53 protein-coding genes, 2 tRNA genes and 1 pseudogene (2 of these 56 only partly in view) are annotated in these 57,671 nt (G+C 38.6%); 38 read left to right on the top strand and 18 right to left on the bottom strand.

The features are described 5' to 3' along the window. The 3 genes from hrpA to RB214_RS10680 all read left to right on the top strand — a co-directional run. Positions 1–1,092: the end of an ATP-dependent RNA helicase HrpA gene (gene hrpA, locus RB214_RS10690; RefSeq protein WP_309166772.1), read on the top strand. 2,796 nt of this gene lie to the left of the window's left edge; 1,092 of the gene's 3,888 nt are visible here — the last part of the coding sequence; its start codon lies beyond the left edge, outside the window; its stop codon occupies positions 1,090–1,092. A gap of 75 nt (positions 1,093–1,167) precedes the next feature. Beyond that, positions 1,168–1,548, top strand: coding sequence for a PleD family two-component system response regulator (locus RB214_RS10685; protein WP_024597850.1), 381 nt, complete (start codon positions 1,168–1,170; stop codon positions 1,546–1,548). Between the two features lie 9 nt (positions 1,549–1,557). Continuing rightward, positions 1,558–1,854, top strand: a complete 297-nt coding sequence (locus RB214_RS10680; RefSeq protein WP_007581065.1) for a PilZ domain-containing protein — start codon at positions 1,558–1,560, stop codon at positions 1,852–1,854. A 30-nt stretch (positions 1,855–1,884) separates the two neighbouring features. Here RB214_RS10680 and RB214_RS10675 read toward each other — a convergent pair whose 3' ends face one another. Then, on the bottom strand, positions 1,885–3,075 hold the full coding sequence (locus RB214_RS10675) for a class I SAM-dependent methyltransferase (RefSeq protein WP_002961441.1): 1,191 nt from the start codon (positions 3,073–3,075) through the stop codon (positions 1,885–1,887). 140 nt (positions 3,076–3,215) lie between these two features. Between RB214_RS10675 and RB214_RS10670 the strand changes: the two genes are divergently transcribed. Together RB214_RS10670 and RB214_RS10665 are read left to right on the top strand one after the other, a co-directional pair. After that, a complete protein-coding gene (locus RB214_RS10670; RefSeq protein ID WP_039487345.1) occupies positions 3,216–3,872 on the top strand; it encodes an HD domain-containing protein in 657 nt (218 codons plus the stop codon). A gap of 1 nt (position 3,873) precedes the next feature. Beyond that, entirely contained in the window at positions 3,874–4,314 is a 441-nt protein-coding gene (locus tag RB214_RS10665) for a VOC family protein (protein WP_309166760.1), read from the top strand. Here the strand turns inward: RB214_RS10665 and RB214_RS10660 are convergent. Beyond that, entirely contained in the window at positions 4,311–5,303 is a 993-nt protein-coding gene (locus tag RB214_RS10660; protein ID WP_309166758.1) for a two-component system response regulator, read from the bottom strand. The two genes, RB214_RS10665 and RB214_RS10660, sit on opposite strands and share 4 nt — an antisense overlap. Positions 5,304–5,306: 3 nt before the next feature. Beyond that, a complete protein-coding gene (locus RB214_RS10655) occupies positions 5,307–8,639 on the bottom strand; it encodes an MHYT domain-containing protein (protein ID WP_309166757.1) in 3,333 nt (1,110 codons plus the stop codon). 316 nt (positions 8,640–8,955) lie between these two features. Between RB214_RS10655 and RB214_RS10650 the strand changes: the two genes are divergently transcribed. Then, positions 8,956–9,654, top strand: a complete 699-nt coding sequence (locus tag RB214_RS10650; RefSeq protein WP_002961435.1) for a M48 family metallopeptidase — start codon at positions 8,956–8,958, stop codon at positions 9,652–9,654. 62 nt (positions 9,655–9,716) lie between these two features. Here the strand turns inward: RB214_RS10650 and RB214_RS10645 are convergent. Continuing rightward, a tRNA-Tyr gene (locus RB214_RS10645) sits at positions 9,717–9,801 on the bottom strand. A gap of 49 nt (positions 9,802–9,850) precedes the next feature. Beyond that, a tRNA-Tyr gene (locus RB214_RS10640) sits at positions 9,851–9,935 on the bottom strand. A gap of 112 nt (positions 9,936–10,047) precedes the next feature. Here RB214_RS10640 and RB214_RS10635 point away from each other — a divergent pair. The 3 genes from RB214_RS10635 to RB214_RS10625 all read left to right on the top strand — a co-directional run bounded on the left by RB214_RS10635 (position 10,048) and on the right by RB214_RS10625 (position 12,168). Beyond that, a complete protein-coding gene (locus tag RB214_RS10635; RefSeq protein ID WP_138489335.1) occupies positions 10,048–10,575 on the top strand; it encodes a VC2046/SO_2500 family protein in 528 nt (175 codons plus the stop codon). Between the two features lie 179 nt (positions 10,576–10,754). After that, the gene (locus RB214_RS10630) at positions 10,755–11,057 is read left to right on the top strand and encodes a DUF6172 family protein (protein WP_002961433.1); all 303 of its coding nucleotides are present in this window, start codon (positions 10,755–10,757) and stop codon (positions 11,055–11,057) included. Positions 11,058–11,250: 193 nt separating this feature from the next. Then, on the top strand, positions 11,251–12,168 hold the full coding sequence (locus RB214_RS10625; protein WP_039487354.1) for a diguanylate cyclase: 918 nt from the start codon (positions 11,251–11,253) through the stop codon (positions 12,166–12,168). Between the two features lie 74 nt (positions 12,169–12,242). Here RB214_RS10625 and RB214_RS10620 read toward each other — a convergent pair whose 3' ends face one another. From RB214_RS10620 to RB214_RS10610, 3 genes are all read right to left on the bottom strand, one after another. After that, positions 12,243–12,722 (bottom strand): YchJ family protein, encoded by a 480-nt coding sequence (locus tag RB214_RS10620; protein ID WP_182196898.1) that lies wholly within the window; start codon positions 12,720–12,722, stop codon positions 12,243–12,245. A gap of 38 nt (positions 12,723–12,760) precedes the next feature. Then, a complete protein-coding gene (locus RB214_RS10615; RefSeq protein WP_002961428.1) occupies positions 12,761–13,195 on the bottom strand; it encodes a SulA-like leucine-rich domain-containing protein in 435 nt (144 codons plus the stop codon). Between the two features lie 298 nt (positions 13,196–13,493). Next, positions 13,494–13,958, bottom strand: coding sequence for a tetratricopeptide repeat protein (locus tag RB214_RS10610; protein WP_002961427.1), 465 nt, complete (start codon positions 13,956–13,958; stop codon positions 13,494–13,496). Positions 13,959–14,076: 118 nt separating this feature from the next. Between RB214_RS10610 and RB214_RS10605 the strand changes: the two genes are divergently transcribed. Then, a complete protein-coding gene (locus RB214_RS10605) occupies positions 14,077–15,369 on the top strand; it encodes an NCS2 family permease (protein ID WP_309166747.1) in 1,293 nt (430 codons plus the stop codon). An 81-nt stretch (positions 15,370–15,450) separates the two neighbouring features. On the opposite strand, the gene RB214_RS10600 is transcribed toward RB214_RS10605, so the two are convergent. Then, on the bottom strand, positions 15,451–16,209 hold the full coding sequence (locus tag RB214_RS10600) for a hypothetical protein (RefSeq protein WP_033021650.1): 759 nt from the start codon (positions 16,207–16,209) through the stop codon (positions 15,451–15,453). 324 nt (positions 16,210–16,533) lie between these two features. Here RB214_RS10600 and cysB point away from each other — a divergent pair, with 324 nt between their 5' ends. Next, entirely contained in the window at positions 16,534–17,511 is a 978-nt protein-coding gene (cysB, locus tag RB214_RS10595) for an HTH-type transcriptional regulator CysB (protein WP_002961670.1), read from the top strand. 77 nt (positions 17,512–17,588) lie between these two features. Here the strand turns inward: cysB and RB214_RS10590 are convergent, their stop codons facing one another. From RB214_RS10590 to pabB, 3 genes are all read right to left on the bottom strand, one after another. Next, complete coding sequence (locus RB214_RS10590) at positions 17,589–18,965, bottom strand: L-serine ammonia-lyase (protein WP_309166744.1); 1,377 nt, start codon at positions 18,963–18,965, stop codon at positions 17,589–17,591. Between the two features lie 103 nt (positions 18,966–19,068). Continuing rightward, positions 19,069–19,644, bottom strand: coding sequence for a CoA pyrophosphatase (locus tag RB214_RS10585; protein WP_149602410.1), 576 nt, complete (start codon positions 19,642–19,644; stop codon positions 19,069–19,071). 6 nt (positions 19,645–19,650) lie between these two features. Then, a complete protein-coding gene (gene pabB, locus RB214_RS10580) occupies positions 19,651–21,009 on the bottom strand; it encodes an aminodeoxychorismate synthase component I (protein WP_309166740.1) in 1,359 nt (452 codons plus the stop codon). A 155-nt stretch (positions 21,010–21,164) separates the two neighbouring features. On the opposite strand from pabB, the gene RB214_RS10575 reads away from it, so the two are divergent. The 5 genes from RB214_RS10575 (at position 21,165) to RB214_RS10555 (ending at position 29,448) form a co-directional block, all read left to right on the top strand. Beyond that, entirely contained in the window at positions 21,165–22,691 is a 1,527-nt protein-coding gene (locus RB214_RS10575) for a fumarate hydratase (protein WP_007375888.1), read from the top strand. A gap of 429 nt (positions 22,692–23,120) precedes the next feature. Beyond that, positions 23,121–24,161, top strand: coding sequence for a Glu/Leu/Phe/Val dehydrogenase (locus RB214_RS10570; RefSeq protein WP_309166735.1), 1,041 nt, complete (start codon positions 23,121–23,123; stop codon positions 24,159–24,161). A gap of 185 nt (positions 24,162–24,346) precedes the next feature. Then, the gene (locus tag RB214_RS10565) at positions 24,347–24,985 is read left to right on the top strand and encodes a chloramphenicol acetyltransferase (protein WP_008138452.1); all 639 of its coding nucleotides are present in this window, start codon (positions 24,347–24,349) and stop codon (positions 24,983–24,985) included. 353 nt (positions 24,986–25,338) lie between these two features. Next, positions 25,339–26,163 (top strand): zinc-dependent peptidase, encoded by an 825-nt coding sequence (locus RB214_RS10560; protein ID WP_309166732.1) that lies wholly within the window; start codon positions 25,339–25,341, stop codon positions 26,161–26,163. Positions 26,164–26,268: 105 nt separating this feature from the next. Continuing rightward, a complete protein-coding gene (locus RB214_RS10555; RefSeq protein WP_309166730.1) occupies positions 26,269–29,448 on the top strand; it encodes an amidohydrolase family protein in 3,180 nt (1,059 codons plus the stop codon). Positions 29,449–29,586: 138 nt separating this feature from the next. Here RB214_RS10555 and RB214_RS10550 read toward each other — a convergent pair whose 3' ends face one another. Continuing rightward, a complete protein-coding gene (locus tag RB214_RS10550) occupies positions 29,587–29,928 on the bottom strand; it encodes a hypothetical protein (protein WP_309166728.1) in 342 nt (113 codons plus the stop codon). Between the two features lie 150 nt (positions 29,929–30,078). Between RB214_RS10550 and RB214_RS10545 the strand changes: the two genes are divergently transcribed. Beyond that, on the top strand, positions 30,079–30,831 hold the full coding sequence (locus RB214_RS10545; RefSeq protein ID WP_309166726.1) for a Nif3-like dinuclear metal center hexameric protein: 753 nt from the start codon (positions 30,079–30,081) through the stop codon (positions 30,829–30,831). A 14-nt stretch (positions 30,832–30,845) separates the two neighbouring features. Here the strand turns inward: RB214_RS10545 and RB214_RS10540 are convergent, their stop codons facing one another. The 3 genes from RB214_RS10540 to RB214_RS10530 form a co-directional block, all read right to left on the bottom strand. Beyond that, positions 30,846–31,610 (bottom strand): YdcF family protein, encoded by a 765-nt coding sequence (locus RB214_RS10540; protein WP_024606530.1) that lies wholly within the window; start codon positions 31,608–31,610, stop codon positions 30,846–30,848. Between the two features lie 54 nt (positions 31,611–31,664). Next, positions 31,665–32,552, bottom strand: a complete 888-nt coding sequence (locus RB214_RS10535) for a LysR family transcriptional regulator (protein WP_024606531.1) — start codon at positions 32,550–32,552, stop codon at positions 31,665–31,667. Positions 32,553–32,962: 410 nt separating this feature from the next. Continuing rightward, on the bottom strand, positions 32,963–35,332 hold the full coding sequence (locus RB214_RS10530) for a GGDEF domain-containing protein (protein WP_197098508.1): 2,370 nt from the start codon (positions 35,330–35,332) through the stop codon (positions 32,963–32,965). 291 nt (positions 35,333–35,623) lie between these two features. Between RB214_RS10530 and pyrC the strand changes: the two genes are divergently transcribed. The 9 genes from pyrC (at position 35,624) to RB214_RS10485 (ending at position 44,463) form a co-directional block, all read left to right on the top strand. Next, positions 35,624–36,676 (top strand): dihydroorotase, encoded by a 1,053-nt coding sequence (gene pyrC, locus RB214_RS10525; protein WP_309166718.1) that lies wholly within the window; start codon positions 35,624–35,626, stop codon positions 36,674–36,676. A 436-nt stretch (positions 36,677–37,112) separates the two neighbouring features. Further along, complete coding sequence (locus tag RB214_RS10520; protein ID WP_002961702.1) at positions 37,113–37,316, top strand: cold-shock protein; 204 nt, start codon at positions 37,113–37,115, stop codon at positions 37,314–37,316. A gap of 1,069 nt (positions 37,317–38,385) precedes the next feature. Next, on the top strand, positions 38,386–39,156 hold the full coding sequence (locus RB214_RS10515; protein WP_024590812.1) for a DUF3450 domain-containing protein: 771 nt from the start codon (positions 38,386–38,388) through the stop codon (positions 39,154–39,156). A 6-nt stretch (positions 39,157–39,162) separates the two neighbouring features. Beyond that, entirely contained in the window at positions 39,163–40,527 is a 1,365-nt protein-coding gene (locus RB214_RS10510; RefSeq protein ID WP_002961707.1) for a MotA/TolQ/ExbB proton channel family protein, read from the top strand. Next, positions 40,527–41,051 (top strand): MotA/TolQ/ExbB proton channel family protein, encoded by a 525-nt coding sequence (locus RB214_RS10505; RefSeq protein ID WP_002961709.1) that lies wholly within the window; start codon positions 40,527–40,529, stop codon positions 41,049–41,051. Before RB214_RS10510 ends, RB214_RS10505 begins: the two co-directional genes overlap by 1 nt. Positions 41,052–41,065: 14 nt before the next feature. After that, entirely contained in the window at positions 41,066–41,470 is a 405-nt protein-coding gene (locus tag RB214_RS10500; RefSeq protein WP_002961710.1) for a biopolymer transporter ExbD, read from the top strand. Next, the gene (locus RB214_RS10495) at positions 41,470–42,087 is read left to right on the top strand and encodes an energy transducer TonB (RefSeq protein ID WP_007583869.1); all 618 of its coding nucleotides are present in this window, start codon (positions 41,470–41,472) and stop codon (positions 42,085–42,087) included. The genes RB214_RS10500 and RB214_RS10495 overlap by 1 nt, the downstream gene beginning before the upstream one ends. An 11-nt stretch (positions 42,088–42,098) precedes the next feature. Continuing rightward, entirely contained in the window at positions 42,099–43,358 is a 1,260-nt protein-coding gene (locus RB214_RS10490) for a lipopolysaccharide assembly protein LapB (protein ID WP_165742765.1), read from the top strand. Between the two features lie 61 nt (positions 43,359–43,419). Then, positions 43,420–44,463, top strand: coding sequence for a hypothetical protein (locus RB214_RS10485; protein ID WP_165742766.1), 1,044 nt, complete (start codon positions 43,420–43,422; stop codon positions 44,461–44,463). Positions 44,464–44,479: 16 nt separating this feature from the next. Here the strand turns inward: RB214_RS10485 and RB214_RS10480 are convergent, their stop codons facing one another. Together RB214_RS10480 and RB214_RS10475 are read right to left on the bottom strand one after the other, a co-directional pair. After that, entirely contained in the window at positions 44,480–44,806 is a 327-nt protein-coding gene (locus tag RB214_RS10480; protein WP_024603666.1) for a hypothetical protein, read from the bottom strand. A gap of 61 nt (positions 44,807–44,867) precedes the next feature. After that, the gene (locus tag RB214_RS10475) at positions 44,868–45,848 is read right to left on the bottom strand and encodes a tRNA-dihydrouridine synthase (protein WP_165742767.1); all 981 of its coding nucleotides are present in this window, start codon (positions 45,846–45,848) and stop codon (positions 44,868–44,870) included. A 227-nt stretch (positions 45,849–46,075) separates the two neighbouring features. Here RB214_RS10475 and RB214_RS10470 point away from each other — a divergent pair. From RB214_RS10470 to adk, 12 genes and pseudogenes are all read left to right on the top strand, one after another. After that, positions 46,076–46,402, top strand: a pseudogene (locus RB214_RS10470) (hypothetical protein); the annotation flags it as partial. Between the two features lie 73 nt (positions 46,403–46,475). Next, complete coding sequence (locus RB214_RS10465; protein WP_024596352.1) at positions 46,476–47,333, top strand: DUF692 domain-containing protein; 858 nt, start codon at positions 46,476–46,478, stop codon at positions 47,331–47,333. A gap of 36 nt (positions 47,334–47,369) precedes the next feature. Then, a complete protein-coding gene (locus RB214_RS10460) occupies positions 47,370–48,122 on the top strand; it encodes a putative DNA-binding domain-containing protein (RefSeq protein ID WP_309166684.1) in 753 nt (250 codons plus the stop codon). Positions 48,123–48,194: 72 nt separating this feature from the next. Then, the gene (locus tag RB214_RS10455) at positions 48,195–48,317 is read left to right on the top strand and encodes a hypothetical protein (RefSeq protein WP_002962301.1); all 123 of its coding nucleotides are present in this window, start codon (positions 48,195–48,197) and stop codon (positions 48,315–48,317) included. A 171-nt stretch (positions 48,318–48,488) separates the two neighbouring features. After that, a complete protein-coding gene (gene apt, locus RB214_RS10450) occupies positions 48,489–49,034 on the top strand; it encodes an adenine phosphoribosyltransferase (RefSeq protein WP_002962303.1) in 546 nt (181 codons plus the stop codon). 3 nt (positions 49,035–49,037) lie between these two features. Further along, positions 49,038–51,563 (top strand): DNA polymerase III subunit gamma/tau, encoded by a 2,526-nt coding sequence (gene dnaX / locus RB214_RS10445; RefSeq protein ID WP_309166678.1) that lies wholly within the window; start codon positions 49,038–49,040, stop codon positions 51,561–51,563. A gap of 60 nt (positions 51,564–51,623) precedes the next feature. Further along, positions 51,624–51,950, top strand: coding sequence for a YbaB/EbfC family nucleoid-associated protein (locus RB214_RS10440; protein WP_002962306.1), 327 nt, complete (start codon positions 51,624–51,626; stop codon positions 51,948–51,950). A gap of 7 nt (positions 51,951–51,957) precedes the next feature. Then, positions 51,958–52,566 (top strand): recombination mediator RecR, encoded by a 609-nt coding sequence (recR, locus tag RB214_RS10435; RefSeq protein ID WP_309166676.1) that lies wholly within the window; start codon positions 51,958–51,960, stop codon positions 52,564–52,566. Positions 52,567–52,699: 133 nt separating this feature from the next. Beyond that, positions 52,700–54,601, top strand: coding sequence for an MFS transporter (locus RB214_RS10430; RefSeq protein ID WP_309166675.1), 1,902 nt, complete (start codon positions 52,700–52,702; stop codon positions 54,599–54,601). 4 nt (positions 54,602–54,605) lie between these two features. Then, complete coding sequence (locus tag RB214_RS10425) at positions 54,606–55,343, top strand: RluA family pseudouridine synthase (protein ID WP_309166673.1); 738 nt, start codon at positions 54,606–54,608, stop codon at positions 55,341–55,343. Positions 55,344–55,461: 118 nt separating this feature from the next. Further along, the gene (gene htpG / locus RB214_RS10420) at positions 55,462–57,375 is read left to right on the top strand and encodes a molecular chaperone HtpG (RefSeq protein WP_309166671.1); all 1,914 of its coding nucleotides are present in this window, start codon (positions 55,462–55,464) and stop codon (positions 57,373–57,375) included. Positions 57,376–57,566: 191 nt separating this feature from the next. Then, positions 57,567–57,671 carry the 5' portion of an adenylate kinase gene (gene adk / locus RB214_RS10415; RefSeq protein ID WP_002962321.1) on the top strand. The gene runs 540 nt beyond the window's last position, so only the first 105 of its 645 coding nucleotides appear in the window; it begins with the start codon at positions 57,567–57,569; its stop codon lies off the right edge, out of view.

Genomic DNA, 57,671 nt, shown 5'->3' with positions numbered 1-57,671 from the left:
CAAGGTAGCTTAATTGATGCTTTAGCCACGCGTTTATTAAGAATGACAGGTGTGAGAGTTGATCCAGAGGCATGGGATTTAACCGCGCTTGCACCGCATTTACGATTACAGTTTGAAGTACGTGATGAGAGCGATAAGTTACTTGCACGAGGACTTGATTTAGCCAAGCTCAAAGCAGAGCTGCAAGGTGAAGTAACCGAAACACTGTCTAAAGTAGCCGATAAAGGCATTGAAAAATCAGACCTAACACAATGGGATTTTGGTGAGTTACCCGCTTCATACGTTAAAAAGCAAGGTCAATATGAGATAAAAGCATACCCTGCGCTGGTGGATAAAAAATCAGCCGCTGCAGTGGAGCTTTTTGATAGCGAAGCAAAAGCGCAGCAAGCACATCAACAAGGTTTGCGCCGTTTAGTACTATTAAATGTGCCATCGCCAATTAAGTACTTACAACAAAACTTACCGAATAAGGCAAAGCTAGGTTTGTACTTTAACCCATTTGGTAAAATAGCTGATTTAATTGATGACTGTATTGCCGCAGGTGTTGATAGCTTATTAGTAAAACACAGTGATATACGCGACGAAAAAGCATTTGAAACAGTAAAAGAGCAAATACGTGGTGAGCTGGGCGATGCCGTTGTATCGATTGCAACGCAAGTTGAGCAAGTATTAAGTATTGCTCATGCCCTGCATAAAAAAATGAAAGGGCGCGTTGATTTAACCATGATAACCGCGCACGGCGATATTAAGTCACAGCTTGAGTCACTTATATTTAAAGGTTTTGTGAGCGCGCATGGCGCAGATAAAATAGCGGATTTAATTCGTTATTTAAAAGCGATTCAAAAACGTTTAGAAAAGCTGCCTGTGGATCCAAATCGTGATAGGTTATGCGTACTAGAGCTAGATAAAGTTGCGCAAGAGTATAAAAAAGTAGTTAATAAAACGCCTAAAGGGTTGCCTATACCACAAGAGGTAACCGCTATTTTTTGGATGCAACAGGAGCTTAGAGTGTCGTTATTTGCTCAAACACTAGGAACGCCTTACCCAATTTCAGCCAAGCGGGTACTTAATGCGATAAAAGAGATAGAATAAAACTTGCATTTTCTATTAAGCTTAGTACCTTAATAGAAGGATTTATTTTTGTTTTGAAAAGGAAGCGACATAGTTATGTCCTCATCGATTGAACATAAAACAAAGCGACTTTTAGTGGTAGATGACGAGTATTTTAATTTTGAAATGCTCAAAGCCGCACTAGCGTCGAAATTTGATGTTAGTTACGCAGATTCAGGGCAAAGCTGCCTTGCGTCAGCAATTGCGAGTCCGCCAGATATAATTTTGCTTGATGTTTGTATGCCTGGTCTTGATGGTTATGATACATGCCGAATGCTAAAGCACACACCTGAAACAAAAAATATTCCTGTTGTTATGGTATCGGGCCTAGAGTCCCCATCTGAAAAACAAGCAGGGTTTGATGCTGGTTGTAACGCGTATGTTGTAAAGCCATTTTCAGTGGGTGCTTTGTTGGAAGAAATTAACACGGTTGTTTAGAGGTAACATATGTTTACTGATGATAAGCGAAATTTTAGACGCATGCAGATTAACACTCCTGCAAATTTAACAACGATAGAACCAATAGCGGGTTTAAGTTTTGCCGCAGAGTGCGTGGATTTAAGTGCAACAGGTTTATCAATTCATTTAGATGAATTGCTTGAACCTAATACCTTACTGACGGTGAACATTGATTCGACTCATCCAAGTATTGCGCCTTTAAATGCAACAGCAAAAGTAATACGTGCCAGCAAAGAAGATGATGGCACGGTAACAGCAGGTCTTGAAATCATTCAGTTTAACTAAATCGAATTCAGTTAAACTCAATAGTAGATATTAAAAAACCTTACAGATTAAGCCTTTTAAGTAAAAGCCTTCAGGGTAGCTGCCAGCAATTGGGTGATCGGCTGCCTGGTTTAATCGCTCCATTATCAGTAGGTCTTTACCTGCATCAAGTGCTGCATCGGCTACTACTTTTTGAAACAGGTTTTGTTCCATTAAACCAGAGCATGAGAATGTTAATAGTGTTCCGCCTGGTTTTAGTATTTGCATGGCAATCATGTTGATATCTTTATAGCCACGACACGCGCCCGTTAGCTGCGCTTTATTATCAGCAAATTTTGGTGGGTCCATTACGATGGTATCAAACTGTCTACCTTCGTCGCGGTATTGGCGTAATAATTTAAATACATCCTGCTTAACAAAGCTCACTTTGTTTAAATCTAAGTTATTATGCTCAACATTACGTTTTGCTGTATCTAAAGCGGGTTGCGATACATCTACGTTAGTTACATGCTCACATCCACCACGCAGGGCATACAACGAGAATGTACCTGTGTAACTAAAGCAGTTAAGGACCGTTTTACCTTTTGAGAAGCGCTCAAGTGCAGCACGGCTGTCACGCTGATCTAAGTAAAATCCTGTTTTGTGACCTTCAATTATATCAACTTCGATTTTTAAGCCGTTTTCTTCAATAAGCACAGGCTCTTTTGGTTCATTCCCCCAAAGTGCGCCTTTAATTGGTTCTAAGCCTTCTTTAGTACGTACATCTACGTCAGAACGCTCATATATGCTAGAGCCGGGGAAAATAGACATCAATGCGCCTACAATCTCGCCTTTATGGCGCTCGGCACCGGCGCTTAATAGCTGGCACACTAATACGTTGTCAAATTTATCTATTGTAACGCCTGGTAAGTAATCAGACTCAGCAGCACATAAGCGGAACCCTGTTAATCCGCCTTCTTCAATAACTTGACTACGGGCTTCTAATGAGCGACGTAAACGGCGTTCAAAAAAGTGTTGATCGATGACTTCTTTTTCGTCAAAGCTCCAAACACGTGCACGAATTTGTGAGTGAGGGCTATACGCAGCAGTTGCTAAAAACTTACCTTCGCTGTCGTGAATCGTTACTGTGTCGCCTAATCCAGGTTTACCTTTAATTTTTTTGATGGCTTTTGAAAATAACCAAGGGTGTTTTCTTTTTAATGATTTATCGCGACCAGCTTGTAGGTAAACGGCAGATGACATAAGGCTTCTCAGTAGTAATAAATAAGCGCTGTATTTTAGTCAAGCAAGGAGCAACATACAATGAATGTTTTGCAAGGGGGGCATAAAGCACGGTAAAGTACGGATAATTCATTGATTAATTAGCTTTTTGGAACCTAACTTTGTCTGACGTCGCTTTAAGCCCTGATTTAGAAATACTTAACTCACAATGTAGAGGGTTTATCGCCTCTTTAGTGCATGCCGATGTTGCTCATGACATTACTCATATAGAGCGAGTGGTGCGCGTTGCAATACAGTTATGTAATGCGGAGCAGGCAAACATGTCAGTAGTATTACCTGCAGCGTGGATGCACGACTGTGTGGCGGTGGCTAAAAACCACCCTGATCGTGCAAAAGCCTCTACTATGGCAGCTGATAAGGCATTGGAATTTTTAAAATCGATTAATTATGACGAGTCACTTTTTGATGAGATTCATCATGCAATTGCAGCACATAGCTTCAGCGCAAATATAAAAATTAAAACAGTTGAAGCGCAAATAGTACAAGATGCCGACAGAATGGATGCATTGGGCGCTATTGGCGTTAGCCGATGCATGAAGGTTGGTGGCTCAATTTCTCGGTTATTATATAACCCAAATGACCCTTTTTGTGTTGAACGCGAGGCTGATGATAAAACATACACGCTTGATCATTTTTTCATAAAGTTATTACATATTGCCGATAGTATGAATACCCCATCAGCTAAAGCAGAGGCGAATAGACGAACAAGGTATATGCATGAGTTTTTAGAGCAATTAAAGTCAGAAATTGGTGAGTAACGTGAATAATACAAGCATACCGAAATTATCTGGCATTGATCATTGCCATTTAAATGTTGATAACTTAGCTAATGCCGTTAAGTGGTATGAGCGGGTTTTAGGTTTTAGCGTAGTGCCAGAGCTTGCCTTTTGGAATGAGCATGGGCGAGGCCCTTTAACGCTTGAGGATGCTTGTTTCACCACTTGTTTAGCATTGTTTGAAGGAGAGGGGCGCAGTAAAGGGATTGCATTTTTGGCCTCAGGGGATCAATTTATTCAATGGCGTATTCATCTTGAGAGTTTAAATATAAAAGTAGTTTTAGCAGATCATGGTGTAACGTTTTCTATGTACTTTAAAGACGAAAGTGGCAATAGCCATGAAATTACGTCACATGACTATCGTTATATAAAATCTTGTTACCCAAATATTGAGCTTGGCTCTCACAGTGCTAAAAAGAATTAGCTTTCTTGATTTGAATTTTTTATAGCAATAATATCGTCTAAGTTTTTTACTAATAGTTCGATTAGAGCGGGATCGAAATGAGTTCCTGCTTGCTCTTGCATATGCAAAACTGTTTTCTCTACACTCCAAGCCTCTTTGTAAGGGCGTTTTGAGGTAAGTGCATCAAATACGTCAGCTATAGCAACAATTCTACCTTCAACTGATATTTCTTCGCCTTTGATCCCGTTAGGATAGCCTGAGCCATCCCATTTTTCGTGGTGTTCAATTGCAAGCGTATGTGCAAGTTGTAGTAAAGGAGATGATGAGTTTGCTAAAATTTGCGCGCCAATGGTGGCGTGTTCTTTCATATGATCAAACTCTTCAGAGGTTAACTTTCCAGGTTTGAGTAGGATAGCGTCAGGAATACCTATTTTTCCTACATCGTGCATTGGGGCAGCTTGACGTAAAAGTTCTGCTCGTTGCTCATCCATACCGAGTGCTAACGCTAATACTTTACTGTATTGGCTCATGCGCACAATATGTTCACCCGTGTCGGTGTCTTTATATTCCGCTGCACGGCCTAGACGTTCCACTAAATCTACATGAGCTTGCTTTAATTGCTCTGCTTGTACTAGCGACAAGTGAGTATTAACCCTTGCTCTTACAATGGCAGGGCTTATTGGTTTAGTAATATAATCTACTGCACCTAACTCAAAACCTTTGTATTCATCGCTTTCATCGCCAAGCGCAGTTACAAAAATAATTGGGATATGTGATGTTTTAGGATTTCTCTTAACAATTTGGCACACTTCAAAGCCATTCATATCTGGCATCATTATGTCGAGCAAAATTAGCTTTGGTAGTTCTTTTTCAAGTAGTGCTAGCGCGGCATCACCCGATTTAGCAAACGACATACGATATTGATTACCTAACACTTCGCGCATTACTTTTAGATTTGCAGGCTCATCGTCAACAATTAATACCCGTGGCCTATCTGTCGTAAAATCCATTAATTAATACTCATTGTTTGTTAGTTTTTCAAGTAAGGTTTCTAGTATTACGTGTGCTTTATCAAAATCAAATTCATCAAAGGCTTCGGCTATATCATCAACTTCATTTTGAAAGGTAGAAGGTGCGCCGCGTTGCAACTTTGCGAGTAGTTCATCATTTAATTCTGCGTTTTGCGCATCTTGATGAAGTGTTTCACACAATTGCTTAATCTCATCTATTGATAGAGTGTCTGAGCTATTATCTTCAGGCTTGCTATTTGGCTCATCGCAAGTATTTGATGACAGCAGTTGCGTTATAATAAGTAGTTCGTTTTTGATATCGTCTAAAAGACTAATAACTTTAGCATCACTTTGCTTGTGCTCTAAATCGGTTAATAACTTCATTAACGTTGTTAGCCCTAAGTTACCAGCAACACCTTTGAGTGTGTGAATGAGGCTATCGACATCTTTTATGTTTGATAATTTATCATTAAATAATCTCTCAAACCGCTTATCACTATCACTAACAAACTTAGTAATCTCTGTAAGTTGCTTACACTTAGAACCCCAAAGTGCTAATCCTTTTTCAAAATCTATATGCTGCGCTTTAGGATCGCTTTGCGATATAACCATTTCTTTTGCAATACCAAGCCCCAGCACTTGCGCTATTTCTTGGTTAAGCTGATTTATATCGACGGGTTTATTGGCAAAGCCATTCATGCCTGCTTTTTTAGCCGTAAGCTTATCTTGCTGTAATACGCTTGCTGTGAGTGCGATAATTGGCGTGTATTTAAGCTGCCTTTGGTTTTCTATTGCTCTTATTTTTTGTGCTGCTTGTATGCCATCACACAATGGCATATGTATATCCATTAATATGACATCAAAGTCTTGCTCTTCAAATACTTTAATCGCTTCAAGTCCGTTTGACGCTTTGGTAACTGAATGCTGATCGCGTGACAGAAGCAAAGACAGTAGTTCTGTATTTTGCTCTATATCATCAACTACTAGCACTCTAAGTGCAGGCAGTTGGGTGTGTAGACCATCAAAATAATCTATTTTAGATTCGTCACCTAAAGTAAGCGGCAATGAAAAGTAAAAACAGGTGCCTTTACCTAGCTCACTTACTAAGTTTATTGTTCCGCCCATAAGCTCTACAAGTTGTTTACTTATGGTTGTACCAAGGCCTGTACCACCAAAGCGGCGGGTAGTAGTGCCATCGGCTTGTTCAAAAGGTTGAAATACAGCTTGAATACGATCTTTTGCAATACCAATTCCGGTATCTTGCACTTCAAAAAACAGATGCTGATTTTGTGTCATGCCAACGGTGACCGTAACAGAGCCTTCTTCGGTAAACTTAATCGCGTTACCAATTAGATTAGTGAGTACTTGTCTGAGTCGATCTGGGTCGCCGTAGTACGTCGAACTTACTGATTCTTTAATATGGAGTTTAAGTTCTAAATCTTTCTTTTTAGCTTCTAGCCAAAAAGTAGAAATAATACTGTCTATCACTGGTTTTAAGCTAAAGTGGACTGGCTCAATGGTGAGCTTACCGCGTTCTAGTTTTGCAGAGTCAAGAATTTCATTTAACAATCTTAGCAATGAACGCGCTGCATTATTTACGGTAACCAAGTGCTTTTGTTGTTCTTGATCAAGTGGGGTGTCCATTAATAGATCGCTAAAACCTATTATAGAATTCATTGGGGTGCGTATTTCATGGCTCATATTAGCCATAAAAGATTGCTTTGCATGAGCAGCTTCTTCAGCTTTAAATTTAGCTTGCTCTAGTTTTTCTTCATATTCTTTGCGTTCAGTAATATCGACTAAAACACCATCAATCCACTTTGGGTTGCCTTGAGCATCAAAGTTGATACTCCCTTTATCTAACAACCACAAAATTTTACCATTTCTATGTCTAATTCGGTATTCAATAGAATATTGAGACTTTACATCAACAGCTTTAGTGACTTCATCAACTATTTGTTTTTGGTCTGATTTCAAGACCAAGTCATTAAACTCGATACAATGCTCTGTAAACTCATTTGGGTTATACCCTGTAAGCTCAATTATATTTGGACTAATAAATAACATAGTCCAGTTGTCATCAAACTTGCATCTAAACGCGACTCCGGGCATGTTATCGATAAGAGAGCGGTATTTTTGTTCTTTCTCTTCTAAACTTTGCTGCAAAGCGCGTTGTTCGGTCAAGTCGGTGATAAAGCCAACATATAAAGGGTTATGGCCCGGCTGATTTACTTCGCCTATACCTAAGCGAATAGGAAAAACATGTCCGTTCATGTGTTTTGCATATACATCACGGTTTATGCCTATTATTTTACCTAGATCAACATTGTGAGCATTTAAGAGGTATTCGTCGTGGTGCTTGGCAATGTTATCGTCCATTAGCATTTTTACGTTTTTGCCTTGAACTTGGTTTTCTTGCCAGCCAAAAATTTTACTTGCGGCTTCATTAAAACTTAAAATAATACCAGTATGGTCAATGGTAACAATGCCATCTATAGCGGTGCCTAAAATAGCATTTAGACGGGATTCTTTTGCCGACTTATCCTCAAGTAGCATGCGATAGCGAACCATACCATTTATTACACCAACCACGCTTGTAATCGCGATAGTTGCTGTGGCGACTGCAATGGCGATAAAAGTTAGTCCTGCGGTTGCGTTAGCATTATCATAGATTAGTGGCGATGTAGCTACAAAACGTGTAGCGGCCATACCCATATAGTGCATACCAGCAACAGCACACCCTAAAATAACAGCGCTAATTGAGTTATTTTGAAGAGGTGATAAAGAGGGTAAAAAACGCTCAAGATTAAAGCGACTGTAAAGGGCTATAAAGGAGAGGGCTACAGCAACAATGATTGATAACGCAAAAATCAATGGATCATATCTAAGTAATGGAGCAAGATCCATTGCAGCCATGCCGCTATAATGCATAGTGCCAATGCCAGCTCCTAGTAACACGGAGCAAATCGACAATACTTTTAGATTCCCTTTACTATTTACTAGCATTGATACAGCGTACTGACATGCTATAAATGCTGGTATAAAAGAAAGGAGAGTGATTGTTGGATCATAATCAATATTAGTACACAGTGAAAAGGCAAGCATACCAATAAAGTGCATACTCCAAATACCAGCCGAAAAAACAGTAGCAGCGGTCACATTTGCTAAACGTTGGTAGCTGGGAAATTGAGTTTCTTTTGCGAGCTCTATAAGCCGAATGGTGAAAAAGGCTGCAAAAATAGCAATTAGCAATGACATTGAAACTAATAGAGGATCGTAAACGCCATTAATGATTAAGCTAGGATCTTGGTCTGTGATAAAAAAAGCTGATAACATAATGGCTCAAAATATAATCTTTATTTATCAAGTTTAATCTAATTAATTAATAAATAAACCGTTAATTCAATGAAGTGAATAAAGTAACGAATTTATTACTTTTCGTTTTCTTTTATTTATCAGGGATTAGTTTTTTAGTTGGTGTTTTTTATTCTAATGTATTGCCTTTAACGGGGCTAAGTTAGATTTATATGATCATATTTAAGTTTCTATCGAGCAACCTTAAGAAAACTAATGAATTGGCTTAACTAAGCGCAAATTACACCTTATTTGGTTTTATTAGTTGCTGGTGAATTTTCTCGTAGCAATATCATTAATGAGTATGAAAGTGTTTGAATATCAGTTAAAGAAAAGTATAAAACGTAAAACGGTTGCCATTAAAGTACATAACAAGAAGGTGACTGTATATGCCCCTCAATTTGTTAGTAATAAACACATCCAAGAATGGCTTTTTGATAAGCAGGTGTGGGTAAATGCTCAATTAACTAAACAGCACAATATTGCTGATAGCAGACAGAACCCGCTCAAAGACAAACAAATTTTAATCTTTGATAGCATTGTAAACATAGAATTTAAGCAAGGTACTAAGTCCGAAGTACTAAACTGTAACGACAGCTTGCTTATTACACACTCTTCGCGCGTTAAAAATACTTCGCAAAAATATCAGCAACTTCTTGAAGAATATTTAAAAGAGCAACTAACTGCATATATAGAAATGCGTTTAGCGTACTTCTGCGCACAAATGGGTGAAGAATTACCTACGAGTCTAAAAGTAGCTATTTATAAGCGAAAGTGGGGAAGTTGTAATAGTAAGCGAGAGCTAACATTTAATTTGCATTTAATCGGAGCCCCTTATCATGCTATTGATTATGTGATTGTTCACGAGTTAGCGCATTTACGTCACTTAAACCACAGCAAAGCTTTTTGGCAACACGTTGAGCATTTTTTTCCTAATTATAAAGCATCATCAACATGGCTAAAGAAAAACAGTATGAGTTTACAATGGGTATTTTGAAGTTACCTGAATATAGGAATATAGGAATATAGGAATATAGGAATATAGGAATAGTAGAGAAGTGGTGGAGGGAGCTGGATTCGAACCAGTGAAGGCTGAGCCGTCAGATTTACAGTCTGATCCCTTTGGCCGCTCGGGAACCCCTCCACACTAATTTTATTGCATTTGGCCCCACTTAACTTAGCGGTAAGAAAAGTGGTGGAGGGAGCTGGATTCGAACCAGCGAAGGCTGAGCCGTCAGATTTACAGTCTGATCCCTTTGGCCGCTCGGGAACCCCTCCAATGCAACGGCGCTGATAATAGCAAATTGCGTATTTAAGTAAAGAAAAAAGCTAAAGAAAATTGAAATAAAGCCGATAAATATCTATCAGTTACCACAATCGACTAAAGACTATGCAAATAGATGATTTGTTAATCACAGAGAGTCAGTTAAACAGTAGGCTCAATAATAGTGTGCATGAAAATCGCCGTGGCGAATTTTCTCTATTATTAGCGATGCTGTCACATGACGCACTCGACTTTAGCCAATTTCATTTACCAAAAACTGAAATAGATAATTTAGTTATAGAAGAAGAGGCATTAAGAAAGCAATTTGGCGCAGGTCCAAAGCAACTTTTAGCCCCTGATGAATACAATATGTTGGTTGGACAGTTTAATGCCTCATTAATATCTCAAGAAGGGGAGCGCTGTGGTATGACAAGTATTAAGTTAAGGCAATGCTTAAGCCCTGAACCACTTGCGATTAGAAATGATGATAAGCATATTCCACTTAATATAATAGATAACTGTGAGCTTGCTGTCAGAAGAAGAATTAAAAGCGAACAAACACAACTTGCTAATCCTCCTATAGATGCAGCTGCTTTTTACGACAGCCTTAATAATGATGCAATACATCAACCACTTCAGCTTATTGCGGTGTGATATATGATTGTAATAATCATCAGTTAATATATGCTTTATAACGGGTCTGCTTTATATATTTGCTAATAATTGATTTAATGAAAAAAAAGCATCCAAAAATTAAATGCAATTGCTATAATGGCGTCAAATGGTATGACATGAAATGCCATTATCATTAAACCAAGGTAATTAGGAACGTAATGAAGAAAACATTCACGCTAAATCACGAGAAAATCAAATACCCTCGTATGGTTGATGCTGCAAAGCACGAAGTGAAAAAATATTTGAAAAGAGAGCGTAATAAAACGCTACCTGAAGATGCTGACTATTGGGCATTTGACTGTAAGTTTGGTAACACAGCTGAAGATGCGCAAGTTGTGCACGTTGCTGAATTAAGTAACCAAATTGGCGAAATTGAAAAGCAAGGTTTGACCTCTTTCTACGTAGAGATTTTAGCTCGACCTGCTCAACGTCAGCAATTAGATTTAGATGATGACGAATAATACTTAACTAAATTAAGTATTCAAAGTTATAAAATGAGTCCAAGTGGCTCATTTTTTGTTTTTATGCAGTAAAGATTTACTAAAAAGTATTTTTATTAGTAACCAATAAGTAGAACCCCTCTTAATTAACATTTGCATAACAAAATGTGATGCTATAGGCTGTTTTTAATTAAAAAAACAAAACATTTTTACTATGCCAATAAATTACTCTGACCATCAATTAAAACTAAGTTTAAAGAATTCTAAAGTACTTATAGTTGACGATCAGTTATTAAGCTTAATCGTATTGAAAAAAATATTATCTGAGCATTTTAATGTGACAACAGCTGGAAGTGGTGAAGAAGCAATTGAAATTTGTAATGTAAATGTACCCGATATAGTCCTACTCGATATTAGTATGGGTGGAATGAGTGGTATTGATACATGTTTAAAATTAAAAAATAATACTGAAACACAGGATATCCCAGTTATTTTTGTTACATCCTTTGAAAACGAAGAAGAAGAGTGTTGGGAAGCCGGAGCTGTTGATTTTATTAAAAAGCCGATTATAAAAGAAACACTATTTAGAAGGGTTCGTGCCCATATAACGTTAAAATTACAACACGACTTACTCAATCAAAAAGTATTTTTAGATGATTTAACTAAAGTATTCAATCGCCGTTATTTTGATGCACATTTTTCTAAAATGGAACGAAGCGCCTTACGAGAAAAAGTTGACTATGCATTATTACTCATCGATATAGATTACTTTAAGCAATACAATGATATCTATGGTCATGTGCAGGGGGATACGGTGTTAAACCTAGTAGCACAAACTATTACTAATAGTTTGCAAAGGCCAACCGATTTTGTTGCGCGTTATGGCGGCGAAGAGTTTGTAGTTGTTCTACCGCATACAAGCACTGAAGGTGCAATTTGTGTTGCTGATAAAATTAAACAGAATGTGGCGGATTTAGGAATATTACACAAATATTCAGAATATGATTTTGTGACTATTAGTATTGGCGGTGCAACCCTACAACCATACGTAAATAACAAAAACACGTTGCAGATCGCAGATGAAAAAATGTATGAGTCTAAAATGCAAGGGCGTAACAAAGTGTGTTTTTAAGTTTAGTTAGCTAATAAATCACTCTGCCACTTAAAAACACCTTTTAGGTAATAAATATTAAATAAGATTATTGATTACATGCTATGACATTTTTTGTACTTTTTATTGCTACCGCATGGGCAGTCATCATTTCTGCCTACTTTAATATCTTCAACAGGATATATAGTGCCATCTAAATAACGCCATTGGGTGCTTTCTTTAATAAACTGCGACTTTTCGTGAAGCTCACAAAATAAGTTTTGATAAAAATATTGGGCTTTAAATTCTACCGTTCCAGTATCGCCATCATGGCTTGAGTCAATTAAATCAAGATTTATAAATCGACAGCTGTTAGCAAAATCATTGATTTCTTTAACCGGATTCTCAGCTTGTTTTTCTTTTGCGTAGGTTTGATAAACATATTTTGCATTTTTAATAACATAAGCGCTGAATCGTGAGCGCATAAGTTGTTCAGGAGTGTCAGCTTGCTTAACAGATAAGTGAAGCGGCTCGCAGCAATCGGCATAATTGTGCCCACTGCTGCAAAAACATAATGTGGTATTGAGTGAAGTCATAATAATAATACAAAGTCTAAAACATTAGTTTAACAAGCTTATTGAGCGAGTGGTATCTCTGTTGTTTGAGCGTTTTTAGTAAAACAATATAGTTTTGTATTCGTTTTACTCAAATCGAACGATAGATTTGTAAGTAGTTGGTTATTAACTATATCGGTCCAGGTAATTACCGCTGCAAAGTTTCCATTATGTAACGCAGAATTTAATACATACTCTAGATTTACTAGGTGCTTCTGTCTAATTACAAGTAATTTACTTGTATCAATAGAGCATGAGTCAAGTAAAGCTTTGCTAGGTACATGATCTGGTGCAATTAATAACGTCCATGCATTAGAGCTATTATATTGGTGTAATACTTTTAAAAGCTCAAAGGTCGCTGAAATTTCATCTTCAATTTGGATCAAATTTACGCAATCGCTTTGCTCGTCTTGTTGGTAACTTTTAACTGTTCTTACGGTAATAGGCTGTAACATAATTTCACTCACTGGGTTTTTATACAGTATTTATATACAGTAGTTTATACAGTGCTTTCGTGCAAGCATTTTATGCTATTTATTTGTACAGTTATTCAGCTTTTGATCATTGTTTTTTGTTTTTAAATCTATAATTCTTTATTAATCAACTTGTTATAGGCTTGTTTTTGAGGGGGTATTTTTAAAATAAATTTTTGAGTCATGTTTTCATTTGTGGGTTTTATACTGTGTAGGAGTATCTTTGTAACTATATACAGTATTTTTCAAAACTGTATACAGTACTTATAACTTAGTTAGTTTATGTGTTTTCACTGGTGCGAGGGATCATATGAGAAAACTGGAGTTGGTGGATTTGTTCGTACAAACTTGCTGCATAACATTGAGCATCTTTAAATCGCTTAGTTTCGATATGTTTGCGTATATCTGTAACCGCTGCAGTGGCAGGTGCGTACCCTTGGCTACTCGCTAAGCTCAACCACGCTACAGCATGAAATACACTTTGTGGCACGCCTTCACCTTTTACAAAAAATAAACCTAAATAAAACTGTGCTCTATGGTTTCCTGCCATTGCAGCAAGGCGCATCCATTTTGCAGCCAATGGAGCTTGATTATTTTTTAAATAATATAGGGCTTTATTAATAGTACTTTGCTCATCTTTTTTATTATCAATGGGCGCGGGGCTGCTTTCTGGTTGAGTAACAAAACCTAAAATGTTGTCTAGCTGTTGCTCTAAGTCTTGCTCACAAGGTGTTGTTTTAAGCATATTGGTTCATTTATTATTTTAACTACTTTAACAGTTTAGTATATAGCAAGGTAAAATGTCCTGTAAAAGATAATTTTTATGTTAAAATCTCGCCACTTTTTACTATCACAAGTTTATTATGTTTGAAGCCTTATTTAAACTCAGCGAAAATAACTCAACAGTTAAACGCGAATGCGTTGCTGGCCTAACGACCTTTATCACTATGGTATACATTGTATTTGTAAACCCGGCTATGCTTGCTGAGGCAGGGATGGACCAAGGGGCTGCATTTGTAGCTACCTGTATAGCAGCTGCGATAGGCTGTTTTATAATGGGTTTATGGGCTAATTATCCATTAGCATTAGCGCCTGGCATGGGACTAAATGCTTTTTTTACGTATGGCGTCGTATTAGGAATGGGTTATACCTGGCAAGCCGCATTAGGGGCTGTTTTTATGTCGGGTTGTATATTTTTATTTTTAAGTTTATTTAAAGTCAGAGAATGGATTATTAATGCCATACCTCTGGTGCTCAAGCGAGCTATCGCAACAGGTATTGGTGCTTTTTTAGCCTTAATTGCCCTTAAAAATGCAGGCATTATTGTCTCAAGCCCAGCAACACTAGTGCAATTGGGCGACATTACTTCCCCAGGCCCATTATTAGCTATATTAAGCTTTTTTGTAATTGCAGCGCTTTTATACCGCGATTTTAAAAGCGGTGTACTTATTAGTATTTTATTAGTGACAGGCATTGCACTAAGTTTAGGGCTAGTTGAATATCACGGTGTTATGGCTATGCCACCATCAATAATGCCTACTTTTATGCAACTAGATTTTGCCGCCGCTTTTGATATATCAATGATGAGTGTTATTTTTGCATTCTTGTTTGTCGATCTTTTTGATACTTCGGGTACATTAGTTGCGGTCACTCAAAAAGCTGGTTTAGCTGATGAAAAAGGTAACATGCCTCGTTTAGGACGCGCACTAAGTGCTGACAGCTCAGCAACAATTGCAGGTGCGATGCTAGGCACGTCTACGACTACATCGTATATAGAATCGGTTGCTGGTGTTTCTGTTGGCGGACGTACTGGTTTAACGGCTGTCGTTGTAGGTATTTGCTTTTTACTAATGATGTTTTTTGCACCGCTTGCACAAATGGTACCGGCTTATGCTACGGCAGGCGCTATTTTATATGTCGCTGTGCTGATGCTGCAAAATTTAAAGTTTGTAAATTGGGATGATATGACCGATGCAATTCCTGTTACTGTGGTATTACTAATGACACCATTAACGTTTTCTATTGCGCACGGTATTGCACTTGGCTTTATATCTTATACAGCGGTAAAAGTATTGTGTGGTAAGCAAGATCAAATCAGTATTAGTGTTTGTATATTAACAGCCTTGTTTGTTTTCAAGTTTGCATTTTTGTCTTAATAGCTAACAAAAAATACAAAAAAGCCTGCATAAATTTAATTTGTGCAGGCTTTTTTAATACTTATTTTTAGTATAAAAACGCTACCATTTCTTTTTAGGAGCAAACAATATATCTAAGTCGTCTTGCTCTTCTTCTGTTTTCTTTTTAAGTGCGCTTGCATTAGAAGCTCTAAGTTCAACACTAATTGCCTCTAAGTAACCTTCAACTTCTTGGCGTTTTGTTGTTACATATTCATCGGTGTATGTAACTGCATTGAGCGTTGCCTGTGCTTTTTCAAAATACTGCCTTGCAGAGCCAACCATACTTGCTGAGCGGGCAGATAAGCCACGCTTTATTTGGCTTTCGATATTAATACGTAGTTGTAATTTTTCAAGACGTTTATCTTCTAAAACAAAAACTTGGCTGTCAATACGACCTTTACTGTGTTCAGAGCGTAAAATTGAGCGTAATTTTTTAATGCCCTGAATTAGGCCTACTAGTTGCTTGTCATTACTCGGTAGCGTTAAAGCTTCACTGCTATTATCTTTAACTGGATTAGATAAGTGCGTTTTCGCTTCACTTAAGCGGCTTTTAAGTGCTTTAGATGTTTGCGAGTTATTAACCATTGTATTCAAAGCTTCGTAAATACGGCGTTGTAACGTACGAATTAGATTCTCAGACAGGGGTATGTTAGCACTATTCATTAGCGCTTCTTCTGTTTCTTCTATTATAGCTTTTTGTTTTGTAAGCTCTTTGCGGCGTTCTGCCTCTTGTTTTTCTTTGTGTTGTTGTACAGCACTTACCCAAAGTGCAATCACAATCAATGCAACTATAAGCACTATTATAATAGAAACGATCATGGTGTAATTCTCGGATATATAACCTAATTATTTAATCTTACATTAAATATACGTTAACAGGGTAGCTTTGCGCCGATTAACTTAAAAAATATACCAAAAAACTGATAGGTTGAGCTCTTTATAAACCGTAGTCACCCTAAGGGCTTATAAACTAAAGCTGAATAAACATCGCTACCTCAAGCATATTTATTATGCTAGCCTTGAGCCCTAATCAGATAATTGCACACCTAAAGACCTAAAGTGATATTTTACGTAAATAACACTTGGTTTTAAGCGGTATTGCCTTTATAAATAATATGAATAATAACGTTAAAATTTGCAGCCATGAAATTACAACAACTCAGATACATCGTAGAAGTACAAAATCATAAATTAAATGTTTCAGCGACTGCTGAGAGTTTATTTACCTCGCAGCCAGGAATTTCTAAACAAGTACGCATGTTAGAAGATGAGTTGGGTGTACAAATTTTTGGTCGCAGTGGTAAACATTTAACGCATGTAACCGGTGCTGGCGAAGATATAATTAATATTTCTCGTGAAATACTCTCCAAAGTAGAAGGTATTAAAGCCGTTGCTAATGAGCATACGCTACCTGATCAAGGTAAGTTAAATATTGCTACAACACATACCCAAGCTCGTTATGCTTTGCCTAACGTTATTCAAGGGTTTATGAAAAAATACCCTGCGGTATCGCTTCATATGCACCAAGGTACTCCACAGCAAATATCGGATGCTGCAGCACGCGGTGATGCCGACTTTGCTATTGCAACAGAAGCGCTGCATTTGTATTCAGATTTAGTTATGTTGCCTTGTTATCATTGGAATCGCAGTATTGTTGTTGCTAAAGACCATCCGCTCGCTAAAAAGGCAAATAGTTTAACTGTTGCTGATATTGCTCAATATCCACTCATTACATATGTATTTGGTTTTACGGGCCGCTCAGAGTTGGATAAAGCATTTAGCGCACACGGACTTGAACCACACATTGTATTTACTGCAACCGATGCTGATGTTATAAAAACATACGTACGACTGGGTTTAGGAGTTGGTGTTGTTGCTTCAATGGCGATAGATCAAGTGAGCGATACCGATTTAGTGTGTATTGATGCAAGCCACTTATTTGAAGCTAGCACGACCAAAATTGGTTTTAGAAAGGGCAGCTTTTTACGTACTTATATGTATGATTTTATCGAACGTTTTGCACCGCATTTAACTAAAGAGCGCGTGGAGCGAGCAAGCTTATTACGTAACCAAGATGACGTAGATAAGTTATTTGCAGATATAGAGTTACCCGTTAAATAATGTCACTACATTAAACGAATAATAAAAAAGCCGCCTATTTTAAAAATAGGCGGCTTTTTCTTTTTATAGCGAGCTGATTAACATTCGATAATATTAACAGCCAATCCACCGCGAGCGGTTTCTTTATATTTAGTTTTCATATCGTTACCAGTTTCAAGCATGGTCTTAATCACTTTATCAAGTGATACCTTTTGCTCGCCACTGCCACGTATAGCTAAACGTGAAGCGTTAATTGCTTTAATAGCGCCCATTGCATTACGTTCAATACACGGTACTTGTACTAAGCCACCAACAGGGTCGCACGTCAGGCCTAAATTATGTTCCATACCAATTTCTGCTGCGTTTTCTACTTGCACAACATTGCCACCAACAATTTCTGTTAATGCGCCTGCAGCCATAGAGCACGCAACGCCGACTTCACCTTGGCAACCTACTTCAGCACCCGATATAGAGGCATTCTTTTTATATAAAATACCAATAGCAGCAGCGGTTAATAAATAACGCGTGGCTATATCGCGGTCTACTTCTTTCACAAATGTGTGATAGTACATAAGCACAGCCGGTAAAATACCCGCAGCACCATTAGTTGGTGCGGTAACTACACGACCACCTGCCGCATTTTCTTCGTTTACGGCAAGGGCAAATAAATCAACCCAGTCCATTGCACGAAGTGGGTCGTTACTGACTTCTATATTTAGTTTTAAGTATAGGCTTGGCGCACGGCGTTTTACTTTTAAGCCGCCAGGCAGGATACCTTCGGTACGCATACCACGCTCAATACAGGCCATCATTACTTTCCAAATATGAAACAGCGTGTCTTTTATTTCATCTTCAGTGCGCAGTGTTTTTTCGTTCTTCATCATCAAGCTTGAAACACTAAGCCCTGACTCTTTACACATCTCTAGTAGCTCTTTTGCGCTACTGAAAGGGAAAGGAGCTGGGTTTTCTTCTCTAATATCAATGGCTGCTTGTTTTTCGTTTTCAAACTCTTCATCAGTAACAATAAAGCCACCGCCAATAGAGTAATATACTTTGCTGTAAACTTTTTCGCCGTTGTTTGAGGCAATAATTTCCATTGCATTAGAGTGCTTAGGCAGCGTTTTGCGACGATGAAAAACAATAGCGCCTTGTTTTGGAAACTTAGCTTTGTGTGTTTTGTTTAAATAAATAACCTGATCTTGTTCGATAGTGGCTAAAATGTCGTCGACTAAATCGGCATCTATAGTTTCAGGGTCATAACCGGCTAAACCAAGAATTACGGCTTTACCCGAGCCATGGCCAACACCTGTTTGACCTAAAGAGCCATAAAGCTCTACTTTAATATCGGTCACATTTGCTAATAATTGTTGTTTTTGTAGGTCATTAACAAATAAGCGTGATGCGCGCATTGGGCCAACGGTGTGTGATGACGAAGGGCCAATACCAATGCTAAACATATCAAATGCACTGATCATAATGTGTGTGTCTCTACTTTGTTTTATCAGCACGAAGCTGCTCTTTGAACGGTCGAGCATGATAACGTGGAATTGTGATTGTGTAACTACTAATAACGAAGATTTAAACTGGTAAGGCGAGTTGTTTTGTAAAGTTTTTTATAATGTTTGCCGTCGCACCCCAAAGTAAACCATGCGGCGTTTTAAAACCTTGCAAAATAACCGTTTTCCCAAATCGTTGAAAAGGTAAGGGTTGCCAGTTAGCTTCGTTATTTAATTCAGTGACCGAGAGCAAAAAGCTCGCTTGTACTTCATTATAGTCATTTTCCCAGGTGGTGTCTTTTTTGAGTAAACCTACATAGGGGCTAATACTAAAACCCGTTAAGGTTGAATACTCAGGTAAGTGACCTAATACATTAACGTTGTTTTGGGCAATATTTAGCTCTTCTTTTAGTTCGCGTAGGGCTGTGGCGCGAAGGGTAATGTCGCTTACTTCAAACTTACCTCCGGGCAAACAAATCTCCCCAGGGTGATGGTGTAAATAAGTAGGGCGTTTACACAGTAAGATATGTGCATGATTATCTATATCAATAATTGGCAGCATAACAGCGCTAGCACGTTTTTTACGCGTGTCTTTTAACTGGTTTGGCGCAGCTGTAGGGCTTAACAGAAACCGCGCCATAATGTGTTCACTATTCAAAGCGACCTACTGTTTTAATAAAGGGAGGATTTTATTTACTTTATCGTAAGTTTCTTGATATTCCAATTCGACTTTAGAATCAGCTACTATTCCGCCGCCTGCCCAGCAGTAAATTTGCGCTTTGTGGCACACCAAGGTACGAATAGTGATACTCGTATCCATATTTCCACATGCACTTAAATAACCAATTGAACCACAATAAATGCTGCGGCGATGTGGTTCTAGTTCTTCAATTATTTCCATCGCTCTAATTTTGGGCGCACCGGTGATTGAGCCACCCGGAAAAGCCGCTTTTAACTGATCGACCGCTGTTTTGCCTTCATCAAGTTCTGAGGTTACCGTGCTTACTAAATGATGCACTGCCGGAAAGCTTTCAATAGCAAAAAGGGAAGGGACGTGAACGCTGCCAGGTTTTGCCGCTTTGCCTAAGTCGTTACGCAGTAAATCAACAATCATGACGTTTTCAGCGCGATCTTTAGCTGATGCTGCGAGTATTTGGGCTTGGCGTTGATCCTCCAGCGCATCCGCTTTTCGCGGCAGAGTGCCTTTAATAGGTTTGGTTTCTACAACGTTATTATTTACAGATATAAAGCGCTCAGGGGAAATTGATAAAATTGCCCCTTGAGGGTGATTTATAAAGCTCGAAAATGGCGCTTTATTTGCCTCACGCAGTTTAATATAAGCTGCCCAAGGGGAGCCTTCAAACTGAGCGTTAAAGCGCTGCGCTAAATTAATTTGGTAGCAATCACCACTTTTTAAATACTCCTCAATTTGGGCAAATTTTGTAGCGTATTCTTTTTTACTCATATTTGATTGCCAGTCGCTGTTTAGGGCAAAGGACTGCGTATTAACTTGGGAGTTAGCGTGTGTATTTAAGTATTGCTCATAAAGCGCTAATCGATCGGTGTTTGGCTGCGATACATAAAACCAGCTTTGTTGCTGCTTGTCGTAAATAAGGGCATCTAAGTAAAGGCCAATAGCCATTTGGGGGAGATTAATATCTTCAATAGCACAAGTGGGGATGTTTTCAATTGTACGCCCTAAGTCGTAGCCAAAGTAGCCAAGCCAGCCGCCGTTAAAGGGTAAATCGTAATCGGCTTTTGTTTTATCAAGATGCGAAAGCTCATTATTCATAATTTCAAAGCAGTTATCACTACTTTCTATATTATTTAAAAAGCTTTTATTATTTTTTACTTCAAGGGTACTTTGCGGCTCAATGGCAATAATATCAAAACGGCTGTTTATATGATTACTATTTGCAGAATCTAATAGAATTGCATAAGGCAAATGTGAAAAATGCGCAAAAACGTCAATGCAGTTTTGTGTTATGCCTAATTTAATACAATTTTTTTTATTGTTTAGCATTTACTGCCCCTTTAAGAACTGGCTCGAAACGGGCTGGGAGGGTATCATAAGTCAAATTTTTTGGCAGCACTAAGCTGTAAAAAACAGTGCAAACCACCGTCACCGGTTTGATTTAGATTACGCGACAACGCGTAACGGTAACTTAAGGAACCACTATGAGTACAATTTGTCAGCAAGACTTTATTGATAGCATTGAAGATGCATTGCAATATATTTCGTTCTATCACCCACTTGATTTTGTTCAAGCTCTCGAAAAAGCGTACAACAAAGAACAAAGTAAAGCGGCTAAAGACGCCATTGCACAAATTTTAATTAACTCACGCATGTCGGCTGAAGGCAAGCGTCCACTTTGCCAAGACACCGGTATTATTACCTGTTTTGTTAAAGTAGGTATGGATGTTAAGTGGGATAAAACAGATTTAACCGTTCAACAAATGGTTGATGAAGGTACTCGTCGTGCATATTTGAATCCAGATAACCCTTTACGTGCATCTATTGTTGCAGACCCTGCTGGTACGCGTAAAAATACTAAAGATAATACGCCTTCGGTTGTGCATATTGATTTAGTAGCGGGTGGAAAAGTAGAAGTAATGGTTGCGGCTAAAGGCGGCGGCTCTGAAAACAAAAGTAAAATGGTTATGTTAAACCCGTCAGATGATGTTGCTGCATGGGTAGAAAAAACACTACCAACAATGGGTGCTGGTTGGTGTCCGCCAGGCATGCTAGGTATAGGTATTGGTGGTACGGCTGAAAAAGCGGCAGTAATGGCTAAAGAGTCGTTAATGGACCCGGTTGACATCCATGAACTAATGGAACGCGGCGCAGAAACAACTGAAGAAAAACTGCGTTTAGAAATTTTTGACCGTGCTAATAAATTAGGTATTGGCGCACAAGGCTTAGGCGGTTTAACAACGGTTGTTGATGTTAAAATTAAAACAGCACCAACGCATGCAGCTTCAAAACCTGTAGTAATGATCCCAAATTGTGCGGCAACTCGCCATGTACATTTTACGCTTGACGGTTCTGGCCCTGCTAATTTAAAAGCACCTAAACTAGAAGATTGGCCACAAGTAACATTTGAAGTGGGCGAAGGCACACGTCGTGTTGATTTAAATACACTGACTAAAAAAGATGTTCAAGAATGGAAAATGGGTGAAACCGTTTTACTTTCGGGCACTATTTTAACAGGTCGTGATGCAGCGCATAAACGTTTGCAAGATATGATCAACTCAGGTGAAGGTTTACCTGAGGGCGTAGACTTTGATAATAAATTTATTTATTACGTAGGCCCTGTGGATGCGGTACGCGATGAAGCAGTAGGTCCTGCTGGCCCTACAACAGCCACTCGCATGGATAAATTTACCGATATGATGCTAGAAAAAACAGGCATTGTAGGCATGATAGGTAAAGCTGAACGTGGCCCTGCAACGGTTGAGTCTATTAAAGAGCATAAATCTGTTTATTTAATGGCTGTAGGCGGCGCAGCTTACTTAGTATCTAAAGCGATTAAAAAAGCACGCGTAGTTGCTTTTGAAGATTTAGGTATGGAAGCTATTTACGAATTTGAAGTAGAAGATATGCCAGTGACTGTTGCAGTAGACAGTGAAGGCGCCAATGCGCATACACAAGGCCCTGCAATCTGGAAAGCTAAAATTGAAGAGCTTGATAGCAAGCTAAAATAACGTACGTTTTGTATTTTTAAAAAGCGAGCCTAGTGCTCGCTTTTTTGTTTTTTAAATAGAGTCATTACCAAGTTTACAGCTCTGACCAGTTTGCGAAAAAGCTCACTTTTTACTGGAAACCTATAGGCAGCAGTACGTGACGGGCAAGCAGCACTTGTATATTAAACTTTACACGCAATAACTGTATTACGTTCACGTAAACGTAAGTAGGTGTGGTTGTTCTATTTATAGTTTTTAAAACTTACAAATGACGCTTTTGTGAATTTTTTATCTATATAATGCTTTTAATTGGGTTATTTAATTTAAGCTTAATGTTTTCATTGGTTTTATCATCTGTGAGTATAGCGAACACGTATATGAAGTGATAAAGTCTCGGCAATTTCCAGCGCGCATACCCTCTCAAGGGTTAACTATTTCGGAGTATTTTAAGTGGCTGTGTTTAATCGAGTTGAATTTGATAACCATGAACAAGTGGTTTTTTGTTCTGATGAAGAGTCGGGTTTAAAAGCAATTATTGCTGTACATAATACCAACCTAGGTCCTGCAGTTGGTGGATGTAGAATGTGGGATTATGCAAACGACGAAGATGCTGTTTACGACGTGCTACGTTTATCAAAGGGCATGACTTATAAAAATGCAGTTGCGCGCTTACCCTTTGGTGGCGGTAAATCTGTAATTATAGGTAATGCGAAAGAAATTAAATCTGAGCAATTATTCCGTGCATTTGGCCGTCAGTTAGAGCGATTAAATGGCAGCTATTACTCAGCAGAAGATGTAAACATCACATGTGCTGATGTGGCTATCATGAATAAAGAAACTAATTACGTACTGGGTCTTGAAGGTAAAAGCGGTAACCCATCGCCATTTACAGCATACGGTACTTTTTTAGGAATTAAAGCAGCGCTACAGCATCAACGTGGCCATCAAAATTTTGCAGGTGTGAAAGTGGCTGTTCAAGGTCTAGGTGCTGTTGCTTATGGTTTGTGTAAACATTTACATGATGCGGGTGCTGAGTTGTTTGTAACTGACATTAACCAAGCTGCCATTGATCGTGTAGTAAGTGATTTTGGTGCAACTGCTGTTGGCATTGATGAAATTTACGACTTAGATGTTGATGTTTATGCACCTTGTGCACTAGGCGCAACTATTAACGATTTAACGATACCGCGTTTAAAAGCGACTATTATTGCAGGCTGTGCTAATAATCAGCTGGCAGAATCTCGCCACGGTGAAGTTATTCGTGAAAAAGGCATTTTATATGCACCAGATTACGTAATTAACGCCGGTGGTATTATTAATGTTTATTACGAAACAGCGCCAGAAGGTTACAGTGCAGCAGCGTCTAATAAACATGTTGAAGGTATTTTTAATACGTTAACTGAAATTTTTGCTCGCAGCGAAAAAGAGCAAAAATCAACGCATTTAATTGCTGACGAATTAGCGCAAGAGATCATTAAAAACGGTCTGTAATTTAAGTTCTAATTTACATAAAGGTGTGCAATTGCACACCTTTTGTTTATCTGTAAGTTAAGGGGTGTTGATCTTTGCGGATTTAACCTTGAAAGATTAATAGACCCTAATGCAATTGTTACTGAACAGCGGTACACTTTATTTTTAATTTTGTGCGGCAAATTATGACTCCCTCAACTTCTCTCATGCAGCCTATCGATTTAGATAATTGGCCTAGAAAGCAACACTTTGAATTATTTAAACACTTTTCTCAGCCTTATTTTAATGTGTGTGTGCGTTTAGATGCTCAAGCACTTTACGACTATTGCAAAACCAATCAATTTTCTTTTTTTCAAGCGTATGTATATTGCACCTTAAAAGCGTGCCATGAGTACGATTCAATAATGCTACGTATAATAGATAATCAACCATGGTTACTTAACAGTGTTCGCGCAAGTGTGGTTGAGCTGTCTGAAAACGATACATTTGTTTTTAGTTATTTTAATAGCGCAAGCGATTTTAAAGAGTTTGCAAATCATGCAAGTGACGTAAGCAAAAAAGCGAAACAACAGCCGTTATTTTCTGATGTATTTGCCCAAACAGAAGGGCAGGCCGACTTAATTCATATATCTGTTTTGCCGTGGCTGAATTTTAGTGCGTTTTCGCATGCATTTAGTGAAGGGCAGAGTTTAGGCATTCCTAAATTTGTATTTGGTCAGTTTGATAAACACACAGGCACAATGCCTTTAGCTATCGATGTACACCATTCATTAATGGATGGTTTGCACGTAGCGAAATTTATAAACGCATTGCAGGGTACATTTGACTCCTTTTGCAAAGGTTAACTTTAAACACATCAGTAACGGCAGTGCAAAGCAGTAATTAACCTGAACTCTGGATAATAAATCTATCTCAAGCAGCTATTTTTAGCGCTAACTGCGTTGAATTTACTTGCAATAGGCCCGCTATTGACGCGTAAATTCGCCTTGTTTTCACTGAAAATCTCTGGCTAGAGAAAATAAATTTAAATATCACCATGATCGAATACATTAGTAAATCTCTTAACCAAAGTTCAGGTTAAGTAATCTATAAGCAATGCGATGTGAATTACTTTTTATTCAAATACATAACCTTGTATGCTTGAAAAGCACGTGTGCTGGACATATTTATATACCATACCTTAGCTCAGGAAATCCCCATGATAAATGGACTGTTAATTGTTGTTTTAATTCTTTTTGTGGTGATTTTCTGGCGTTGGCCATCAATTCAAAACCGATTATGGCGCAGTAAATATAAAGATTTTGCTTTAAATTCACAGCAAAAAGATATTTTACTGCGTTGCATGCCCATCTATAAAAAAATGACCGATGCCGACAGAGAAAAGTTAGAGCGACATATTACGTGGTTTTTAAACGAAAAACGATTTGTCGGTTGTGATGGCTTAAGGCTAACGTCTGCAATGAAGTTAATTGTTGCCGCCGATGCGTGTGTATTAGCACTCAATAAACCGTGGCCGTTATATAGAAATGTAAAAGAAATTTTATTATACCCAAGTGCTTATTATGCTCCGCAATCAACTCGCGATAGTGCAGGACTTGTGAGTTACCACAATACGGTAAGACTGGGCGAGTCATGGCCTGGCGGCACACTTGTACTCAGTTGGCATGACGTGCTTGAAGGTAACCGCTTGCCAAGTGATGGACATAATTTAGTTTTTCATGAGTTTGCGCATCAACTCGATCAAGAAACAGGTAAAACAACGGGTACGCCCATTTTAAAAAGCTCAGCAGATTACAAAGAGTGGGGCCGAGTATTTAGCCGTGCTTTCACTCAGTTAAAAAGCCATGTTGCTTATAGCATGCCGCATGTTATTCACAGCTATGGTGCGACTAACGAAGCTGAGTTTTTTGCTGTACTCACCGAAACTTTTCTCGAAAAACCCGCAGAGCTTCGCCGATACGATCCTGAAATTTATAGCATGCTAGTTAATTACTACCAATTTGACCCTATTGTTTGGCATTAAACCTACATAAACCGCGCTTTATCATATAACGCTGGCAAGTTGCGTTTGTTTTTGTTGCAATCATGTGAAATAGTTTTTACTGCAACAATAACAAGCGAGAAACGCATGAAAAAAATGCTTCATACAGTATTGGCGCTGTCGGTGTCATTAGCGATAGGGCAAGTGAATGCCGCCGAAAAAGACGAGCAAAAATGGCAAGTAGATACACCAACAGGGCAATTTGTTGACGCTGCAATTAGCGTTGAGCAAGGCACATGGATGAATATAGATATTAGCCCAGATGGTAAAACTGTGGTGTTTGACTTACTTGGCGATATTTACACTATGCCAATGAGTGGTGGTACAGCCACAAAGCTCACCTCTGATATTGCATGGCAAATGCAACCACGCTTTAGTCCTAACGGCAAAAGTATTGCGTTTACCTCCGACCAAGGTGGTGGCGATAACATTTGGATGATGGACTTAAATGGCGAAAACCAACACGCTGTTACCGATGAAACATTTAGATTACTAAATAGTCCTGCATGGAGTCCTGATGGCGACTACTTAGTTGCGCGTAAACACTTTACAGCTAGCCGCTCATTGGGAGCAGGTGAAGTGTGGTTGTATCATAAAGCGGGTGGCAAGGGCGTGCAGCTTACAAAACGCAAGAACGATCAAAAAGATTTAGGTGAGCCAATGTTTTCACCTGATGGTCGTTATGTATACTTTTCGCATGATGCAACACCCGGTAAAACCTTTCATTATTCAAAGGATTCTGTAGCGGGTATTTATAAAATTAAGCGCTACGACCGTGAAACGGGTGAAATTGAAACCATAATCGATACGATGGGCGGTGCCATTAGGCCTACACCGTCACCTGATGGTAAAAAGCTTGCTTATATAAAGCGTGATGATTTTCAAACTAGTCTTTATTTATATGACTTAACTAGCGGTGAGCACACTAAGCTTTACGATAAGCTTGAGCGAGATATGCAAGAAACATGGGCTATTCATGGTGTATACCCAACCATTGCATGGACACCAGATAACGAAGAACTGGTGTTTTGGGCTGGTGGTACAATTCACAAGCTAGATGTTGCAGACAAATCTGTAAAAACCATTCCTTTTAAAGTGCAAACAAGTAAAAAAATTCAAAAAGCGGTGCGCTTTACACAAAACTTAGATACTGATGAGTTTGATGTAAAAATGCTACGTAATGTGCAAGTAAGCCCAGATGGCGAAACGGCAATTTTTGAAGCGCTTGGGCATATTTATAAACGTGATTTAGAGTCGGGTAAAATTAAGCGTTTAACAAAGCAAACTGATCATTACGAATTATTTCCACAGTACTCTCGCGATGGTAAAAAAATAGTTTACACCACATGGGATGATAACAAACAAGGGTCTGTAAGGGTTGTGTCTGCGCGCAGTGGCCGTGGCGATACCATTACAACGCAGCCAGGCAAGTATGTAGAGCCAACTTTTAGCCCAGATGGAAAGACGGTTGTTTATCGAAAAGCCACGGGCGGCAGTATTTTAAACCCTAAGTGGTCACTTAATCCGGGGGTTTATAGCGTAAGCGCAAAAGGCGGTAAAAGTGAGCTTATTTCAAAAAGTGGTTATCAACCACAATTTGGAGATGCAAACGATCGCGTTTTTATAATGAGTCCTTGGCCAAAACCAACGCTTAGCGTAGTAGAGCTTGAAAGTAAAAAATTTCGTAAACTGTACGAATCAGAGCATGCGACAGAATTTAGAGTATCACCAGATGGGCAATACCTCGCTTTTGCTGAGCGATTTAAAGTATTTGTAACGCCGTTTGTACAAAGTGGTAAAATAATTAATATTGGGCCTAAAGACAGTCAATTCCCAATAGAGCAGTTATCGGTGCGTGCTGGTGAAAACATTAGTTGGAGTGCTAAGAGCAACAAACTTTATTGGACATTAGGGCCTGAGCTTTATCATGCAAGCCTTGAGGGGATGTTTGCTATTAACAAAGCCGAAGATGCCGACTTTAAAGTGAAAAGTGGCGATAATATCGGTTTCAGTAAAAAAATGGCAGAGCCTAAAGGCATGATTGCGCTCACTGGTGCAAAAATTATAACTATGGACGGCGAAAAGGTTATTGAAAATGGTGTAATCATCACTGATGGCAAGCATATTAAAGCAATTGGTACAGCAAGCGATATAAGCATCCCTAAAGGTGCTGAGGTTATTGATGTAACAGGTAAAACTATTATGCCTGGTATTGTTGATGCTCATGCACATGGCTCGCAAGCAAGCGGTGAAATTATACCTGAGCAAAACTGGAAAAACTTTGCAGGTTTAGCGCTGGGTGTAACTACAATTCACGATCCATCAAACGATACCTCTGAAATATTTACCGCAAGCGAAATGCAAAAGGCAGGCATGATTGTTGGCCCGCGTATTTTCTCAACGGGTACTATTTTATATGGCGCAAATATGCCAGGTTATACGTCGCATATTGACTCGTTAGACGATGCTAAATTTCATTTAGAGCGCCTTAAAAAAGTAGGGGCGTTTAGTGTTAAATCTTATAACCAGCCACGCCGTGAGCAGCGCCAACAAGTTATTGAAGCAGGCCGGATGCTTGAAATGATGGTTGTCCCTGAAGGCGGCTCATTATTACAACATAACTTAAGTATGATTGTGGATGGACACACAGGTATTGAGCATTCAATCCCTGTAGAGCACATATATGACGATATAAAGCAGTTATGGTCGCAAAGTGATGTAGGTTACACACCAACACTTGTAGTGGCTTATGGTGGCATTTGGGGTGAAAATTACTGGTATGATAAAACTGATGTGTGGAATCATCCACGTTTAAGTAAATTTGTGCCTAAAAATCAATTATTACCACGCTCTATGCGCCGCATTAAAGCGCCCGATCATCACTATAATCACTTTAATAACGCACGCGTTGCTGCTGAGCTGCAAGACCTAGGTGTATTAGTTAACTTAGGTGCTCACGGTCAGCGTGAAGGCTTAGGTGCACACTGGGAGATGTGGATGTTTGCACAGGGCGGAATGACACCGCTTGAGGCAATACGTGCATCAACACTCGATCCGGCTAAGTATTTAGGACTTGATAAAAACGTAGGCTCGCTTGAAGTGGGCAAACTGGCTGATTTAATGATTATAGATGGCGATCCGCTTAAAAATATTCGAGATTCGGATAAAGTAGATTACACCATGATCAATGGTCGACTATTCAATGCAGAGACAATGAATGAAGTGGGTAAAAAAGAACGCGAACCACTTTATTTTGAAGAACTGTAATTTATTTTAAACTTTTTAAAGCGGCTACATAACCGCTTTTTTTAGCCTTACCCAATTTATAAAGCTTTATATTTTTGGCAAATAACGGATATAAAAAAACCGCTTAACGCGGTTTCTTTTAAAAATCATAAATGTTGATTAAACAACACCGCGCGGTAAGCGACAGTCATGATCTTTACGAGCTAAAATTACAATCCAAAGTTCTTCCGCTGTGTAACCTTCTTCATTTTCGGTAACAACAGTGAATGGCGCTTTTTTCTGTGCTTTAACAGGAGCAGCTGCTTTTGGTTTTTTCGTTTTAGTTGTTTTACCAGAGTTTAATTTTTTAGTAAGCTCTGCTACGTCAGCTAGGCGTAAATTTTTACCGCCATCAATGCTGTACCAACCAGGTTTGGTTGTGATTTCAGGTTTTTTACCATTGGCAGTTTCGTACGCTGCTGCAAAGGCAGATAACACTTCTGTTTTGTCTAGTTTGCTCATCAGAGACCCTATACGTTGTGAACACAGATAAAGAAGAGGTATTTATACCTATTTTAAAACAGTTTTTCAATTTTTTGCGATTTTCCTTCCATTTTAGGCCTATAAACGCCAAAATTTGCACAAAATTCAGTGCTAAGTAAGGTAAGTTGTATGCAACGTAGAGAATTTAACCAACTCCTAAATGACATTTTGAAACCTCATTTAATAAAAGATTTTTGCCCAAATGGCTTACAGGTCGAAGGTAAAAACGAAATTAAAAAAATTGTGACGGGTGTAACCGCAAGTCAAGCTTTAATAGAAGCTGCCATTGAGCAACAAGCAGATGCTATTTTGGTTCATCATGGTTTTTTTTGGAAAGGGGAATCTCAACCAATAACGGGTATGAAAAAGCGTCGCATAGGTGCGTTATTAGCACACGATATTAATTTATTTGGCTATCACTTACCACTCGATATTCATCCAGCAGTTGGCAATAACGCACAACTTGCAAAGTTATTAGATATTGAAATTGAAACAGGGCTAGAGCCAACTTCAAATAGCGTAGCAATGAAAGGGCGTTTAAAAATACCATTAAGTGGTGAAGATTTTGCAGATAAAATTGCAAAAGTGCTTAATCGAACCCCGCTCACAAGCTTAGTACGCTCAGCTAAAATAGAAACCATTGCACTGTGTACTGGTGGTGGGCAAGGATATATTGACTTAGCAGCAGAGCAAGGCATTGATGCTTATTTAACGGGTGAAGCATCGGAGCAGACAATTCATAGTTCTCGTGAGCAAAACATTGATTTTTTTGCAGCCGGGCATCATGCAACAGAGCGCTATGGTGTAAAAGCACTAGGTGAGTTACTTGCTCAAGAGCATGGTTTTGATGTGACATTTATAGACATAGATAACCCAGTTTAATTAGGCTATATAAGTTACAGCGCCTCTGGATCTATCCAGCGGCGCAAACTTATCCATATATTTCCTACTACTTCGTGACTGTATTGCGTAACCACAAGTAAGGCATGAGCATTGGGAATAAACTGCTTGCTCCATGGAAGTGCAGCAAAATTATGATAATCAGTGGCTGCGGTTATGACTTCAATACCTTGAGCATTAAATAAGTCTTTGGCACGGGGCATGTGCAGTACAGATGTTACTAGTGCAACTTTAAAGTCGACTAATTTTGATGCCAGTAATTTAGCTTCTTCACCTGTGTCCATTGCTTTTGGATTTTGGAAAATACGGCTCTTATTAACGCCTAAACTAATTGCCGTTTGATACATAAGCCCGCTATTAGTGGTATTTTTATAACCCCCGCCTGAAACTATAAGCTCTGCGTTAGGGTAGTGCTTTGCCAGTTTTACACCTTCTACCAAGCGCGTTAGCGCACAATTACCTAATTGATTATTAGCACTGAGTGCAGGATTTGGGTTTATATCGCAACCTAGTACAACTATTTTGTCTATTTTTGGATGCTTTAGAGTATTAAACGCAAGCGACGCAGGTTCATTATTTTGGATAATTAAATTGGCGATAAAGGGTGTGCTCAATGCAAGTAATACAATTAAGCTTAAAGTAGACAAGAAGAGAGCTGATTTGCGGCCTTTAAGTGCCAGTAGGAGCATCAGGCATGCAAATAAACCAAATAGAGGCAGTGGCATAAGTAAGCCACCAATCATTTTTTTAATAACAAACATAAGAGTTAAACGCTGTAGAGTTAATTACAGCGATATTACTTATTATATTGATGATTATCGACCGTTATTTAGCTTACAGGTATTTAAAAAGTGACGATAAACAGGGTTATCTTTCATGTCTTTTTTCATCGCTAAATACATAGGGCGAGTAAGACCAAGAGCGCCCAAAGGAATTGATTTAATTAAGCCTTGGCTTTCATAAGGTGTAACTAGCCAATCAGGTAAAGCGGCAACGCCCATTCCAGCACTTACTAGTTGAAAAATAAGTAGTCCTTGGTCAACCGTTTTTAATGTACCGTCAAAACGAGCATTCTGAATGAAATGCTTAAATATATCTTGGCGTTCACGCGGAATAGGGTATGAAATAATAGTTTCGTTTTTTAAATCAAGCGCTGTTACATACGCTTTTTTAGCAAGTTCATGATCCGGCGCCACAATAAGCTTCAATTTAAAATCAAATAAGTGCGCGTATTCTAATATGTCGGGTTCGCGTATGTCAGACGTTAAAACTAAATCGAGCTCATCGCTTAGTAAGTCAGGAATAGCGTCGTAACTAAAGCCACGTTCATAATCAATTTTTATATCAGGCCAAAAGTTATTAAATTCTTTAATAGTAGGTAATAACCAATGAAAACATGCATGGCATTCCACACTTAAACGCAGTTGAGAAATAGGCTGGTTTAAGCTTTCTTTTAAACGACATTTAGTCGCTTCCATTTTTGGCAATATTTCGTGAGCTAATTCAAGTAATAGCATTCCTTGAGGGGTAAAGCGGACTGGTTGAGTTTTACGCTCAAATAATTGGCAATCCAATTTATTCTCTAAATCTTTGATTTGATGAGATAAAGCAGATTGTGTCAAAAATAACTCTCGTGCTGTATTAACCAAAGATCCTGTTTCTTTTAGGGTTGCTATGGTTTTTAAATGTTTAATACCAATCATCTTTAAAAATTCTCATGGGAAAAGTGAGTTCAGCTCAGATTAATTACATACTACGCCTATATAAAAAACGTTTCAACGTCTAGATGGCTAAAATAATGCGTTTTATTGCAATTTATCGCTATGAATCTCGAAAATATTAGAGCTGGTAATGATAAAAGTCATTTTAAAACTGGTTTGATGAGTTTTAGATGAGTTTGCTTCATGTTGTATTTTAAATATAACGATTGCTGTGTATTTTAGCTCAGCGTGAGTTTTAACCATGTTGATAACGGTATGAGGTGAGATTTGTTGAATGCATAATTTAGATTGTGGTTTAAAAGCTAGAGTCGTTTTGCCTTATAGCTTAAGTTTAGCTCAATGGGTGAGTATATGCGTAGTACCAAAGCCAGCGACCTACTCGCTGGCTCTTTTTATAAGGGTTTATTAATTAGTAATATGGCTTCTTTGGCAGTAACAGGTTTTGATTTTAAAAAGCCTTGGCCATAGTCGCACGCGGTGGATTGCAAAATAGTTAATTGCTCAACTGTTTCTATTCCTTCAGCTACAACTTCAAGTTTTAATGATTGCGCAAGTGATAAAATGGCTTCAACAAGTGGGTTAGTAGAATCCTGTAGATGGTCAATAAAGCTTTTATCTATTTTTAAAATATGAATAGGCAGTTGGTGCAAGTAGCCTAGTGCTGAATAACCTGTTCCAAAATCATCAAGGCATAATTTTACTTTTAAAGGTGAAAGACCTTCAATTATTTGAGTGGCGAGTTCTAGATTTTCTATTAAGCCAGATTCGGTAATTTCTAAGCATAAAGAACCTAGAGGTAATTGGTACTTATTATAAATGGAATGTATTTGCGCTACAAAATCGAGGCTTGCAAAGTGTCGTGACGATACGTTAACGGTGACTTTTAAAAAGCGATGGCCTTGTTGGTGCCAATTTGAAATATGCTGGGCCGCCAAATCAAGTAAATGTAAATCAAGATTTATAATTTGCCCTGTAGTTTCAGCTATCGGTATAAAGTCATTAGGGGGTACAAACCCTTTTGTAGGGTGGTGCCAACGAACAAGTGCTTCAAAGCCGATAACTTCACTGGTATTAATTGTAAAAATTGGCTGAAAATAGAGTTCAAACTCGTTGTGTTCAATACCGTGTTGTAAGTCGTTTTCTATATCGGCATGGGTTTTAAGTTTTTTACGCATCGTGTTATTAAAAAACTTTACCTGACCACGTCCGGTGGATTTTGCTTCATACATAGCAGCATCAGCTTGTTGCAGTAATATATAAGCTTTGTCGTTTACGTTATCTGTATAGGCAACCCCAATACTCGTTGATGCTTGGAGTAAGTGGTTATCTATATTTAAAGGTTTTGATAATGCGTTTTTAATGCGGTTTAAAGCTTCATTAACTTGGTTTTTATGCGTGATGTTTTCCATAAAAATTGCAAATTCATCGCCGCCTAAACGTGCAAATGTATCCGTGCTTCGTACTGTACCTTTAATCAAGTCGCATATTTTTATAAGGAAGTGGTCCCCAACTTCATGCCCGAGCGAATCATTAATACTTTTAAAACGGTCAAAGTCTAGATACAACAGGGCATGGCTAGTACTCTTTTTAGCACGCGTTAAACGTAAAATAGCATGCTTTATTCTCTCAATGAGTAATGAGCGGTTAGCAAGGCCGGTAAGCTCGTCATGCAATGCTTTATGCTCGAGCTCTTGTCGGGCTAGTTGTCTATCAATTGCCATACTTATTTGGCGACTTACGTAAGTTAGAAGAGCGCTGTCGTGTTCGTTGTATTGCAGTGTTTTATCGTAGCTTTGTACAACAATAACACCGCTTATACGATCACTTGTTTTAAATGGAACACCCAACCAAGACTCTGATTGTCTGCCTACCATTTTAAAATCACCGTTATCTATATGACTTTGAAAGGCATCTTTATTGAGTAATAAGGTTTGCTCTGTTTGCAGTAGGTAATATGAAGCAGTGTCTTTTAGCTGTTCTTTAGATATTTTTTGATGTGTTTTGGTGTTTATGCCTTCTTCGACTATATAAACAAGGTCAAGTATATCTACTTTTTTGTCATATAAAGCGATAAAAAAGTTATCAGCACGAAGTAAGTTATTGATAATTGAATGCAAGGCTTCAAAGAAGGTATCTAAGTCGTTAGCTTTGTAGGTTAGGTTGGCTATTTGTAATAAGCTATTTTCTAATTTTTGTGCGTTGTTAAGTTGCTCAACTGTTTTTTGTAAGTTATTTACCGTATTTACCTGGTTAATTTTAGCACTGAGTAAGTGGGCAACTGTTGTAAGAATTTCAAGGTGTGCGTTTGTAAAGTAGCCTTTAATAGGGTGCTCACAATCAATAACACCTAAAACTTGTTCTTTATATATAAGAGGGACGCATAGTTCTGATTGGGCAGGGCGCTCATCTGCGATATAACGGCTATCTTTTGTTACATCATCGATAACTACGGCTTTACCAGTTGTGGCTACAGCCCCAGTAATTCCTTCACTAAAACGTATTACTTTACGTTCGGCTTGATATTTATCACGGGCGTGAGCAATACCCATCGATGCAACTTGATTTAATGTATAAGCATTGTTATCGGCAAGGTAAATAACGCAATCAACAAATCCTAAACGGTTAACAACGTGCGTTGTAACATACTCAAATAGCTCGTCTAGTGTGTCTAGTTGCAATAGGCTAGATGAAAATTGATTAATGATACTTAGTTGATCAGTTTTTATCTCAAGCGCTCTAGTAGCATCAGTTTTATAAGACATAAGCAATTTATATTGTTCTTTTTATTTTTAAATTCGCAGTTAAGTTAACCTAATTTTGGGTTTTTGTACAAATTAAAGCGATGAGTGGTTTCATACACTGTAAAGTTTTAATATAGCGAGTTTTAATTAATCATAAATCATTACAATAAGCTAATAACATTGAATTTGCTCATTGTGCTTTAAATAGTACCTCAGTAATTTTATCCATATAAAAACTTTATTTTTAATAAAATCTTTACTCGAAAACATCATATGCCTATGATCGGATAAATTCAGCCGTGGAACAAAGTAATGACAAGTAATAATACAAACTCTGTAACAACCCTTACTATCACTCGCCCTGATGACTGGCATGTACATTTACGTGATGGTTACCAGTTAAAAGACACTGTACGCGATATTAGCAGATACATGGGCCGCGCTATTGTTATGCCAAACCTTGTTCCGCCAGCAACGTGCACAGATACGGCATTGTCGTACAGAGAACGCATTATGTCTGCAAATCCACAAGGCAACTTTGAGCCATTAATGGTTTTGTATCTCACGGATAAAACTACACCAGATGAAATAATAAAAGCTAAAGCGACAGGTAAAATAGTAGCAGCTAAGCTTTACCCTGCTGGCGCTACCACTAATTCTGACTCGGGTGTTACATCAGTAAAAAATATTTATCCAGTTTTAAAAGCAATGCAAGAAGTAGGCATGTTGCTGTTAGTGCATGGGGAAGTGACAGATTCGTCGATTGATATTTTTGACCGTGAAAAAGTATTTCTGGATACAATTTTAGGAGATGTAGTAAATGACTTTCCTGAGCTTAAAATTGTACTCGAGCATATTACGACTAAAGATGCAGTAGAGTTTGTTGTTAATGCACCTAGCAATGTAGCGGCAACAATTACAGCGCATCATTTGCTTTATAACCGCAATCATATGTTAGCGGGTGGAATTCGCCCACATTATTACTGTTTACCAATTCTCAAGCGTAACATTCACCAGCAAGCATTAATGGCTGCAGCAATAAGTGGAAATAAAAAATTCTTTTTAGGAACTGACTCTGCACCACATTATAAAGATAAAAAAGAAGCTGCTTGTGGGTGTGCTGGTGCATACACTGCTCATGCCGCTATTGAATTATATGCTGAAGCATTTGAGGATGCAGGAGCTTTGGACATGCTTGAAGGGTTTGCAAGCCACTTTGGCCCTGATTTTTACGAATTGCCGCGTAATACAGATACAATTACATTACAAAGAAAGCCGTGGAAAGTACCTGCAAGTTATACATTGGGCGACTCTGAAGTTGTGCCTATAAAAGCTGAAAATACAATGGATTGGTCTGTCGAATAACCAATAATATATTTAAATCTAAAGCCGCTTAATTTTTAATGCGGCTTTTTTGTTTGTGCTTTGATATTATTGAGGCGTAATTCGATGACAGGGTGGTTGTAGGTGGCTTTTGATCTCGCTTACAGCAATAAATATTACAATAATACTTATAGTTTTTGCTTGTAAATTAGTCAGTTAAAGGCGATTTAAAACAAATTTATATTTTTAAGAAATAATTCCTAATTAACAGAGCGAAAAAAAATATAATGTGTTAATCTTACCTTGCTTTGAGTTTTTATGTATTGAATTTACGGATATTGTGCTGCGTTTAAGGTTACCGGTTAGGTTATTACTTGTTCCTGTACTGTACCTCCATATTTTTGAGCATTGACTCAGGGAGGATATTGCCATAATAATATGGCTGAATTTTAATTATTGACTTACAGGAAAATTTAGTATGTCGGTTACTGGTAAAGTAAAGTTTTTCAACGAAGCTAAAGGCTTTGGTTTCATTGAACAAGAAAATGGTCCTGACGTGTTTGTACATTTCAGCGCAATCACTGGTTCTGGTTTTCGCACTCTTAGCGAAGGTCAAGCAGTGACATTCAGCATCAAACAAGGTCAAAAAGGCCCTGAAGCTGAGAACGTAGAAGCAGCATAATTTATTATGTGAACTCTAGTTCATCTTGGTGAAGCAGGTTTCTGTTTCACCATAATTCCCATTCCTTAAATCTATTTATTTCATACCTCAAATTCTCCTTTTTTTAAACTTAAAAAACTACTCAAACATTCTATCTTTGCAAAGCTAAACAACTAATAATCTAACGGACAAAACAATCCTCTAATACTTTTAAAAACCATTCATAAGAATTTATTCAATGGGCCTGATACCAGCTTAAATAAAATCGATGCTCAATATCAATCCATGCAAATTCTGTTTCAAGCTTACTCTGTGTGACGAAGGCTACTCATTGATAAGGGCTTCTAGGTGCTTCTATTACTTTATTATGTGAACGTAAAGCTTCATTTATAATGTATTACTAATAAAGTAGGGTAACTCTTCATGATTAACTTAATTACTGAATTAACCTTAACGTTAAAATAGTATTAAAGAATACTTTAAAGCGGTAAATACAACCTGTTTAATTATCAAAAGCTTTTATGCTGCTAAAAGAAATGCATTGTTGAGTTTATTATTACTATTTATGAAAAAACACGTTTTAAAATAGTTTTAAAAGTAACGTATATAAAGCGTGAGTATCCGATATTAAATATTATCCAGTGTTGTTTTTTTGTGCGACAAATGGTTTGTTTTTTCAGATGAAGTGTAACTGAGGCGATAAAACACGATAAAATCGTGTAAAAAATAACTTTTGTTATATCAATTTATATTTTTTTTAGTTTTTTTTCAGTGCGAATTCAGCCTTAGCTAAATGTTGCAATAATGTTGTTTTATGTCAGTACAATGCGAATAAATACACCCCTTAAAAGGCTTTAATAGAAATATTAAGAAAAAGCTTCGTTGCAATAATGTTAACTGTTGTGGGCTGGTACTTTCGTTTAAGCATTAACTTAGCTATTTATTTACTGAGATTAGTAAACATCAAGTTGACAGCGCTAATTGCATTTAGCATTATTGGAAGGTTGATATCTATTAAAAGATATCAGGGTTGTTCTCCTCGGAGGATAATTAAATTATAAAAGCAACATTACTTAATTGGTTGGGAACTATGTCTGTTAAAATCAGAAAGAGTCTTGTAGCAACTGCGTTGGTTGGCGCATTTGCATTTGCAAGCAGCAATGTGATTGCAGATCCTTTGAATGACGTGCAAAAAGCAGGTCAACAAATTCAAAAGGCTGCGGTTAAGTCTCAAACTAAAATTGACAATGTATATGGTCAAACTCAGGAGCTAATCGCTGAGTACCGTAGCGTTGTTGATGAGACTGAACTTATGAAAGTGTATAACGATCACGTGTCGCGCTTGGTTGATAGCCAAAACGCTTCAATTGAATCGTTTGATCGTCAAATCGCGACTATTGATAACACTAAACAAAACGTTGTGCCTTTGATGTATCGCATGATCGATACGCTTGAGCAATTCATCAAAGCGGACGTTCCATTTAATCTTGAAACGCGTTTAGGACGTGTTGAAAGACTACGTGAGATCATGGTTTCTGCGTCTGTAACGACGTCTGAAAAATTCCGTCAAGTACTTGAAGCTTACACTATTGAAACAGCATACAGCTCACTTGTATCTGCTTCACAAGGTACTCTAGAAGTTGATGGTAAAAGCATTAACGTTGATATCGGCCAGTTAGGTCGTATCACTTACGTTGCTCAGTCTTTTGACTTGAAACATGCTTGGGTGTGGGATAACAACACTAAACAGTGGAAAGAATTAGGCGAAGAATACCTAAAACCTGTTAAAGAAGTTATTCGTATGGCGCGTAAGCAAGCGACATTAGAACTTGTTAAACTACCTATCTTTGGCGCGGAGTAATCAATAATGAAGAAACTATTTAAAGGTTTTGCTGTTGCAGCAGTACTAACTGTTTCTGCAGGTACCGCGCTTAATGCACATGCAAATACTGGAGCTCTAGATAAAATTCTTGAGCAAGTAAAGCAAGAGCGTATCTCTGAAGGTAAAATCAATAAGCAACGTGAGCAAGAGTTCTTATCAGAACGTGCTGACAAGCAAGCATTACTTAACAAAGCTAAAAGCCAACTTGCTTCTGAGAAGTCTCGTGGTGAAAGCTTAGCTAAGCAATATGCACAAAACGAAAATACGCTAGCTGAAAAAGAAGCAGCTCTTCAAAGTGCCCAAGGTACTTTAGGTGAGATGTTTGGTGTTGTACGTCGTGCAGCTCAAGATGCTATCGGTTCTATCGAAGCGTCACTAGTTAGTGCTGAAAAACCAGGTCGTGCTGAAATCTTACGTTCGTTAGCCGCTGCTAAAGAACTTCCTACAGTTCGCGAACTTGAAGAACTTTGGATTTCACTTCAAACTGAAATGACAGAATCAGCTAAAGTTTCAACTTTTGAAACTGAAGTTGCTGGTCTTGACGGTAACCCGTCAATGAAAAAAGTAACACGTATCGGTAACTTTAACTTAGTTACAGACGATGGTTACTTAATTTATTCACCAGAGACTAAGTCTATCCAGCCTCTAGGTAAGCAACCAGACGGTTATATCTTAGACGGTATCACGGCTCTAGAAAATACATCACCAGATAACTACGCTGGTGTTTACATAGATCCGACTCGTGGTGCTATCTTACGTATCAACACTCAAAAAGCGACCCTTATGGAATACTTCCATCAAGGTGGCGTAGTTGGTTATATCATCACGGCTTTACTTGGCCTAGGTATGCTAATTACTCTAATCCGCTTTGTTGACCTTACACTTACTACTAGTAAGATTAAGAGCCAGCTTAAAAATGTTGCTACACCGAATACAAATAACCCACTGGGTCGTATTCTTAAAGTGTACCATGACAACAAGAACCAAGATGTTGAAAACCTTGAGCTTAAACTTGATGAAGCGATTCTACGTGAAACGCCACGCATTGAAGCTGGTATCAATATAATTAAGATTCTTGCTGCAATCGCACCGTTACTAGGTCTACTAGGTACAGTAATCGGTATGATCTTAACGTTCCAAACAATCACATTGTTCGGTACGGGTGATCCGAAGATCATGGCAGGTAACATCTCTCTAGCACTTGTAACTACAGCGCTAGGTCTAATTGCTGCATTACCACTAATTCTACTTCATGCTCTTGTAGCTGGTCGTAGTAAGTCGGTATTACACATCCTTGATGAGCAAAGCGCGGGTATCGTTGCTACTCACGCGGAGAAGGAGAAAGCCTAATGCTAGTCCTGATGGAGATATGGGAATCTATCAGGGATTTTGTTGGCACAGGCGGCCAGGTTTTATACGTGGTCGCGATAGCACTCTTTCTTATGTGGGTTTTAATGATTGAGCGCTATTGGTTCCTACTTGCAGAATTTCCTCGCACAGCGAAAGAAATTGTAGCAAAGTGGGATGCCCGCCAAGACACTACGTCTTGGTACGCACACAGAATCCGTGAAGCATGGATTTCTGAAGCGTCTGAAAAATTAGATCAGCGTATGTTGTTGATTAAGACATTAGTAGCTGTTTGTCCTTTAATAGGCTTACTTGGTACTGTTACTGGTATGATCTCGGTTTTTGAAACCATGGCCAACCAGGGTACGGGTAACGCACGTTTAATGGCATCAGGTATTTCAATGGCAACAATCCCAACAATGGCTGGAATGGTTGCGGCATTATCTGGAGTATTTTTTAGCTCACGTCTTGAGACAAAAGCTAAAATGGTGAAAGCCAAACTTATTGATAGTATGCCTCATCACTAGAGAGAGAATTAAATATGGCACGTAAACAACGTTTTCGTGAAGAAGAAGAAGCAGCGGTTGATATGACGCCAATGCTTGACATCGTATTTATCATGCTTATTTTCTTTATCGTAACTACATCGTTCGTTAAAGAGGCTGGTATCGAGGTCAATAAACCTAAAGCGGCTCAAGCTACTAAGCAAAAAAATGCTAACATTTTTATTGCTATTCGTAGTAACGGCGAGATCTGGATTGATAAACAGCAGGTTGATGTTGAACGTATTTCAGCAAAAATCGAAAGTTTATTAGCAGAACAACCTACTGAAGTTGTAATTTTGCAAGCTGACAAAGAAGCAAAACACGGCGTAGTGGTTAAAGTTATGGACCAGATTAAAGCGACGGGTGATAACCTGAGAATTTCAATAGCTGGAGATCAGTAATGATTCGTTTTCTGTTTTCACTGATTGCAGGTGGGGCAGTTACTTTCGGCTTGTTCTACTTCATGGCATTCCTCATCTCTGGTGGGGCTGACCGTAATACGGAACAAAAAGAGCAGATCATAGTCGAAATAATGACGAATCCGCCTGAATCTAAGGTGCAGGAGAGGAAGCGTGTACCGCCTCCTCCTCCGCCACCGCCAAAGCAGCCGCCTAAACCGCAGCCGCCACAGCCGGAAAATAATAATCCAAATCCTGGTGCTATGTCATTTAATATGGGAAGCATTGATGTTGGTAGTTCGGCAGGTGGACTAAGTGGTCCTGGTGCATTTGGACGAGATGGTGATGCGACACCTATCGTTCGTATAGAACCAAAATATCCAACGCAAGCAGCACGTGATGGTAAAGAAGGTTGGGTTCAACTTTCATTCACAATTGATGAGCTAGGTGGAGTAACTGACGTTGAAGTAATTGACGCAGATCCGAAACGTATCTTTGACCGTGAAGCTAAACGTGCACTGCGTAAGTGGAAGTACCGTCCTAAGATCATTGACGGAAAACCACAGAAACAACCAGGTTTACAAGTTCAATTAGACTTTAAACTTAACCAAGGCAATTAAGGAGGCGAGTAATGAGAAATTTTTCTAAAGTAACTGCTCTTGCAATTCTTATGTCTGTGTCGGGTGCTACTTTAAGTGCATCTGTTTTAGCAGCGCCGGATTACGCAAAGATTGAAGAGCGTAAAAAAGCAAAAACTAAAATCATGGGCGAGCGTACTGGTAAAAAAGTAATTAAAGCATTTGATTTGTACAACGAAGAAAAAGTTGATGAAGCAATTGTTTTGCTTAGAGAAATCGAGCCTTCGAATGACTTTGATAAAGCGACCGTAAATCGTTACTTAGGTAGCATGTACGCTCAAAAAGAAAAGTATGACGAAGCGATCAAGTACTCTAAGCAAGCCGTTGCACCTGATGTTTTAAACTTTGCTGATCAAGAACAAACTCTTAAGTTGTTAGGTGACTTATACGCTGGTACAGAAAAGTTCCAAGAAGCTAAAAAAGCATATGTAGCTTGGATGGACTTTACCGGTGAAGAGGACCCTACGGTTTATACACGTATTGCTCAAGCTAACTATCAGTTAGAGCAATACCGTGATGTTTTTGAACCAGCAGATAAGGCAATAAAACTTCAAAAAGAGCCTAACAAAGGCCCTTACCAATTAAAACTTGGCGCATACTTTGAGCTTAAAGATTATGCAAACATGGTTAAAATTGGCGAAGAAATTGTTCGTGTATGGCCTGATGATAAAAAAGCTTGGGTTAGCTTAGGTAAGTATTACCTACAAACTGAAGATTATTCTAAAGGTTTAGCAACTATGGAAGTTGCATACAAGAATGGTTACTTTGAAAATGAAGTTGAGTATAAAGTCTTATCTAACTTTTACTCTCTAAATGAGATCCCTTATAAAGCAGCTGTAACGCTAGAAAAGGCCATTAAGAGTGAAAAAGTAAAACGTACAAAGCAGAATGTTAGCGCGATTGCGAGTAATTACCATCGTTCTAAAGATTTAGAAAAAGCTGCTAAGTACTACGAAGATGCTGCTAAATTTGATGACGACGCTGAGCTTTACCGCAAAGCTGGTTCATTACTTTTACAATCTGAAAAATTCAGTGCTGCTATTGTTCGCTTGAACAAAGCATTAGAGCTTGGCTCTGACAAAAAAGGCACAATTTATTCAGATTTAGCTGAAGCGTATTACTACCAAGGTAAGTATAAGCAAGCATATGCTGCAATTACTAAAGCTATGGATGACCCTCGCACACGTAAGTTTGCAAAAGGTTGGTCTACATATATTAAAGATAAAGCCGCTCGCAACGGTGTTAAAATTTAATTTTAATTAGCTTAAGCAACTTATAAAAAGCCCCTCTGGGGCTTTTTTTATTGGAACTACTATGTATAAAAAGCTCTTTTTATCATCACTACTGTGCCTATTTTTAGCTGCATGTTCAAAGCAGCCTCAACCTTATGAGTCGTTTGAGGACGCACAAGTCGCTTTAAAAGCTTTAAACATGGCGCTTGTACAAACAGGTGCTACTAAAGGCAATAACATTGAAAAAGATCAATTGGTTTTCTCTGATGCTTACTTAACAAAACGCCATACTATTTATCAGAGCCTAATGGGTATGGAGCTTAATCTAAATCAAATTGCGCAAGTAAACTATTTGGTAATTGCAGAGCGTTTCCCTGAACGCTACTTTAATTGGCCAGCCCAAGTAAATGTTTTAGAAAACATGCTCGCTTTTGAAGGCTCAAAAAACACACCGGATAATGTTATTACTTGGCTCAAGTTAACCCAAGATACCCTAGACAGTGCTCAACAAAGCAATTTAAAGCTGAACAAGGTTGAACTTACATTGTTACAAAGCTATGTATTAAGTGCGATAGCAAGTAACCATGTTCAACCAGCGCTTAAAAGCCATATAAGAGCTTTTAGCGATTATTTAGCTAGTTATAAGCCAAGAGGAAGTGTGGGTCTAAGAGGTCTGCCAAATGGCACTCAGTGGTATCAGAGCAAACTTAATTACTTTAGTGGCGAAGTACATTCACCGTTAGAATGGGTTACTCTTTTAAACGAAAAAATAAAAGTATTAGATCGTGTTGCATTCGACAGTAAGCTGCCAACTTCTCACCAAAAATCGTTTTTAGTTCAGTATTTATCTGATGAAAAATTAATAGAAGGCTTAGATTGGCAGGCTAACTATCAAGACTTACCTGCAATGGCGAGCGCTATGGATATGTCTAATAAAGATAAAACATTGATGCTTGCGATGATGGAATCAGATATAGGTATTCACTACCATGCGTGGACTTTGCCTCAAGCAAAGGTAAACCTTATAAAGCGCCTACAAATGAGTCCAGAAGAGGCCCAGTACTTGGTTGAAGATATAATTCTCTACCCAGGGCAATCATTTAGCTTTATACAACACATTATATAATGATTTGAAAGTGCGCTTATTGTGCGCACTTTGTACACCGTTGAGTTGCGGGGTCTAGTTCAAGTGACTTAGCTGATATTTTTTCTTCACAATCACAGCAGTAGCCATACTGGCCAATTTCTATTTGACTTAGTGCGGCTTCTAGTTTGGTCATGCGACTGATTAAAAGTGCATACTCAGGGCCTAACTTCTCTGCTGCGCAGTCTAACCATTCATTATTTGCTGTATCAGCTAAAATTTGTATTAAATGGTGATGTGCAGGGTAAGCTGATTTAGAAAGCATGGTTAATATATTTAATTTAACTTGTGCTATTTCATCGTTAAGTCTTTTTTGATGATGCATTATCAGTACAACCTTATTAAATGGGCTTTACGTTATACTGATATTATCTAGAGTCTTTAAGTTAGTCGTTATGATTTGAATCAAGTTGAGGTGCTTTGGCATATTTATTTAATACGCTAGCCACATCTTCTTTACTTTTTAAACGTCTGATTTCGTCAAATAAATCGATAGCTTGCGGGTACTGGCGTTTTAGATAACCAAGCCATTGTTTAGTACGTGAAGCAAAGTATTTTTCATCCTTCGCGGGGTCTTGATGAATAGCTGAGTGAATTAAGTGATAAATAATATGCTCCCACTCAAGGCTATCATATTGCTCATTATTTACATGAGCTTTAATTTTTTTTGCTAAATCAGGGTGCGAAAGGGCGCCACGACCAAGCATTAAATCAGTGCACCCACTTCGTTTTTGACAAAGCATTGCGTCCTCTACTTGCCAAATTTCACCATTGGCAACAACGGCAATATTCTTACCTTTTATTATTGGTGGAATTTTTTCCCAATAAGCTGGCGGGTTATAACCATCTCGTTTGGTTCTGGCGTGAATAGCTACACTATTTGCACCTGCACTTACCACAGCATCAACAATTTCTTGGCTGTTACTGTCATCATCAAAGCCTAAGCGAATTTTTGCACTTACTTCATGTTCATCATCTACAGCATCTCGGACTGCTTTAATAATCGTATACATATGGTCAGGGTCTTTAAGCAGTACAGCCCCCCCTCGGCTACGATTAACTGTTTTTGCTGGGCAACCAAAATTTAGGTCGACCCCATGGGACCCTAATGCGATTGCTCTTATTGCATTTTCGGCTAACGGATTTGCTTCTTGACCGAGTAATTGAACACGCACAGGAGTACCTGCTCGTGTAAATCCATTATTATGTAGTTCAGGGCAAAATCGATGAAAAACTTTGTCAGGTAAGCATGTTTCAACCACTCTTACAAACTCTGTGACGCACAAATCGAACCCACCAATGTCTGTGAGTAATTGGCGCATTTTAAAATCAACGACACCTTCCATAGGCGCTAAAACAAGTTTCATAAAGAGATTAATTTTGATAAAAAAACTGGAGGCATAGTTTACCTGTAAATCACACATTGATAAATCTGTAATTACCGCCCATATTTGATGTATAAATTGCAAAAGTAAATATTATGAAAATAAATGAAAGTTTTTATTTTTGTACGGGTCTACTTAAGCATACAAGCAATTTAAAAATACATTTTTATTGCTGAGATTTACAATCCTTGATTAAAGAGAGTCATAAAATGAATACAGTTAAAAAAAATACAATCGCGTTAACTTTAGGTGCAGTAGTAGTTGGCTCTGCAAGTTTTGTATCTGCAGATGTACAAGCTAACCCATTTGAGTTTCAACAACTAGTAACAGGTTACCAATTAGATGCTGCAGAAGGTAAGTGCGGTGAAGGCAAATGTGGCGGTGACGCAAAAGATAAAAAAGAAGGTAAATGCGGCGAAGGCAAATGTGGTGGCGACGCAAAAGATAAAAAAGAAGGCAAATGCGGCGAAGGCAAATGTGGCGGCGATGCAAAAGGTAAAAAAGAAGGTAAGTGCGGCGAAGGTAAATGTGGTGGCCGTTAATATCTTATTCTAAATAAGTTATGCTAAAAGGGCCCTAAGGCCCTTTTTTGTTAAGTTAGAGGTAGTTATGATACAAACTCAAAGTAAAGATTTTGGGATGGTGGGCCTTGGCCTACGACGAGAAATGCTTGATGAGCTGCTTGAGCATGTACCTAATCAAGTAGACTTTTTAGAAGTTGCGCCAGAGAACTGGTTAAAACTGGGTGGACGCTTTAAAAAGCAATTTAAAACATTAACCGATGCTAATAATTTTGTGTGTCATGGATTATCACTGTCTATCGGTTCTCCCGAACCTCTTGATGTTGAATTTGTTAAGTCTTTAAAAGTGTTTTTTGAAGAGCACAATATAAAAATTTTTAGTGAGCACTTAAGTTACTGCTCCGGTACAGGGCATATGTATGACTTAATGCCCATTCCATTTACACAAGATGCTATAGCACATGTTGTTCCTCGTATTAAACAAGTTCAAGACATACTAGAGCAGCAAATTGCGATAGAAAATGTTTCCTATTATGGCGCGCCTGGACAGCAATTATCAGAACTTGAATTTACGAATATTATTTTAGAGCAAGCTGACTGCAAACTTTTACTTGATGTGAATAACATTTATGTTAATTCGATAAATCATGGCTACAACGCGCAAGCATTTTTAACTGGGTTACCTTCTAATCGTATAGCCTATGGGCATGTTGCTGGCCATTATAATGAGGCTGATGACTTAATTGTTGATACACATGGCGCTGATGTGATTGATCCTGTTTGGGAGCTACTCGATAAAGCATACGAAGTGCATGGCGTATTTCCAACCTTGCTTGAGCGCGATTTTAATATTCCTACCATGAATGTTTTAACCAAAGAGTTAGATATAATTCATGATCTACAGGCTAAACACTTTGATTCAACTGTTTCAAAACAACGAGCTTAATATAAGCCTTTATCAACATTAAAAGAGTGCCTAGTTATGAGCTTTATTGAAATACAAAACGAATTTATGGCGCATATTCGCGAGCCTCAAAAAAATAAAAAGCCCAGTGGTATCGAAGACAGGCGTATGGCTATTTATCGCGACCTATTTTTTAATAACATTGAAGGTTTTATATCATCAGGTTTTCCGGTATTAAAAACGTTATATACCCAGAAGCAATGGCAAGCCCTTGTACGCCAATTTTTTAGCGAATATGATTGTCATTCGCCGTACTTTTTAGACATAGCAGGGGAGTTTATTAATTACTTATCAAGTGATTATAAAATGAAAAAATACGATCCCGTGTTTATGCTAGAGCTTGCCCATTATGAATGGGTAGAGCTAGATGTATCCATTGCACACGAAGATGAGCAAGAGAAAAAGTTACAAACAACAGCGCTTACTAGTTCAGCTTTATATTTATCGAAAACGGCAAGAAATTTAAGTTATCAATTTCCGGTTCAAAATATTAGCAATCGCTTTAAACCAAAAGAGCCATCGCCTCAGCCTAATTATTTTGTTGTATATAGAGATGAAGATGATGACGTTCAATTTTTAGCTACGAATGCGATGACAGCTTTGCTATTGTCAATCATAGAGGCAAGCGAAGGCGCGACATTTGACAACGTCTGCCAACAGGTATTAGCTCATGCGCCACAATTTAATGCAGAGCAAATTGCTCAAGGTGCACTGGTTACTCTTAATGCTATGGTTGAACGCGGTGTTATTGTGACAAAAAATCAAGACTAAGGTCTTTATTGATGATTTTACATCGTCTATTATGGCAGCCTTATTTGCCGTGCTTAATAAAAGGTTGTACCAATGTCAGATGATAAAGACTTTAAAGATCCGTTCAACGCTACTTACTTTCTTGCTTTTTTAGCTGTATTTGCAGGGATTGGTTGTTTAAATGCAATATTGGGCTGGATCACTAGCTTAACGTAAAATGTATAGCGTTTATTAAGGCTGTTGCTAACTTCAGCCTTGAACCACTTTATTTTAATTACCCCGTTCATATTTAATACTTCTTTTATAATAACGCCAAACTCGCAATTAAAGGTTAGTTAAGGTTATAATCACCTGCTTTGTAATATAAACAATTGAGCAGTTAAAATTATGACTCAAGTAACACCAGCAATTATCAAAAACAGCATAACTACAATTGCTGATTATCCAAAAGCGGGCATCATGTTTCGCGATGTAACCACTTTAATGGCAAATCCAGAAGCCTTTAAAGCAACTATTGACGCGTTTATCGCAGAATATAAAGATCAGGGCTTTACTAAAATCATAGGCACAGAATCACGTGGTTTTATTTTTGGTGCGCCATTGTCTTACGCGTTAGGCATTCCGTTTATTCCAGTACGTAAACCAGGTAAGTTACCACGCGAAGTTATTCGTCAAGACTACTTACTTGAGTACGGTGAAGACACGCTAGAACTGCATGTAGATGCAATTGTACCTGGCGACAAAGTACTATTAGTTGATGACTTATTAGCAACTGGCGGCACAATTGAAGCCACTGCTAAGTTAGTTAATAAACTAGGTGGCGAAGCCACAGATGCAGCATTTGTTGTATCACTACCAGAACTTGGTGGCGAGCAGCGCATCAAAAAAATGGGTATTAAAATCCTAAAATTGGTTGAATTCGAAGGCGAGTAATCGATGAGTTATCAGGTTCTAGCGAGAAAATGGCGTCCTCAAACCTTTCATGAATTGGTTGGGCAGTCTCATGTTAAGCAAGCGCTTGTAAATGCGCTTACGCAAAATAGACTGCATCACGCTTATTTATTCACTGGAACCCGCGGTGTAGGTAAAACCACCATTGCACGTATTTTTGCTAAAAGCTTAAATTGCGATGAAGGTATATCTGCAAATCCGTGTGGACAATGTAGCAGCTGTTTGGATATAGAAGCAGGGCGCTACATTGACCTACTCGAAATAGATGCGGCTTCTCGTACAAAAGTAGAAGACACTCGCGAAATACTTGATAATGTTCAATATGCACCAACGCGTGGACGTTATAAAGTATACCTAATCGATGAAGTTCACATGCTTTCTAAGCACAGCTTTAACGCGCTTTTAAAAACGCTTGAAGAGCCACCAGAGCATGTGAAATTTTTACTGGCGACCACCGATCCTCAAAAATTACCAGTTACTATATTATCTCGCTGTCTACAATTTAACTTAAATGCCTTGTCGCAAAGTGAAATTAAAACACAGCTTGAACACGTACTTACTCAAGAGCAGCTTAGCTTTGATACCGATGCACTTAGCATTATTTCAAAAGCCGCTGATGGCAGTATGCGTGATGCACTTAGCTTAACCGACCAAGCTATTGCGCAAACAAATGGTGATATTAATAATCAAGCAGTACAAACAATGCTTGGTTTAATGGATACTCATTATAGCCAAAGCTTGCTTGCAGCATTACTTGCACAAGATGGCGCTGCGTTAATGGATGAGATTGCGCAGGTGGCAAGTCGTAATCCTAATTATGTGGCATTGCTTGATGATTTAATTGCACTTACGCATTTGACACAACTAACCCAGTTAGTACCTGAAGCGGCAGGGCTAGATGAAAAAAATGTAGATTATATTGCTCATGTTGCACAACATACGAGCCCACAACAAATTCAAATTTATTATCAGTTACTGTTAAATGGTAAAAAAGATTTACAATGGGCACCAGAGCCTCGCTTAGGTTTTGAAATGATAATGCTAAGATTATTAGCATTTAAGCCTTCAGATGTGCAACAAACTGTACACACAGCAAACGAAGTGCCGGCCCCAAATAAACAAGGCCGCGCAAATGCACTGCGAGATATATTAAATAAAAATAAAACATCGCAAAACACCGTAGCTGGCCAAAGCAGTGCTCCAGTAAATAATATTAAGCCAGTTAGCAATGCAGAGCAGCCTAAAACCGTTGAGATAGAGCCTTCAGCTAACCCTGCCGCTCAGTCATCAAATAATGAAGTCGTGCAAAGTAATAATGAGCCTGTCCAAGTTGCAGTAGAGCAACCAGTTCAACAAAGTGAAAACGCTTCAAAGCAACAGGCTTTAGCTAAAGAGCAACCACAAACCAATGTTGTTTCAGATGCTCAAGCCCAGCGACAAAGTGAAGATGAAGCTTATATGCTCCATAGTGATGCTGAACAAACGCTGGCCTCGCAATTTGACGATATAATGAGTAGCGCTGTAGATCAGGGTTTTAACCCTGCACCTACTGCAAACTCAGAGTTTTCACCAGAGCCCTTAACAAATCACAATGCAAGTACGCCAATAGCTGAACAAGAAGCGCAGGCGCAATCTGCCATTGCTCGTATTTTACGTGACAGAAACATATCCGGTGCGGGTAGGTTATCAAGCAAGAGTACAAGCACCTCTGCAAATAATGTAGCAGCGCAGCCAAACCAAGCGCCCGCTAAAAAGCCTGAACACCAGCCAAGAATGCCTAAAGCTCAAAGTGTTAACCAAGATAGCACCGCTGAAAATACAAACGAGCTCAACAGCGTTACAAACGTAGCACCTAGCGATCCCCCACCTTGGGTAAATGATAGTGCAGGTGCAAGTGAAAAAAAGCATGAGCTCCCACCAATAGGGAGCGAAAGCCAGGCACATGGTCACGCTAATACAAAACCAGCACGAAAAGTTGATTTTAAAGAAAAACATCAAACAATTACCGAAAATTTAGCGCCAGAGCTACTTGAGCAAATAAATCCTCAAAAAGTACCTGAAGCAGCGCCCGAGGAAATTAGCATTCCCGTGCCTGATGATTTTCAAAGTCCAATTAGTGAAATTAGGTTTGCACACCAACAAGATGAATGGGCTTATTTAATTAAACGTATGGGTCTGGGTGGTCGTATGCGCCAATTTGCGTTGCATTCAATATTTACCAAGCAAGGCAACAGTTTACATATAGACGTTGATGAATCACAAAAGCATTTAGATACACCGATGCTTCGCCAAAGATTAGATGCCGCATTGTCGAGTATTTATGAGCATAACGTGTCGTTAAGTATTAATTTTGCTAAGGGAGTTATTGATTCTCCTTATCTTATTCAGCAAAAAATAGATGCAGGACGCCATCAACAAGCAATCGATGTGATCACATCGGATGAAAACATAGTACAATTTCAGCAAGTATTTAGCGCCGAAATTGACGAAAACAGTATTCAGGCATTGTAATTACTTACAATCGCCCTTATGTTCATGTTAATTAATGTATTAAAAGAAAGAGAGAAAGTTATGTTTAAAGGTGGAATGGGCAACATGATGAAGCAAGCGCAGCAAATGCAAGATCGCATGCAAAAAGCCCAAGACGAAATAGCAACTCTTGAAGTTGTTGGTGAAGCCGGTGCAGGTTTAGTTAAAGTAACTATGCTTGGTAACCACAATGTACGTCGTGTTCAGCTTGATGAAAGCTTGATGGAAGACGACAAAGACATGATTGAAGACTTACTTGCAGCAGCATGTAACGATGCTGTTCGCCGTGTTGCAGAAGAAACACAAGAGCGTATGGGTAAAGTAACTGGCGGTATGCAATTACCACCAGGTATGAAAATGCCGTTTTAAGTAAATAATGCAACTTTCAGATAGTTTAAATCAGCTTATAGAAGCACTGCGCTGTCAACCGGGCATTGGTCCAAAGTCAGCGCAACGTATTGCTTTTCACCTGCTTGAGCGCGACCGAAAGGGAGGCACTCAGCTGGGCAATGCACTCACTAAAGCAATGACCGCCATAGGGCACTGTCAGTCTTGTCGTACTTTTTGCGAACAAGCTCAGTGCGATATTTGTTTAAGTACAAAACGCCAAAACAGCGGTATATTATGTGTTGTTGAATCGCCGACTGACGTACTTGCCATCGAGCAAACAGGGCAGTATTTAGGTTTATACTTTGTATTAATGGGTCACTTATCGCCAATAGACGGTATTGGTCCTAAAGAGATTGGCTTAGATGTTTTAGAGCAAAAGCTTGCTCAAGGCGATATTGATGAGGTTATTTTAGCGACTAACCCTACGGTTGAAGGCGATACTACCGCACATTATATTGCTCAGCTTTGTCATAAATACAAAGTAGGCGCTTCACGTATTGCCCATGGTATTCCTGTGGGAGGTGAGCTTGATTTAGTAGATGGTAGAACACTTATGCATGCCTTTAGCGGCAGGCGCCTAGTTACTCAAGACTAGCTCTAAGTCACTATTTGAAAACAAATTACCAAAGCCTACATGATTAAATCATGTAGGCTTTTTCGTTTTTAAGGTAAGCTTAAAAACAATCTAATATATTTTTGGGCTATGTCTCTAATTAGTAAGGAATACAATGAAAGATAACCAACCCTATCAAAGTGCATTACTCGGTAGTAAGCGTTTTTTACCGCTTTTTATTACGCAGTTTTTCTCAGCAATAAACGATAACGTGTATAAGCAATCAGTGCTTATTTTATTGATATTTCAGGCTGCAACGCTCGCCGATGGGGCACTTTATTCAAATGTTGCTGCTGGGTTATTTATTCTTCCGTTCTTTTTATTTTCAGGGATGGCGGGGCAGCTCGCAGAAAAAACAGAAAAATCAAAATTGATTAGAATCGTAAAACTATGTGAAATTCCTATCATGGTTGTAGGGGCCGTTTCTATTTTAACTCAGTATGTGTGGCTAATGTTAGCGACCGTATTTTTAATGGGTGTGCAAAGTACGTTTTTTGGTCCACTAAAATATTCTATTTTACCGCAGCACGTAGCACCTAATGAATTAACAAAAGCGAATGGTTTGGTTGAATCAGGCACGTTTGTGGCCATACTAATGGGTACAATTTTTGGCACTTATTATATTACTCAATCAGTAGGGCCTACGCTTATAAGTATTGCAGTATTAGTATTGGCCGTGATGGGTTATGTGAGCAGTCGCTTTATACCCACTAGTGAAGCAAACGAGCCTAACTTAAAATTTACCTTTAATATATTTTCATCCACAAAAAACGTATTTTCAGCGCTTAATTCGCAAACAGAATCGGTTGGTAAATCAGTACTTGGGATCAGTTGGTTTTGGTTAATTGGCGCCATCGTTTTAACGTCCTTACCAAATTATGTAAAACACACCATGGGCGGTGATGAAGTGGTTGTAACTAGCGCACTGGTTGTGTTTTCACTAAGTATTGCGATTGGTTCGTTACTGTGTGAAAAGCTTTCTCGCTCTCGAATAGAATTAGGAATTGTGCCTTTTGGCGCTATCTTAATTACCTTGTTTTTATACTTACTGAGCCAAGAGCCAGCCATTAGCTCTTATTTACCTCAACACCCTGAGTTAATGACGCTTCAGGAGCTATTAAAAACAGGCGATATGGTGTGGCACTTTGTATGGATGGCAGGCATTGGTGTTGGTTCTGGTTTTTACACTGTACCGCTGTATGCGCTTATTCAACAGCGTACTGAAGAGTCGAGTCGCTCACGAGTTATAGCGGCTAACAATGTATTAAATGCACTGTTTATGGTGGGCAGTGCTGTTTTAAGTATTGTAACGCTGTCTGTTTTTCAGTGGAGTATTTCAGAGTTGCTACTGTTACTTGCTGGGCTAAACTTACTTATCTCTGTTTATATTTATACCAAGGTACCAGAGTTCTTTTTACGATTTATTATATATATTTTAGCTATTTGTATGTACAGAGTGCGTACAAAAGGTGAAAGTAATATACCTGATGCAGGCGCTGCGGTTGTCGTGTGTAATCATGTCAGCTTTGTTGATTGGATGTTTATTTTAGCCGCATCACCAAGGCCTATCCGGTTTATGGTATTTGCCCCTATTTATTATTCACCGGCCCTACATTGGTTATTTAAAATGGCTAAGGCTATTCCCATTAACAGTGAAAAAACCAACCCAGAAGCGTTTAAAAAAGCCTTTGATGAAGTGGCTGCTGCGCTTAATAAAGGCGAACTTGTTGGTATTTTCCCTGAAGGAAAACTAACCAGTGACGGCTCAGTGGATATTTTTCGCCGTGGAATCGAGCGCATTATTGAGCGCTCACCTGTGCTCGTTATTCCTGTGCACTTAGGTGGTTTATGGGGCAGCATGTTTAGCCGTAAAGCTAAATGGCAATTACCTCGATTAAAATGGTCTTTGGTGTCGGTTGCAGTTGGTGCCCCGATTGCTGCTGATAAAGTAGTAGCAGATGATTTACGTGAAAAAGTATTGGCTTTAAAAGCGCTTCATTCAAAAGATAGTGACTAATTTAATGATTAACTTAATGGCTAACTCAACATCGCAAACACCTTCAGAACAACCCCTTATAGTTGATGATTTTTTAGCCCCTAAGTGCGACGGGTTTATTGAAATATTATATCAAGATGACGATATTTTACTGATCAATAAACCCAGTGGACTATTAAGCTTATCAGGTAAAAATCCGCTTAATTGGGACTCAGTGCATTACCGCTTAGTAAATGGTCAAAAGGGCTTAACAGCTGCATTCGTAGAGGCTAAGTTACCGCATCGGCTAGATTTGGGCACATCGGGCATTATGATTGTTGGATTAAACGCGATTGCGTCAAAGCACCTTAATAAGCAATTTCAGGCACGCACTATTCAAAAGCGTTATGTTGCCATGTTAGAGGGATGCTTGGCTGTTGATGAAGGGCAAATTACTGCGCCAATTGCAAAAGATAAACTGCTTTTTCCGCGTGTTAAAATTTGCCAATCGACAGGTAAAACAGCGGTGAGTGAATATAAAGTACTTGAGCGGCTCAGGCAGCCGTGCAGAACCTTAGTGCAATTTACACCTATTACTGGGCGTACTCACCAATTAAGGATACACAGCCAGTTTATAGGGCATCCAATTTTAGGCTGTGATTTATATAAAAGTGCGCAAAGTGAACATATGGCAGGGCGGTTACAATTACATGCCAGCGATTTATATTTTGAGCACCCCAGCAGCGGCGAGAGAATCCATATTAACAGCCCGCATTCGTTTTAAACAAATTAATGGTTCTTTGTTTTCGTTTCACCTTTTTTAAATTTTTCCCTTGAAGTTCTAACACCTCACCCCATATTAAGTGCATAACGCAGACACTTTGCAAATTGGAGATATATAAATGACTGCAGCACAAAAAGAAACATTAGGCTTTCAAACAGAAGTAAAACAATTATTAAACTTAATGATTCATTCTCTTTATTCTAATAAAGAAATATTTTTACGTGAGCTTGTGTCAAATGCATCAGACGCAGCAGACAAGTTACGCTTTTTAGCATTATCTCAAGGTGACCTTTACCAAGGTGATGCCGATTTACGTGTTCGTATTAGTGCAGATAAAGAAGCAAATACAATTACCATTTCAGATAATGGTATTGGTATGACGCGCGATGAAATCATTAGCTCATTAGGTACTATTGCAAAGTCGGGTACTGCTGAGTTTTTCAAAAACTTAACGGGTGATCAAAGTAAAGATTCACAGTTAATTGGTCAATTTGGTGTTGGTTTTTACTCAGCATTTATTGTTGCTGATTTAGTCACTGTTCGTACACGTAAAGCGGGTGAAACAACAGCTTACGAGTGGGAATCTCAAGGTGAAGGCGAATACACGCTTCAAGAAATTGAAAAAGAAGGCCGTGGTACCGACATTATTTTACATCTTCGTGATGAAGAAAAAGGATTTGCTGACGATTACCGCCTGCGTAGCATTGTTACAAAATACTCAGACCATATTTCAACGCCAGTACAAATGTTTAAGGCAGAAGTACCAGAATCTGAAGGCGAAGACGGCGAAAAAATTCCAGCAGTACCAGGTGAATGGGAAAGCATTAACCGTGCAACTGCATTGTGGACTCGCGATAAATCAGAGCTTTCTGATGAAGAATACAAAGAGTTTTACAAGCATGTAAGCCATGATTGGGAAGAGCCACTTAGCTGGGCACATAATAAGGTTGAAGGTAAAACTGAATACACGAGCCTTTTATATATTCCTAAAAAAGCACCTTTCGACTTATGGAACCGTGAACGTCAAAGTGGTTTAAAACTTTACGTACAACGTGTATTTGTAATGGATGATGCTGAGCAGTTTATGCCAAGCTACCTTCGCTTTGTAAAAGGTTTATTAGATTCAAACGATTTACCACTGAACGTATCTCGTGAAATCCTACAAGATAACAAAGTAACGCAAGCTATTCGTAAAGGGTGTACATCGCGTATTATTAAAATGCTTGAGCGTATGGCTAAAAACAAAGCTGACGATTACCAAGTATTTTGGAATGAGTTTGGTCAAGTAATGAAAGAAGGCCCAGCTGAAGATGCTGCAAATAAAGAAGCTATTTGTAAGCTACTTCGTTTTTCTTCGACACACACTGACTCAGAAACACAAGATGTGTCGCTTGAGCAATATGTTGAACGCATGAACGAAGGCCAAGACAAAATTTACTACGTAGTAGCTGATACATTCACCGCTGCGAAAAACTCACCGCATTTAGAGATTTTCCGCAAAAAAGGCATTGAAGTATTACTATTAAGTGACCGTGTTGACGAGTGGATGATGAGCCACCTAACTGAATTTGCTGATAAGCAACTACAGTCAATCACACGTGGTGACTTAGATTTAGGTAAGCTTGACGACGAAGAAACTAAAAAAGCGCAAGAAGAGTCTGAAAAAGAAATGGCTGGGCTTGTTGAACGTATTAAAACAGCACTAGGTGATGACGTTAAAGAAGTGCGCTTTACGCACCGCTTAACAGATTCTCCAGCATGTGTTGTAAGCGACGACAACGACATGAGCTCACAAATGCAAAAGCTAATGGAGTCTGTTGGTCAAGCAGCGCCAGAAGCTAAACCTGTGTTTGAGCTAAACCCAGAGCACCAACTTGTTAAGCACTTAAATGATGAACAAGATGAAGATAAGTTTGCGCAGTGGTCACACGTTTTACTAGATCAAGCACTACTTGCAGAGCGCGGTACACTTAAAGACCCAACAGGATTTGTTACTCGCTTAAATAAATTGATGCTTGAACTAAGTAAATAAGCAAGTAGCTATTTACTCAGTTAATAAAGTATAAATTATGTACTTTAAATAAAAGGGAACGTCAGTTCCCTTTTTTAATGCGCTGTAAACAGCCCAACGGCTCATCAATTAGTATAAGTTGCTTGAGTATCGGCGGCGCTTGTGGAAGAATTCAGGCTTTAAAATAAATATCCATACTAGGGGACAATAATATGCGCATTATTCTTTTGGGCGCGCCGGGTGCAGGTAAAGGTACTCAAGCTCAGTTTTTAATGGACAAATACGGTATTCCACAAATTTCTACTGGCGATATGTTA

This window comes from Pseudoalteromonas sp. HL-AS1 (genome assembly GCF_031198785.1).
GTDB classification, from domain to species: Bacteria; Pseudomonadota; Gammaproteobacteria; order Enterobacterales; family Alteromonadaceae; genus Pseudoalteromonas; species Pseudoalteromonas distincta.
Note: the sequence above shows the minus strand (reverse complement) of the source record. Positions and strands in the feature narration are given on the sequence as shown.

Coding starts and splice junctions, on each gene's coding strand:
- RB214_RS10475 (WP_165742767.1), bottom strand. CDS start 45,848: ATGAAACTTGTTTTAGCGCCTATGGAAGGTGTCGTTGATTTTAAAATG.
- RB214_RS10425 (WP_309166673.1), top strand. CDS start 54,606: ATGATTAACTTAATGGCTAACTCAACATCGCAAACACCTTCAGAACAA.
- RB214_RS10545 (WP_309166726.1), top strand. CDS start 30,079: ATGCAACGTAGAGAATTTAACCAACTCCTAAATGACATTTTGAAACCT.
- RB214_RS10625 (WP_039487354.1), top strand. CDS start 11,251: ATGCCAATAAATTACTCTGACCATCAATTAAAACTAAGTTTAAAGAAT.
- RB214_RS10680 (WP_007581065.1), top strand. CDS start 1,558: ATGTTTACTGATGATAAGCGAAATTTTAGACGCATGCAGATTAACACT.
- dnaX (WP_309166678.1), top strand. CDS start 49,038: ATGAGTTATCAGGTTCTAGCGAGAAAATGGCGTCCTCAAACCTTTCAT.
- RB214_RS10495 (WP_007583869.1), top strand. CDS start 41,470: ATGATTCGTTTTCTGTTTTCACTGATTGCAGGTGGGGCAGTTACTTTC.
- RB214_RS10515 (WP_024590812.1), top strand. CDS start 38,386: ATGTCTGTTAAAATCAGAAAGAGTCTTGTAGCAACTGCGTTGGTTGGC.
- pabB (WP_309166740.1), bottom strand. CDS start 21,009: ATGCTAAACAATAAAAAAAATTGTATTAAATTAGGCATAACACAAAAC.
- RB214_RS10650 (WP_002961435.1), top strand. CDS start 8,956: ATGAGTATGAAAGTGTTTGAATATCAGTTAAAGAAAAGTATAAAACGT.
- RB214_RS10520 (WP_002961702.1), top strand. CDS start 37,113: ATGTCGGTTACTGGTAAAGTAAAGTTTTTCAACGAAGCTAAAGGCTTT.
- apt (WP_002962303.1), top strand. CDS start 48,489: ATGACTCAAGTAACACCAGCAATTATCAAAAACAGCATAACTACAATT.
- RB214_RS10490 (WP_165742765.1), top strand. CDS start 42,099: ATGAGAAATTTTTCTAAAGTAACTGCTCTTGCAATTCTTATGTCTGTG.
- cysB (WP_002961670.1), top strand. CDS start 16,534: ATGAAATTACAACAACTCAGATACATCGTAGAAGTACAAAATCATAAA.
- RB214_RS10505 (WP_002961709.1), top strand. CDS start 40,527: ATGCTAGTCCTGATGGAGATATGGGAATCTATCAGGGATTTTGTTGGC.
- RB214_RS10675 (WP_002961441.1), bottom strand. CDS start 3,075: ATGTCATCTGCCGTTTACCTACAAGCTGGTCGCGATAAATCATTAAAA.
- RB214_RS10605 (WP_309166747.1), top strand. CDS start 14,077: ATGTTTGAAGCCTTATTTAAACTCAGCGAAAATAACTCAACAGTTAAA.
- RB214_RS10530 (WP_197098508.1), bottom strand. CDS start 35,332: ATGTCTTATAAAACTGATGCTACTAGAGCGCTTGAGATAAAAACTGAT.
- RB214_RS10500 (WP_002961710.1), top strand. CDS start 41,066: ATGGCACGTAAACAACGTTTTCGTGAAGAAGAAGAAGCAGCGGTTGAT.
- RB214_RS10535 (WP_024606531.1), bottom strand. CDS start 32,552: ATGATTGGTATTAAACATTTAAAAACCATAGCAACCCTAAAAGAAACA.
- RB214_RS10485 (WP_165742766.1), top strand. CDS start 43,420: ATGTATAAAAAGCTCTTTTTATCATCACTACTGTGCCTATTTTTAGCT.
- RB214_RS10455 (WP_002962301.1), top strand. CDS start 48,195: ATGTCAGATGATAAAGACTTTAAAGATCCGTTCAACGCTACTTACTTT.
- RB214_RS10685 (WP_024597850.1), top strand. CDS start 1,168: ATGTCCTCATCGATTGAACATAAAACAAAGCGACTTTTAGTGGTAGAT.
- RB214_RS10630 (WP_002961433.1), top strand. CDS start 10,755: ATGAAGAAAACATTCACGCTAAATCACGAGAAAATCAAATACCCTCGT.
- RB214_RS10480 (WP_024603666.1), bottom strand. CDS start 44,806: ATGCATCATCAAAAAAGACTTAACGATGAAATAGCACAAGTTAAATTA.
- RB214_RS10465 (WP_024596352.1), top strand. CDS start 46,476: ATGATACAAACTCAAAGTAAAGATTTTGGGATGGTGGGCCTTGGCCTA.
- RB214_RS10430 (WP_309166675.1), top strand. CDS start 52,700: ATGAAAGATAACCAACCCTATCAAAGTGCATTACTCGGTAGTAAGCGT.
- htpG (WP_309166671.1), top strand. CDS start 55,462: ATGACTGCAGCACAAAAAGAAACATTAGGCTTTCAAACAGAAGTAAAA.
- RB214_RS10550 (WP_309166728.1), bottom strand. CDS start 29,928: ATGAGCAAACTAGACAAAACAGAAGTGTTATCTGCCTTTGCAGCAGCG.
- RB214_RS10655 (WP_309166757.1), bottom strand. CDS start 8,639: ATGTTATCAGCTTTTTTTATCACAGACCAAGATCCTAGCTTAATCATT.
- RB214_RS10565 (WP_008138452.1), top strand. CDS start 24,347: ATGCAGCCTATCGATTTAGATAATTGGCCTAGAAAGCAACACTTTGAA.
- RB214_RS10610 (WP_002961427.1), bottom strand. CDS start 13,958: ATGCTTAAAACAACACCTTGTGAGCAAGACTTAGAGCAACAGCTAGAC.
- RB214_RS10560 (WP_309166732.1), top strand. CDS start 25,339: ATGATAAATGGACTGTTAATTGTTGTTTTAATTCTTTTTGTGGTGATT.
- RB214_RS10660 (WP_309166758.1), bottom strand. CDS start 5,303: ATGGATTTTACGACAGATAGGCCACGGGTATTAATTGTTGACGATGAG.
- RB214_RS10540 (WP_024606530.1), bottom strand. CDS start 31,610: ATGTTTGTTATTAAAAAAATGATTGGTGGCTTACTTATGCCACTGCCT.
- recR (WP_309166676.1), top strand. CDS start 51,958: ATGCAACTTTCAGATAGTTTAAATCAGCTTATAGAAGCACTGCGCTGT.
- RB214_RS10440 (WP_002962306.1), top strand. CDS start 51,624: ATGTTTAAAGGTGGAATGGGCAACATGATGAAGCAAGCGCAGCAAATG.
- RB214_RS10460 (WP_309166684.1), top strand. CDS start 47,370: ATGAGCTTTATTGAAATACAAAACGAATTTATGGCGCATATTCGCGAG.
- RB214_RS10575 (WP_007375888.1), top strand. CDS start 21,165: ATGAGTACAATTTGTCAGCAAGACTTTATTGATAGCATTGAAGATGCA.
- RB214_RS10615 (WP_002961428.1), bottom strand. CDS start 13,195: ATGTTACAGCCTATTACCGTAAGAACAGTTAAAAGTTACCAACAAGAC.
- RB214_RS10635 (WP_138489335.1), top strand. CDS start 10,048: ATGCAAATAGATGATTTGTTAATCACAGAGAGTCAGTTAAACAGTAGG.
- RB214_RS10590 (WP_309166744.1), bottom strand. CDS start 18,965: ATGATCAGTGCATTTGATATGTTTAGCATTGGTATTGGCCCTTCGTCA.
- RB214_RS10510 (WP_002961707.1), top strand. CDS start 39,163: ATGAAGAAACTATTTAAAGGTTTTGCTGTTGCAGCAGTACTAACTGTT.
- RB214_RS10600 (WP_033021650.1), bottom strand. CDS start 16,209: ATGATCGTTTCTATTATAATAGTGCTTATAGTTGCATTGATTGTGATT.
- pyrC (WP_309166718.1), top strand. CDS start 35,624: ATGACAAGTAATAATACAAACTCTGTAACAACCCTTACTATCACTCGC.
- RB214_RS10555 (WP_309166730.1), top strand. CDS start 26,269: ATGAAAAAAATGCTTCATACAGTATTGGCGCTGTCGGTGTCATTAGCG.
- RB214_RS10620 (WP_182196898.1), bottom strand. CDS start 12,722: ATGACTTCACTCAATACCACATTATGTTTTTGCAGCAGTGGGCACAAT.